General features: G+C 59.1%; 45 protein-coding genes, 3 pseudogenes and 2 CRISPR repeat arrays. Of the genes and pseudogenes, 21 read left to right on the top strand and 27 right to left on the bottom strand.

The genetic code is table 11. The features are described from left to right. Positions 1-146 precede the first annotated feature (146 nt). Positions 147-650, top strand: a complete 504-nt coding sequence (locus tag R4P64_RS32105) for a hypothetical protein (protein ID WP_317824238.1) — start codon at positions 147-149, stop codon at positions 648-650. A 447-nt stretch (positions 651-1,097) separates the two neighbouring features. Here the strand turns inward: R4P64_RS32105 and R4P64_RS32100 are convergent, their stop codons facing one another. Continuing rightward, positions 1,098-1,340 (bottom strand): hypothetical protein, encoded by a 243-nt coding sequence (locus R4P64_RS32100; RefSeq protein WP_317824237.1) that lies wholly within the window; start codon positions 1,338-1,340, stop codon positions 1,098-1,100. Positions 1,341-2,375: 1,035 nt separating this feature from the next. On the opposite strand from R4P64_RS32100, the gene R4P64_RS32095 reads away from it, so the two are divergent. The 13 genes and pseudogenes from R4P64_RS32095 to R4P64_RS32035 all read left to right on the top strand — a co-directional run bounded on the left by R4P64_RS32095 (position 2,376) and on the right by R4P64_RS32035 (position 17,127). Further along, positions 2,376-4,367 carry a hypothetical protein gene (locus R4P64_RS32095; protein ID WP_317824236.1) on the top strand — a complete coding sequence of 664 codons (1,992 nt, stop codon included), beginning with the start codon at positions 2,376-2,378 and terminating at the stop codon, positions 4,365-4,367. 426 nt (positions 4,368-4,793) lie between these two features. Then, the gene (locus R4P64_RS32090; protein ID WP_317824235.1) at positions 4,794-6,254 is read left to right on the top strand and encodes a protein kinase domain-containing protein; all 1,461 of its coding nucleotides are present in this window, start codon (positions 4,794-4,796) and stop codon (positions 6,252-6,254) included. A 431-nt stretch (positions 6,255-6,685) separates the two neighbouring features. After that, a pseudogene (locus R4P64_RS32085) lies at positions 6,686-7,390 on the top strand (IS6 family transposase). A gap of 408 nt (positions 7,391-7,798) precedes the next feature. Further along, positions 7,799-8,617: an ABC transporter ATP-binding protein gene (locus R4P64_RS32080; RefSeq protein WP_317824234.1), complete on the top strand. Its 819-nt coding sequence runs from the start codon at positions 7,799-7,801 to the stop codon at positions 8,615-8,617. After that, on the top strand, positions 8,614-9,372 hold the full coding sequence (locus tag R4P64_RS32075; protein ID WP_317824233.1) for an ABC transporter permease: 759 nt from the start codon (positions 8,614-8,616) through the stop codon (positions 9,370-9,372). Before R4P64_RS32080 ends, R4P64_RS32075 begins: the two co-directional genes overlap by 4 nt. Further along, positions 9,369-10,220, top strand: coding sequence for an ABC transporter permease (locus R4P64_RS32070; RefSeq protein ID WP_317824232.1), 852 nt, complete (start codon positions 9,369-9,371; stop codon positions 10,218-10,220). Before R4P64_RS32075 ends, R4P64_RS32070 begins: the two co-directional genes overlap by 4 nt. 51 nt (positions 10,221-10,271) lie before the next feature. Beyond that, positions 10,272-11,327: an ABC transporter substrate-binding protein gene (locus R4P64_RS32065; protein ID WP_317824231.1), complete on the top strand. Its 1,056-nt coding sequence runs from the start codon at positions 10,272-10,274 to the stop codon at positions 11,325-11,327. 48 nt (positions 11,328-11,375) lie between these two features. Then, positions 11,376-12,749, top strand: coding sequence for an allantoinase AllB (gene allB, locus R4P64_RS32060; RefSeq protein ID WP_317824230.1), 1,374 nt, complete (start codon positions 11,376-11,378; stop codon positions 12,747-12,749). A gap of 51 nt (positions 12,750-12,800) precedes the next feature. Beyond that, entirely contained in the window at positions 12,801-13,682 is an 882-nt protein-coding gene (locus R4P64_RS32055) for a hypothetical protein (RefSeq protein WP_317824229.1), read from the top strand. Beyond that, positions 13,679-14,341, top strand: a complete 663-nt coding sequence (locus R4P64_RS32050) for a GntR family transcriptional regulator (RefSeq protein WP_317824227.1) — start codon at positions 13,679-13,681, stop codon at positions 14,339-14,341. The genes R4P64_RS32055 and R4P64_RS32050 overlap by 4 nt, the downstream gene beginning before the upstream one ends. 41 nt (positions 14,342-14,382) lie before the next feature. Then, positions 14,383-14,781, top strand: a complete 399-nt coding sequence (locus R4P64_RS32045; protein ID WP_317824226.1) for a gamma-glutamylcyclotransferase — start codon at positions 14,383-14,385, stop codon at positions 14,779-14,781. Next, positions 14,781-15,857: an acetamidase/formamidase family protein gene (locus R4P64_RS32040; protein WP_317824225.1), complete on the top strand. Its 1,077-nt coding sequence runs from the start codon at positions 14,781-14,783 to the stop codon at positions 15,855-15,857. The genes R4P64_RS32045 and R4P64_RS32040 overlap by 1 nt, the downstream gene beginning before the upstream one ends. A gap of 7 nt (positions 15,858-15,864) precedes the next feature. Beyond that, entirely contained in the window at positions 15,865-17,127 is a 1,263-nt protein-coding gene (locus R4P64_RS32035) for an amidohydrolase family protein (protein ID WP_317824224.1), read from the top strand. 401 nt (positions 17,128-17,528) lie between these two features. Here R4P64_RS32035 and R4P64_RS32030 read toward each other — a convergent pair whose 3' ends face one another. The 3 genes and pseudogenes from R4P64_RS32030 to R4P64_RS32020 all read right to left on the bottom strand — a co-directional run bounded on the left by R4P64_RS32030 (position 17,529) and on the right by R4P64_RS32020 (position 19,219). Then, the gene (locus R4P64_RS32030; protein ID WP_317824223.1) at positions 17,529-17,750 is read right to left on the bottom strand and encodes a hypothetical protein; all 222 of its coding nucleotides are present in this window, start codon (positions 17,748-17,750) and stop codon (positions 17,529-17,531) included. Continuing rightward, positions 17,743-18,931: pseudogene (locus R4P64_RS32025) on the bottom strand (IS30 family transposase). Before R4P64_RS32025 ends, R4P64_RS32030 begins: the two are co-directional and overlap by 8 nt. 126 nt (positions 18,932-19,057) lie before the next feature. Continuing rightward, positions 19,058-19,219 carry a hypothetical protein gene (locus tag R4P64_RS32020; protein ID WP_317824222.1) on the bottom strand — a complete coding sequence of 54 codons (162 nt, stop codon included), beginning with the start codon at positions 19,217-19,219 and terminating at the stop codon, positions 19,058-19,060. A 209-nt stretch (positions 19,220-19,428) separates the two neighbouring features. Here R4P64_RS32020 and R4P64_RS32015 point away from each other — a divergent pair, with 209 nt between their 5' ends. After that, complete coding sequence (locus R4P64_RS32015) at positions 19,429-19,914, top strand: Mu transposase domain-containing protein (protein ID WP_317824220.1); 486 nt, start codon at positions 19,429-19,431, stop codon at positions 19,912-19,914. Between the two features lie 42 nt (positions 19,915-19,956). Beyond that, positions 19,957-20,742: an IS21-like element helper ATPase IstB gene (gene istB / locus R4P64_RS32010; protein WP_317824219.1), complete on the top strand. Its 786-nt coding sequence runs from the start codon at positions 19,957-19,959 to the stop codon at positions 20,740-20,742. A gap of 325 nt (positions 20,743-21,067) precedes the next feature. Here istB and R4P64_RS32005 read toward each other — a convergent pair whose 3' ends face one another. From R4P64_RS32005 to R4P64_RS31985, 5 genes and pseudogenes are all read right to left on the bottom strand, one after another. Then, complete coding sequence (locus tag R4P64_RS32005; RefSeq protein ID WP_317824218.1) at positions 21,068-24,064, bottom strand: NACHT domain-containing protein; 2,997 nt, start codon at positions 24,062-24,064, stop codon at positions 21,068-21,070. 452 nt (positions 24,065-24,516) lie between these two features. Further along, on the bottom strand, positions 24,517-25,659 hold the full coding sequence (locus R4P64_RS32000) for a hypothetical protein (RefSeq protein ID WP_317824217.1): 1,143 nt from the start codon (positions 25,657-25,659) through the stop codon (positions 24,517-24,519). After that, entirely contained in the window at positions 25,652-26,563 is a 912-nt protein-coding gene (locus tag R4P64_RS31995) for an N-formylglutamate amidohydrolase (RefSeq protein WP_317824216.1), read from the bottom strand. The genes R4P64_RS32000 and R4P64_RS31995 overlap by 8 nt, the downstream gene beginning before the upstream one ends. Positions 26,564-26,934: 371 nt before the next feature. Then, positions 26,935-27,779: pseudogene (locus R4P64_RS31990) on the bottom strand (cutinase); the annotation flags it as partial. 17 nt (positions 27,780-27,796) lie between these two features. Continuing rightward, complete coding sequence (locus R4P64_RS31985) at positions 27,797-29,605, bottom strand: hypothetical protein (RefSeq protein WP_317824215.1); 1,809 nt, start codon at positions 29,603-29,605, stop codon at positions 27,797-27,799. 445 nt (positions 29,606-30,050) lie between these two features. Between R4P64_RS31985 and R4P64_RS31980 the strand changes: the two genes are divergently transcribed. From R4P64_RS31980 to R4P64_RS31970, 3 genes are all read left to right on the top strand, one after another. Continuing rightward, entirely contained in the window at positions 30,051-30,980 is a 930-nt protein-coding gene (locus R4P64_RS31980; protein ID WP_317824213.1) for a DUF1707 domain-containing protein, read from the top strand. A 333-nt stretch (positions 30,981-31,313) separates the two neighbouring features. Next, positions 31,314-31,787, top strand: a complete 474-nt coding sequence (locus R4P64_RS31975) for a hypothetical protein (protein WP_317824212.1) — start codon at positions 31,314-31,316, stop codon at positions 31,785-31,787. A 1,035-nt stretch (positions 31,788-32,822) separates the two neighbouring features. Further along, entirely contained in the window at positions 32,823-33,857 is a 1,035-nt protein-coding gene (locus R4P64_RS31970; RefSeq protein WP_317824211.1) for a hypothetical protein, read from the top strand. 652 nt (positions 33,858-34,509) lie between these two features. Here the strand turns inward: R4P64_RS31970 and R4P64_RS31965 are convergent. The 8 genes from R4P64_RS31965 to R4P64_RS31935 form a co-directional block, all read right to left on the bottom strand. Beyond that, the gene (locus tag R4P64_RS31965) at positions 34,510-34,791 is read right to left on the bottom strand and encodes a hypothetical protein (protein WP_317824210.1); all 282 of its coding nucleotides are present in this window, start codon (positions 34,789-34,791) and stop codon (positions 34,510-34,512) included. A gap of 547 nt (positions 34,792-35,338) precedes the next feature. Beyond that, entirely contained in the window at positions 35,339-35,611 is a 273-nt protein-coding gene (locus R4P64_RS34180; protein ID WP_411742752.1) for an HNH endonuclease signature motif containing protein, read from the bottom strand. A gap of 417 nt (positions 35,612-36,028) precedes the next feature. Then, a complete protein-coding gene (locus R4P64_RS31960; RefSeq protein ID WP_317824209.1) occupies positions 36,029-36,196 on the bottom strand; it encodes a hypothetical protein in 168 nt (55 codons plus the stop codon). Positions 36,197-36,919: 723 nt separating this feature from the next. After that, a complete protein-coding gene (locus R4P64_RS31955; RefSeq protein ID WP_317824208.1) occupies positions 36,920-37,141 on the bottom strand; it encodes a DUF4177 domain-containing protein in 222 nt (73 codons plus the stop codon). A 400-nt stretch (positions 37,142-37,541) separates the two neighbouring features. Next, positions 37,542-38,285 carry a hypothetical protein gene (locus R4P64_RS31950; protein WP_317824206.1) on the bottom strand — a complete coding sequence of 248 codons (744 nt, stop codon included), beginning with the start codon at positions 38,283-38,285 and terminating at the stop codon, positions 37,542-37,544. Positions 38,286-38,933: 648 nt separating this feature from the next. Further along, positions 38,934-39,926, bottom strand: a complete 993-nt coding sequence (locus tag R4P64_RS31945; RefSeq protein ID WP_317824205.1) for a hypothetical protein — start codon at positions 39,924-39,926, stop codon at positions 38,934-38,936. Between the two features lie 3 nt (positions 39,927-39,929). Further along, positions 39,930-40,289 (bottom strand): nucleotide pyrophosphohydrolase, encoded by a 360-nt coding sequence (locus R4P64_RS31940; protein WP_317824204.1) that lies wholly within the window; start codon positions 40,287-40,289, stop codon positions 39,930-39,932. Positions 40,290-40,390: 101 nt separating this feature from the next. Next, a complete protein-coding gene (locus R4P64_RS31935) occupies positions 40,391-40,822 on the bottom strand; it encodes a hypothetical protein (protein ID WP_317824203.1) in 432 nt (143 codons plus the stop codon). A gap of 663 nt (positions 40,823-41,485) precedes the next feature. Here R4P64_RS31935 and R4P64_RS31930 point away from each other — a divergent pair. Both R4P64_RS31930 and R4P64_RS31925 read left to right on the top strand, forming a co-directional pair. Continuing rightward, complete coding sequence (locus R4P64_RS31930; protein WP_317824202.1) at positions 41,486-42,136, top strand: DUF3761 domain-containing protein; 651 nt, start codon at positions 41,486-41,488, stop codon at positions 42,134-42,136. Between the two features lie 136 nt (positions 42,137-42,272). Continuing rightward, positions 42,273-42,617, top strand: a complete 345-nt coding sequence (locus R4P64_RS31925) for a TerD family protein (RefSeq protein WP_317824201.1) — start codon at positions 42,273-42,275, stop codon at positions 42,615-42,617. Between the two features lie 35 nt (positions 42,618-42,652). On the opposite strand, the gene R4P64_RS31920 is transcribed toward R4P64_RS31925, so the two are convergent. From R4P64_RS31920 to R4P64_RS31875, 10 genes are all read right to left on the bottom strand, one after another. After that, the gene (locus R4P64_RS31920) at positions 42,653-42,817 is read right to left on the bottom strand and encodes a hypothetical protein (RefSeq protein WP_317824200.1); all 165 of its coding nucleotides are present in this window, start codon (positions 42,815-42,817) and stop codon (positions 42,653-42,655) included. 361 nt (positions 42,818-43,178) lie between these two features. Next, positions 43,179-44,736: a CRISPR direct-repeat array (repeat unit 29 nt; unit sequence GGGCTCATCCCCGCATACGCGGGGAGCAC). Positions 44,737-44,823: 87 nt separating this feature from the next. Further along, the gene (gene cas2e, locus R4P64_RS31915; protein WP_317824198.1) at positions 44,824-45,189 is read right to left on the bottom strand and encodes a type I-E CRISPR-associated endoribonuclease Cas2e; all 366 of its coding nucleotides are present in this window, start codon (positions 45,187-45,189) and stop codon (positions 44,824-44,826) included. Beyond that, positions 45,183-46,136, bottom strand: coding sequence for a type I-E CRISPR-associated endonuclease Cas1e (cas1e, locus tag R4P64_RS31910; protein ID WP_317824197.1), 954 nt, complete (start codon positions 46,134-46,136; stop codon positions 45,183-45,185). The genes cas2e and cas1e overlap by 7 nt, the downstream gene beginning before the upstream one ends. 10 nt (positions 46,137-46,146) lie before the next feature. After that, entirely contained in the window at positions 46,147-46,803 is a 657-nt protein-coding gene (gene cas6e / locus R4P64_RS31905; protein WP_317824196.1) for a type I-E CRISPR-associated protein Cas6/Cse3/CasE, read from the bottom strand. After that, entirely contained in the window at positions 46,804-47,496 is a 693-nt protein-coding gene (gene cas5e, locus R4P64_RS31900; RefSeq protein ID WP_317824195.1) for a type I-E CRISPR-associated protein Cas5/CasD, read from the bottom strand. Further along, positions 47,493-48,635 (bottom strand): type I-E CRISPR-associated protein Cas7/Cse4/CasC, encoded by a 1,143-nt coding sequence (gene cas7e / locus R4P64_RS31895; protein ID WP_317824194.1) that lies wholly within the window; start codon positions 48,633-48,635, stop codon positions 47,493-47,495. The genes cas5e and cas7e overlap by 4 nt, the downstream gene beginning before the upstream one ends. A gap of 21 nt (positions 48,636-48,656) precedes the next feature. Continuing rightward, positions 48,657-49,304, bottom strand: a complete 648-nt coding sequence (gene casB, locus R4P64_RS31890) for a type I-E CRISPR-associated protein Cse2/CasB (protein ID WP_317824193.1) — start codon at positions 49,302-49,304, stop codon at positions 48,657-48,659. Further along, complete coding sequence (gene casA, locus R4P64_RS31885; RefSeq protein ID WP_317824192.1) at positions 49,301-50,938, bottom strand: type I-E CRISPR-associated protein Cse1/CasA; 1,638 nt, start codon at positions 50,936-50,938, stop codon at positions 49,301-49,303. The genes casB and casA overlap by 4 nt, the downstream gene beginning before the upstream one ends. Continuing rightward, positions 50,935-53,646: a CRISPR-associated helicase Cas3' gene (gene cas3, locus R4P64_RS31880; RefSeq protein WP_317824190.1), complete on the bottom strand. Its 2,712-nt coding sequence runs from the start codon at positions 53,644-53,646 to the stop codon at positions 50,935-50,937. The genes casA and cas3 overlap by 4 nt, the downstream gene beginning before the upstream one ends. Before the next feature lie 501 nt (positions 53,647-54,147). Continuing rightward, positions 54,148-55,945: direct repeats of the CRISPR family, unit length 29 nt; unit sequence GGGCTCATCCCCGCATTCGCGGGGAACAC. 934 nt (positions 55,946-56,879) lie between these two features. After that, complete coding sequence (locus R4P64_RS31875; RefSeq protein WP_317824189.1) at positions 56,880-57,260, bottom strand: hypothetical protein; 381 nt, start codon at positions 57,258-57,260, stop codon at positions 56,880-56,882. Positions 57,261-57,671 lie beyond the last annotated feature (411 nt).

The following is a 57,671-nucleotide window of genomic DNA, read 5'->3' as shown; positions in this document are numbered from 1 at the left end:
CGTGGCGGTGCAAGTGCCTTACCTGCGAGTCGCTTGTCAGCCCTAACCTCAACACCGTCCGATCGGCCGGCAGCGGATGCCGAGTATGTGCAGCTCGTCGTGCCGGATTCTCACACCGCCGCGATGCCGACGAGTGTGCTGAACTGATGCGTGCAGTCGGGCTGGAGCCACTCGAACCCTATCCCGGCAGTAATGCCAAGTGGATGGCTCGCCACACGGTATGTCAGGAAGTCGTAAACCCGACGTTTCACAGCGTGATGACTGCCGGGGCGATCTGTCCTCACTGCGCGGTAAGCGGCTTCAAACCTGCTCTGCCGGCAGAGGTCTACCTCATCACAGACCCTGCACGAGATGTCCACAAAGTCGGAATCGGGGGACTCCAATCCAATCGCCTGCAGATCTGGCATAAGAAGGGGTGGAGCCTGTATCGAACGCGAAGGTTTGAAGTGGGCGCGGATGCTTACCTGGTCGAACAGCGGACACTTCAATGGCTTCGCAAGGACAAGGGCCTGCCGCCGTATCTCGCCTTCGAGGACGGATGGACCGAGACCGTGGATGGGGATGCAATTGACCTACCTTCCCTGTGGGCGCAGATTGAGGAGATTTCACGAGATATCGTTGCACAACACGGATTTCGCTTGTCTGAATGAATCAGTTCGAGAAGACAGCGGTAACTCTCATCGCCCCGTCCAGCACCCAACAAACCCGATGCTCGCCGGAACCCGAGCATCCAATCTCCGTCACCCCGGTCCAGGGAACGTTCAGTAGCTTCTTCCTCTCGGGGCGACACAACTGCACAATGCGCGAGTTCGCCGGCCAATCTTCCCGAATAGGTCGGTGACGAATGTGTGCTGCTGCTGTTCGTCAGCAGCCATCACTGCATTATCGGCTGCGTCAATGACAATCGTGAGAAGCGCCGTCGGGTTGCGCTGTGCAAGCTGCTCGGCGACGGCCTGAATACGGCGCATGAACACCTGCATGTAAAGAGAGTCGGTTGCGACCGTCGGAATGAGCGGGGTGCACAACCCTTTTGCTGCAGGCTCGTTGGCGATCTGGGTTAGCCCGATCCGATGTTCGTGACGTTGAGAAGACACCTTTCAGTAATCGCCACCAGCGAAGCAGTCATAGACGATGGTCACAGAGCCCACCGGGAGCGCTTCGTTCAAGACTGAGGTCAAGGTGGATTTACCCACTCCACCCACTGCAGTGACCAGGATCTTGCTCTCGGCGCCGTCCCTGAGCTCGGAAACGACGTTGTCGACAATTCCGGGTACACCATCGTCAACATCGAAGCGCCCACAGAATTCGGCTTCATGCTCGGCGTCGTCACCAAACCCCATGTAGCCACGCAGTAGCAGCCGACTGCGATCGTTGAACGGCGGCGCACGGCCGCCTTGGTTTAGGTGAACACTCCAGGGCCGGCGGCGATTTCAGCGAATGAGAGTTGCGCCTGGTCGTTCAGTGTGCGTTTGCGACGAAGACGAATTGAAGCTTGTCTTCCTGCCCCTCTTCAGTTGCTCACGATAAATCGTGGCGAATTTCTCAAGTGTGTACTTGAGTTCCGAGAGCATAATCTGTTTCTCGGTCCGCATCGTCGAATGCTTGAGTTGCACGTATCGAAATCTTGTACAGGATTCGGTGTCGCGACCCCCGTAATACTCGGCGACGTCGACGACCTCTTCACCCTCGACTTCTTCACCCGCAGGTAAACCCTCGACACCAACGATTTCAAGGTCATCGGGGAAGTCCAGCAAACGCAGTGCTCGGCGGGCCGCCAAGAGTAATGGAACCTGTCCCAGTCCCTGCTAGCGGACCGTCTCGGCGTTTCCCATAGCGAGAGCCTAGGGGGTAGCGAAGAACGAACGCGTTGGCGCACCGACATGCTCTACCGGCGTGAGAAGTCTCCCGTCCGGACTGCACTCCGCCGCCCGCCGCGATGTCATATTGTGGGCGGCGTGTCCAGCAGCAATAGAGGTCGGAAGCGTGAAAAGAAGCGCAAGAATCGGCAGCGCTCCCGCAATGGGGATACGCATGCTCAGCTCGAACGAGCCGAATTCGGCGACCTGTTCGGCAGCGAATCGGATGCGGAGTCACGACTCGAGGAGATCGCCGATCGAATCGCCACATTCGCGGCGCCGCATAACACATTCGACCTCTTGGCACTGCTGCGGCTGCGCTTCGAAACCGCTCTCGCCGCCGATCCCATTGCCGTCGGTCACGAAAGTGCAGCCGCGCTCGAATTAGGTGCCCTCGTGCTCACTGCACGAGGAATTCAGACCGGACTTGAGCCGGCCGAAGAACCCGAATCGACTGGCCTGGGCGATGTCCTCGACAACATCAACGCGGCCATTGGCGAGGCAATGTCGGCCGGAGCAATGCTGGCCCTGGCAGCAACGCAACAAGACTCTTCTCCTGCAAGGGAATTAGGCTTCGGGTCAATCATGCGTGAGATATTCGTTCGCAACCCCTCCTATCCGCACATGGTCGAAGAGACACTCGCCGACCTGTTCGACGACCCTGCCGTCGAAGAGCTCTGCCGATCGGTCATCGGATGCACAGTGCAGCAGATTAGTCAGGTGTTTGCAGCCATACGTGAGCTGTACCGCGAAGTCTGGGAATCCTGCGCCACCGCATGGGCAGATATCGCCAGCACTGGAGTTTCCAATACCGCTACCCCAAGCGACGTCCCGCAGCATACCCTCGACCATCTGAGACGGTTGGCCGACGATAGATCTGTCTATCCGCGCATGACGACTGCAGATATTGCTTCACGCAGTGCGCTGTCCATCGAGACTGCGCAGACGGTGCTCGACCTGTTCACCGCCCCCCTGACCGACCGTGCGCCCGGCGAAGTTGCAGTCGATTTCTTCCGAGGAAAATCACCCCTGCGAACGCAGCCGATCCTCCGCGCGCCCGACGGAACCTATGCGGTTCCTCATGACGCACTTTTCGTGCATTCCATACGCGAACGCGTCGAAACCGCCCTGAAACAGGGCAGTACGCCGTGGGCCGCGTACCAAAAGCATCGCGGAGACTACCTGGAGCGAACCAGCATTGTGCTTCTCACGCCCCACCTCCCGGGTCATACACTCCATGCCGCCTTCGACTACCTCGTGCCTGACAACGAGGACCAAGACAAGTTGACGCCCGAGAAGTACACCAAGAAAGTCGAAGGCGACGGCCTGATCGTCGTCGACGACATAGCAATCATCATCGAAGCTAAGGCCGTAGCTCTTCGGCAGCACTCCCGAACTGGACGTTCCGGTCCCCTCTGGCAGGATCTGCGCCGCATGGTGACGATCGCTGCCGAACAGGGCGACCGCCTGCGGGAACGCATCCTCCAGGACGGCGGACTGCGCCTTATCGACGACAGCTGGCTCGACCTCAGCGGCATACGTGAGGTTCACACTGTGGCGGCAACTCTCGACGACTTGTCCGGGATCGCTACCACCACACACCAGCTGGTGAATGCAGGCCTGTTGACCGAAGCAAACATCCCGTGGGTCGTTTCACTCCATGACCTCCGTGTGATCAGCGAACTCATCGATCGCCCCGCGGAACTTATCCTCTATCTGCGACGTCGCACCGACCCCGAACTGACTAAACGAATACAGAGCGCAGATGAGCTCGACTATTTCATGTACTTCCTTGAGGGACGGTTATATGCCGAGCCCGATCCCGACGTACTGCAGCGTGAGATACCAGCCCTTAGCACTCCGTCCGCCGAACAGCGGCGGCGCTATCGCGAGCAGCGCCGGACAGTCGAGTACTTTGAACCTCTCACTGAAGAAATAGATGTTTGGTATCAGGGCAAATTGAGCGGGCTACCCGACGCCGCCAACAAACCTCAGATGCAGTCCGACCCGCGGCTTCTCGCACTCGTCGACGACATCACTGCCCGTCACGAAGAAGGTTGGCTCGCACTAGCGACTACACTGCTCAGCGGAGATCGAGAGACGCAGATCAAATTCGGCATCATGTCTGATGCACTTACGGAAAAGACTCGCGAAGATGGACTGTCTCACCGGATAGTGTGCCCTGGCGGGTCCCGACGTGAAGACAGCTTCGTCCTGGTCTGGATGAATGTCGTTCCTGGGACAGGATCGGACACCGCTCACGGCGATCTCAAGAATTTTGTCACGGCGAAGAAACACCAACTGCAAGTTAGCCGAGGATTCGGCATGCTCTTCGAAGCGAGCACAGGGACGTTAAGCGCGACGGTCTTCGACAACAGACTACCGGGGGCCGATGCCGAACTCGACGCCCTTGTAACCGATCTCAACCTGATGGACGTGTTGAGCATGCAGCGACACCAACGTACCGGACGGCCCACCAAGCCCACACTGAGGAAGAAAAAACGGCGGTAGTGGTCACCCCCAACCCTGGATGGAATCACCCGGAAAAGGCACGGTCGACCGGCATGCTGTCACTGCACCACAGTGGGCCCGAGTGGCAGAATCGGCCGGCGACCGCCATAAAGATGCCTGATCTATATCTTCGCTCCAGAGAATTTCTTATCTAGTGCCAGAGCATTGCCGCCGTCGGAGAGAGCACCCAGGGCAGCCGCTGCCTTCTCAAGCGCCTCTTGTCGCGCTTCCGGTGACAGCTGGGACAGCAATCGATATTCACTTTGAAGTAGTTCCTTCGGTCGTGCCACTCCTGAGTACAGCAACTAGCCACATATCCTGCAGGGCCGCTTCTCCACCTCGTGTGAGGTGAGTCGACTAGCTTGAAAGGTACTGAAATTGGGTGCTCCGGCTGGAGTAGCCGCTTCATGTCGATAGGGTTCGCGTGTGGTGAGCGAAGACGGCGATGACAAGAGCAGCGATGTGCTGCCGAAATGGGTAAAGAATGATCGGCTCGGTGACGACTGGGTTCTCGTGAGGAGGATTCACAAATCGTATGTATGGCAAGTACGAAGCGTAGTCGTCCTTCCAAGGCAACCGCCCCAGTACGCCGTCGCCAAACGCATGAAGAACAACGACGCGTCGGGTGGTTCGCGGAAGCGCTTTCACGGAGAGGTCAAGGGATTGGAAGCGCTCGGGAAGATCCGAGGCGTGGTACCTCTTATCGACCGGGAACCAGGAGATGAGCCTCGTTGGTTCATCATGGAGAAGGCGCTACCCCTGGCGGAGTGTGTGAAAGGCCAGAGCTTCCGCTCCTTGGTGAAAGTCTTCGCAGACCTCGCAGACACTCTCCATCAACTACGTTTCACGGACCAACAGGTCTCTCATCGCGACATCAAACCTGACAATTTGTTCTGGCTGAACCAAACTCCGGCATTCGGCGATTTCGGAATTGCGGGGTGGACTGACCGGGCCGAGATAACGCAAGAGATCAACAAACTCGGGCCGTATACCTATATTGCCCCCGAGGCGCTCCGCCCGCACCACAACGCCAACTGGTACGCCGCGGACGTGTATTCCTTGATGAAGACAATGTGGGCTTTGGCTGAGTATCAGTATGAACACCTCCTGGCCCTGGAGACGGGAGCACCGCCTCCCTCACAGATATTCCCTCCCCCTCAGGGCGAAATCAACGCAACGAATGAGTGGGCCTACTCTTTTCGGCGGTTCTTCGGGCCGGAAGGGAAGTACCTCGATACTCTTTTGCAGGATGCGACGTCGAATGATCCCGCAAGAAGGCCTACCGCTGGGGACATTCGAAATGAGTTCAGGGCGTGGCTTCGTCTCACTAAAGGCGTGGAGGCTAAGCCGTCCCCTCGCAGTAATTACGGAACGTTGGTGAACCGAGTTGAGCGATTCGAGAAGGCGAGGGAACAGTTCCTTGAGACCCTCAAGCGCGAAATCGCCACCGAGTTCCCCCAGGTTACCTTCGACTCCAGCGTGAGCACGGAATGGCGTCTCGATCCAGAATTGCAGTACGACGATCCGGTGATACTGGCAGATCACGGCCGAGATGTAATCGTTGATTCAGACTACGAGGGGCAACCTCCCGACGACCCTTGGGAGGGGGCACTCCTTCTCCAACTGTTGTCGCCGTCGGGCGGTCCTCGAGTAATCATCGGTGGTGTTCTGGAGGGCACCGCCGATCGTCCGGTGATTGATCTGCTTGCGGAGGTGCATCGACCCCAGTCCGTTGGCGGTTGGAAGTTGGTCAAGCCATGGGACAGGGGTGACATCAATGCAGGGGGAGCAGTGGTTGTTGAAACGCTCGGGAAGATTCTTCGAGAGGTAGTCGCTGCGCTTCGACGCGATACAAGCACCGAGTGGACGTGTAGCAGAGTCTTTTAAGCTCCCAGGCCTGGGAGACCTACCGCTAGAGATGAAGAAACGTCGCTTCTACCGGAAAGTGCTGTCCATCAAAGGAAGTTGGTGGAAGAAGTACGCGCGCGCATCAAGATCGGAACAGCTACCGCGTGACCTCCATGTAATTCCAGCAGCCCGTGGATGACACAACGATTCCGCCACGACGATCTCGTGCTGATGTGGGATGACGTCACAGAATGGGGACGATTTTATCCAGATCCCCGGCCCACTGATCGCACCCATGCGAGAAGTGACGGCCCCATTCCGGGTCGACTGCCCCCAGGCTGACAAGCACCCCCAATCGATAATTTGCACCCACGATGCACGCAGAGCATAAATTTCGTTCAATTTGCACGAAATTGATCTTTTGAAGGGTGCTGTCAAGTTGTTGAGATCGCCCAACCGGAGATGATGTGGTGGTGTCGTCGACGTACAAGGGATACCGGTTCCCGCGTGAGATCATCTCCCACCGCGTGTGGCTGTATTACCGGTTCACCCTCTCGTTCCGAGACATCGAATTGCTCATGGCCGCCCGTGGAATAGAGGTAACCCATGAGACGATCCGCGCCTGGTGCACCCGGTTCGGGCCCGAGTACGCCCGCAGACTGCGGCCGAAGGCACCCCGGCTTGGCGACAAGTGACATCTCGACGAAGTCTTCGTCAAGATCCGCGGGGTGCGGAAGTACTTGTGGCGGGCGGTGGACCAACACGGGAATGTCCTCGACATTCTGATCCAAGGTAAGCGGGATGGTAGGGCTGCGACCAGATTCTTCCGGACACTGTTGAAGAAACAAGGCCACTCGCCGCGGGTGTTGATCACCGACAAGCTCCCCAGTTACCAGGTTGCGCACCGGAAGATGATGTCGACAACTGAGCGCCGGCAAAACAAATATTTGAACAATCGGTGCGAGAATTCCCATCAGCCGACCCGGCAACGCGAACGGGCGATGAAAGGCTTCCGTTCCGTCGGCGCAGCGCAACGATTCCTCGCCGCTTTCAGTCGTATCTCCCCGCACTTCCGCCCGCCCCGCCACCGTATGAACGCCACCGACCGCCGCACCGAAATCCGCGCTCGATTCCAGGTATGGAATCAGGTCACTGAACTACGCATCACTGCCTGACCGACTGCTCTGTGGAATGGCCTGCTGCGCCCGAAAACTGCTGTATCCCAGACAACTTGACAACATCGATCACTCTGCCTCATCTCTCATATAGATGGTTCACTTTGAGGGGCACGGATCAGCCAGTCCAACTTCCGAGTACCAGTTCATACAAAGGTGTTCCAAGATTCTAGGAACCCGCGCGGTTCCGATTGCTGAGCGCGTAAAAGCGGCACGACGAGTTGACGAAGATCTTGCATATCGTTTTGCGGGCTTCGCCTTGGACCGTGAGGAAGAGCCGTGAGCGCAATGTAATCCACATGTTTCCGTCGTTCATGCAATCGAAACACAGCGTCCCTAAAGTTCGATCTACGCACTTGGATCCAAGCTTGTATGCAAGCGGGGTCGCATCCGATCAAGGGAGAACGAATGATCTCGCCTACCGCGCCGGGGATCCACATCGGCGGTCTCACAAAACAATTCAAGGTTGGACGCTCGACTGTCACCGCACTGGACGGCGTCGACATTGCGTCCGAGCAAGGCGAATTCGTCACGCTCCTCGGACCGTCCGGATGCGGCAAGAGCACCGTATTGCGGATCCTCGCCGGCCTCGAATCACAGAGCGCAGGCACCGCGCTGGTCCATGGCGAAACTCCGCAGGACATGCGCCGACACCGCCACCTCGGAATCGCATTCCAAGACTCTGCACTACTGCCCTGGCGGTCGGTCCGCTCCAACATTCGTCTCCCCCTCGAGGTGTCGAAGCAGACGGGTTCGGACGAGTTCGTTCAGGAACTCATCGACCTGGTCGGCCTCACCGGCTTCGAGAATGCACGACCAGCACAGCTTTCCGGAGGTATGCGCCAGCGCGTGGCAATCGCGCGGGCACTCGTGGTCAAGCCCCGCGTTCTGCTCCTCGACGAACCGTTCGGCGCCCTCGACGACATGACCCGGCAGAAGCTCAATATCGAGCTTCTCCGGATTTGGACCGAGCGACCTGCCACCACCCTCATGGTCACGCACGGTATCGCTGAGGCCGTGTTTCTCTCGGACACCGTGGTGGTTATGAGCGCCCGGCCCGGGCGCGTCGAGAAGGTGGTCAAGATCGATCTGCCGCGGCCCCGGACACCGGAGATGATGCGCACCCGCGAATTCCACGAATACGTCGATCTCCTGTCCTCCATTCTCTTCAGCGCTCGCACCCGCGACGAGGACGCACTGGCCACCGTGGGTGGTGACCGCCGATGAAGAACAGTCGATTCCTCGGAGTGCTCGGCACCGGGGTCGTGCTCATCGTGTGGCAGATCGTCGGTATGACAGGCATTCTCGGCCCGGGCATAGCGCCACCCACCGCCATTTTCGGCGGCGTGATGCACGACGGTCTCGCCTTCTACGGAGTCCACATTCCCGTCACGTTGGCATCGGCTTCGGTGGGCTACCTGTGGGGAAATCTTGCCGCGATCGCGTGCGCAGCGCTGGTGACGACGGTTCCGGCCCTCGAGAAGTTGGTGTTGCAGGTGGGTATCGCGTCGGCGTGCATCCCGTTGATCGCAATCGCACCCATCCTCGCGGCGTGCTTCGACGGTGTTGTCACGTCCGCGATCATGGCCGCAGTCTCGGTCTTCTTCACCACCCTCGTCGGCACCATCAACGGGCTCTCACATGCTGATTCGTCGAGCGAAGATCTGGTCCGTGCGTACGGCGGCGGTGAGTACCTCGTTCTGCGTAAGGTGCAGCTCATGTCGGCGTTGCCGAGTATTTTGACTGCACTGAAAGTCGCTGTGCCCGCGGCAATTCTGGGAACGATCATCGGTGAGTTCATGGGGCAGGAGCGAGGTTTGGGGGCTGCGCTCGTTGTCGCTCAGTCCTCGAGTGACGTGGTGCGCACCTGGGGAATCACGCTGGTATCGAGCCTTATCGCCGGTCTTGCATTCCTGCTGGTCAACACTGTCGAGAAGATAGCCACCCCCTGGGCTGCGAGTACGTCGGGAGTCAACGCATGACAATCACACAGGACTCGCCCTCGGAGGTCGCCGGCCCGCGCGCCGCACAGCGAAACCAGGCCCTCACGATTGTGCACAGCCTGGCGCGTACTCTCGCGACGCTCGTCGGGGCACTGATCGCCATCCTTACCGCCTGGACCCTCTTCATTCGACTGGTCGATGTGAGCCCGTTCGTCGCCAAGTCGCCGACGGATGTCTGGAATTACTTGATCACCGACACCGATGCTGCGGAGCACCGCGCAGTGATCACCTCCAATCTGGCCCGCACGCTCACCGATGCGTCGTATGGATTTGTCCTCGGGCTGTTTCTTGCGGCCGGTGTTTCACTGCTCTTCTACTTTTCGGCCACAGCCGAGGCCATGTTCATTCCGTCTGTCACGGCGTTGCATGCGATCCCGATGGTCACTATCGCGCCGATTCTCGTGTTGATCTTCGGACGCGGACTGGTCGGCACTGCCGTCATCGGTGCTGCGATCGTCGTTGTGCCCGCGTTGCTCACCATGCTGCAGGGGATCCGCAGTACTCCGCGGACCGATGTCGATATGGTGGTCGCGTATGGCGGATCCACTCTGTCCGCATTCTGGAAAGTTGCTCTGCCCCATGCCATTCCCACCTGGTTCGCCGCAGCGCGTGTAGCCGTCACCACCTCGGTCGTCGGCGCATTACTGGCCGAATGGCTAGCCACCGGGCAGGGACTGGGAGGCCAGATGCTCAGGGATGCCAACGAATTCGAATTCGCACGATTGTGGTCTTCGGTCGTCGTACTCACCGTCACCTGCATTGTCATCTACCAGATCGTCAGCGTCATCGAAGCCGCTGTCACATCACGCATGAGCGCTCCCCGCTGAGAGCGGCGCCAGCCGAACCCCACCTTTCCTCGTTACCGAAACGGATACCCGATGACCACACAGTTTGATCGCAGGAAATTTCTCACCCGCGGACTCACCTTGGGCGGCCTCGCTCTGGCCGGGCCCGCCGTTCTGTCGGCCTGCATGTCCGGCGACTCGGGCAGCGCCTCCGCAGACGGTTTCGGAGTTGCATCCCAGCGTCTGTCCTGGATCAAGAACACCCAGTTCGCCGGCAGCTTCGTCGCCGACAAGAACGGCTACTACACCGACGCAGGATTCAGTGGCTCCGATCTGGTCTCCGGTGGACCCACCGCTCCACCGATCGAATCCGATGTACTTTCCCGCACCTTCGCCGGAGTCTCGCAGGTCCCCATCGCCGGATCTGCCGTTGCAAAGGGCGCGCCTCTGAAGATCGTCGGCGCCGTCTACAGTCGCTACGCCGGGTGCGTCATGACTATGGGAAACAATCCCGTCAATACACCGGAAGAGTTGTACGGCAAAACCATTGGATGCGCCTCGTCCAGTGAACCGGTCTGGCGCAACTTCATCGCGGCACTCGGTCTCGACGAGTCCCGCATCAACACGGTGCCGGTACAGGGCGACCCGATCGGCATGACTGTCGGTGAGATCGACGGCTACGTCGGTTTCATCAACAGTCAGGTGGTCGACCTGCGCAATAAGGGGTTCGACATCAACACGATGCTCCTTGCCGATGTCGGATTTCCTCTCGTCGGGCAGACGTACATCACCACCCAGGAGAACATCGACAACAACCGCGAGAAGCTCAAGGCATTCCTACACGCCGAGATCCGGGGGTGGAAGGACGTTCTCGCGGACCCACAGAGGGCAGCGGACCTCACCGTCAACGAATACGGCAAGGATCTCAACCTGAACCCTCAGTCCACCTACGACTGCTGCATCGCGGGCAACGAACTCATCCGCAACGGCTCTGCCGGACAGCAAATTCTGTCGATCTCCGACGCTACTGCCGCAGCGAACATCGAAGCCATCGCAGCCGGCGGCCTGAACCTCTCTGTTGACGACCTGTTCGACCTCGGGCCCATTCGCGAAGTCCACGAAGAAAATCCAGACCTGGCGCTGGCATAGAGCACTCCCTTGTCCAACACACTGTTTTCGCAACCGAAAGGCCCTGAAATGTCCTCTCCCACAACCCCGGACCTCGTCGTCACCGGCGGAACCGTTATCTCCCACGACGGTCGCCGCCGCCAGGACATCGCGGTCGCCGATGGGCGCATCCTCGCAGTCGGCGACAATCTCCTCGCCCCGGGAGTGCCGACCATCGACGCGACGGGGTTGCTCGTTCTCCCAGGATTGGTGGACATGCACGTCCATCTGCGCGAGCCCGGAATGACCGAAAAGGAAGACTTCGCGAGCGGCACGTCGGCTGCAGCTGCGGGCGGCGTCACGACCGTCGTCGACATGCCCAACACCAAACCCCCCGTCGCGACGGCCGAGCGATACCGGCAGAAGCTGGACCTGGTGAAGAACAAGGCGTACGTGGACTTCGGGCTCTACGGGATGCTTGATCACGACAACTCCGACGAGATCGCGGACATGGCGGAGCTGGGCGCCATGGGATTCAAACTGTTCATGGGTCAGACGACGGGTGACAACCGCTGCCCCAACGACGCCGCGATCTTCCGTGGACTCGAAGCTGCCGCTGCCGCCGATCTTGTCGTGGGCGTGCACGCGGAGAACGATCACCTGCTGCGCATGTTCGGTGACCGCCTCCAAGCGTCCGGTCGTAAGGATCCGCGCGCACACCTCGAAGGCCGGCCCGCCTTCGTCGAGGTCGAGGCCATTACTCGCATCATCACGATGGCAACCGAAGCGAAGACCAAACTGCACATCCATCACCTATCGACGGCCGCCGGGCTCCAGCGGGTGATGGATCTGCGTGCGCAGGGGCATCGGGTCAGTGTCGAAGCGCTTGTCTCGCACTTGTTCCTCGACGAGGACGCGTACGACACCTACGGGAACTTGATCAAGCTCAACCCGCCGATTCGCCCGGCCTCCGACGTGGCCGCATTGTGGGACGGGATCGACCGCGGGGACGTCGACATCATTGCCACCGATCATGCCCCGCACACCGCGCACGAGCAGACGGAGACAGATGTGTGGAAGGCGTATGGCGGATTCATCGGCGTGGAAACGATGCTTCCGTTGATGCTCACCGCCGCTGCGCAGGGAAAGCTGACCGTCGAAGACATCGTCCGCCTGTGTTCGTACACCCCGGCACAGCGCTGGTCGATGGCGAACAAGGGACAGATCGCGCCCGGCTTCGATGCCGATTTCGTCCTCGTCGACCCCGGAGCCGAGGTTGTTCTCGACCAGAACTCGCTCCACTCCAAGCACAACGTCACTCCGTACGACGGTTGGGCGCTCACCGGCAGTGTTGTCGCGACGTACCTGCGCGGCGGCCTTGTCTATGAGAAGGGCGAAGTGGTCGGCGCACCCCGCGGCCGTCAGGTCCAGCCGGCGCGAACGCCTGCCGATTCCGTGCGCTGACTTGCCGATCCGCGAACAATGACAATCCAGCACAACAGACGAGGAGAGCGCGTGAGCGACATACAGGCAACACTGCTCGGAGATACCGGTTCCGCCACTATCCGAGCCGCGGTTGAGCGTTGCGTCGACGAAGTACATGGTGGGTCCACCGGTTCACCGTCTACCGACCCCGCTGTGATCGCCGGGATAGGCACCACAGCGGCGCATGCGTTGAAAGGTCGACTGCTCCTCGATGCGCTGGCGGACTACGGCGTCGAACTGGATCGGACACTGCCATTCGACAATCCCGAGGCGCTACTGGCGAATCCTGCGTGGACACTCGCGCTCGTTCTCAGTCCGTGGAAGCAGTCGGTCGCAACGTATTTGGCGATGTCAACTCCGTCCGCCGTGCGAACCGGTGTCGTCGACACGATAGTTCGTGAGTCGAGGGGCGAGGTTGGAGTCAACACCAACAGTTGGGCATCTCAGGCGGCGATGGAAACGCTGATGGGTGGCCGGACACCGTCGTCGATTCTGATTCTCGGGTCCGGCGGTTCGTCGAACTCGGTAGCGTTGGCGTGCCGCCGGGCGTGGCCGGGTGTGCGACTGATCGGCAGTGCCCGCAATCTCGACGCTGCAGCGGTGTGGGCGCAGCGATTCGACGCCGAGTTCGCAGCACCTGCTGACGTCTTCGCGCTGCTCGGCCCGGGCACGCCGTCGTTGCTGGTCAATACGACCACGTGGGGTGAGACGGACGCCTCCGAGGAGTCGCCGTTCGTGTTCGACTTCTCGGCTCTCGTATCTCCGGGCAACCAGTTCTTCGATCTGAACAATCGGGTGAGCGCCTTGCAGAGCACTGCGCTGTCGGCAGGTATGAACGTGATGTCCGGAACATTCATGCAGCGCGCCACCAACGCTTGCCGGGCAGCACTGTCGAAAGCGAGAACACAATGAACCCGTTGGACAGCATGATCGTGAGCCGTAGCGGCGATCCTGTCAGTGCACGCGAACGTGTATATCTGTATCTCCGGCAACAGATCACCACCGGTGAATTCAGTGGCGGAACCCGCTTGACCGAGGAGCAGATCGCCGACGAGCTCGGTGTGAGCCGGACTCCCATCCGAGAAGCATTGCAGCGATTGACAAGTGAAGGTCTTGTCGAACGCGTTCGGCGTGGTCAGCTCATCGTCGTGGACGTCGATGCGCAGGCACGTGCCGAGCTTCACGAACTCCGGGTCGCATTCGACCAAGTGGCTGCCAGACTCATCACCGCGAAAACCTCGAGCGTGGACTGGGATTCGCTGTACGCGATGCTGACACCGCTCGATAGTGCACTGAGTGAATTCGGGGTAGGTAGCCCTCAATACGCCATGACTCATCTCGAATTCCACATGGCCATCAATCGAGCCGCGTTCTGCCCCGTCACCTCGTCGTTCTTGGAGAGGCAGGCGTTCTTGTATCCCACCGACGACTACGTCCAGCAATCGGGACACGAACCGATTTCCCAACATCGCGCACTGCTCGACGACCTCGCGAGCGGCGACCTCGACCGTGCCACCACAGCCGTGCGTATCCACGCACTACGCGGGCACGGCAACACCACACTGCGCTGATCCACTCGCAACTGACCCCGCCGCAACAAGGAGTTCCTACGATGTCCCCCAACACTGTCCTCATGTTCGTCAACGGCCAAGCAATGAGCGGAGGTTCACTCAACGACGCCCTGTCCTCGGCGCGTTTTGTCGGTGCGGTGCGCACCGCACCGGCCTATCGGTTCTTCTCGTTCGACGACGAGTTTCCCGGACTCGCTCCCGTCGATGTCGGCGGTTGGTCCGTACCCGGCGAGATATACGAGGTGTCGTACGCCGAGCTGCGCGAGAAATTACTGCCGCGAGAGCCGGACGAACTCGAACTGTCAGTGATCGAACTCGAGGACGGCCGCGGCTCGCTGAGCATGGTGTGCCGATCACTGCCCCTCGTCACAGACTCAGCCCGCGAAATCACCACCCCAGGTGGCTGGCGTGAGTACCTTGCCGCGGCCGCGACGGCGTAATGGAGATACTCCAGGCCGGGATCGATCCAGGTTCCGCTGACCACTACCTCTGGTGCACACCGGACACAGTCAGCTGGGGCACTCTCCCCACCGCGGCGACCGAACCTGTGCTCACCCTCGACAGCGGCCGGACAGTCACTTTCGACACGGTCTCGCAAGAAGGTCTGATGGAAGACCAAGGCCGCGACCCCGTGGCCTACTTCCGGCAATACGGAGTCCACCGCTCGAAAGTACTGGCCGACGCCATCGAATTGGCTGCATCGGACCTCCGCAAACCTACAGCGCCTAAAGCTCCACATGTGGTGCTCGGACCCGTTCACGTGCGCGGGGCCCAGCCCGGCGACTGGTTACGCGTCGACTTCCTCGAGATGACACCGCGAGTTCCCTACGGAGTGATCTCGAGCAGGCATCAGCGAGGTGCGTTGCCGGAAATCCTTCCGCGCGATGTCGACGGCAGCATTCCCGCAGTATTCAGCAAGTTCTGCCCACTCGACGACACCGCAGATCGTGCACGATTCGAATTCAGCGGTGGCGCAGCGACAATCGACATGCGGCCCTTCATGGGACTGTGCGGCGTGACACCTGCCGGTAACGAGCCTTTGAGCACCATTCCGCCAGGTCCGTTCGGCGGCAACATGGACGTGCGCGAGATGGTGGTCGGAACCTCGCTGTACCTGCCTATCCAGGTGGACGGAGCGGGTTTCTACCTGGGCGACCCGCACTTCGCGCAGGGCAACGGCGAGATCGCGCTCACTGCACTCGAAGGGTCGCTGCGGGTCACCGCCCGACTGACCGTCGTGAAGACTCTGTCTCAGCCCCGTGCCGCGATGCCCTTCGTCGACACCGACGATCACTGGATCATCCTCGGGATGAACGAGAGTCTGGACGAGGCGATGCGTCAATGCGCGGAACTCTCGGTCGATTTCCTCGCCTCGTACACCGGTATGACACCCAGTGAGGCCTACCTGTATCTCAGTGCAGCGGGCGACTTTTCGGTGACGCAGGTAGTAGACCTGGTCCAAGGTGTCCACTGCTCGATACGCAAGAAAGACTTTCGTTCACTCGATCGACCCTAGGAGTACCGTGACCCGGAATTCATCGCTGCCCCTCGCCGCTCCGCTGCCCCTCGTCCCGGGCGGACACGCAGTGCCCACGTTGCACAATGCGACCCTCGTCGACGGACGGATCGTCGATGTTCATATCGTGGGCGGGCGAGTGTATGACGTCGTACCCGCGCAAGGGCGAGTGCCAAGCGAGGACGACCTCGACCTCACCGGATTTCTCCTGCTCACGGCGCCGGCAGAGCCGCACGCGCATCTGGACAAAGCACTATCGTTCGACGAGATCCGGCCACCTGCTGGTGATCTCGGTTCCGCAATCGAAGCCTGGGAAAACCACACACCGTCCCTGACCGTCGAGAGTATTGCCGAGCGCGCCCGACGCGCGGCATTGTTGCTGCTGGGCAACGGAACGACCGCGGTGCGATCACACGTCAATCTCCTACGAGGCGACCAGCCGTTACGTGGAATTCAGGCACTGGTGAAAGTCCGTGAGGAACTCTCGAGCGTCATGGATATTCAGCTCGTGGCGATGACGCCGTACGTCGTGGGCGACGAGGCAGTACATGCAGCCCTCGACCTCGGCGTCGATTTCGTGGGTGGGCATCCGCACCAAACACCCGACCCCAGCGGAAATCTGCAGCGACTGTTGGCAATAGCACGTGATCGCCGCGTCGGCGTCGACATGCACACCGACGAGCAAACCAACCCGACGATGCTCACGCTCGAGGAGCTTGCTCATTCCGTCCGGGACTGGCCGAGTTCGATGCCGGTGACCGCCGGACACTGCGTCAGTCTGGGAATGGTCACGCCGGAAGTGCTGGCCCGCGTGATCGAAGCGGTCAAAGAGAGCAACGTCGGGATCGTCAGCCTGCCGATCACCAATCTGTACCTACAGGGCTGGGACACCCCTGTGGCAATGCCGCGTGGTCTCACCGCCGCGCGGGCATTGATCGATGCCGGTGTACGGTTCGGCGCCGGCGCCGACAACGTCCGTGACCCGTACAACCCGCTCGGACGCAGCGATGCTCTCGAGACAGCGATGTTGCTGGTCACTGCCGGGCATCTGTCTGTCGAGGAGGCCTATCGGGCCGTCAGCGACGGCGCCCGTGACGTCATGTCACTTCCGAAGTCGGGAATCGAGAAAGATGCACAGGCCGAATTGTTAGCTATCCGGGCGGGAAACCTCGAAGAAGCCGTTGCGGCGGCGCCGCAAGACCGGATCGTGCTGCATCAAGGAAGACTCGTGTCGATGAGCAGGACCCAACGAGGGTTCTGCGAGTTCTGAGTTCACACGGCACCGGTTGGCGTAGCGAACGCACCGACCTGAAAAACTCTCTTTTCACAGCGTAAGTGCACCTTTCGTTGTTCAACACTTCTGCAGTACAAGGCCCCGCGAAAGATGTGGGCTGACAACCGGATTGCATACATCCCTAGCCGAGCAATTCGGAACTCATCCCACATCGGAGCACCGCAACTGAATGGGTTGCGCCGCAGCAGCGCTACGCATCGATTAACGCTTTCTGCACGTGATGCAAATATTATTGATAAATCTGAAGCCCTCTTTTCGTGGTCAAGGCATGACTCGCATCGCGGGTTCGCCTGCGGTGCGGCGCCCGGTAGATGTTGTCAAGTTGTCTGGGATACAGCAGTTTTCGGGCGCAGCAGGCCATTCCACAGAGCAGTCGGTCAGGCAGTGATGCGTAGTTCAGTGACCTGATTCCAAACCTGGAATCGAGCGCGGATTTCGGTGCGGCGGTCGGTGGCGTTCATACGGTGGCGGGGCGGGCGGAAGTGCGGGGAGATACGACTGAAAGCGGCGAGGAATCGTTGCGCTGCACCGACGGAACGGAAGCCTTTCATCGCCCGCTCGCGTTGCCGGGTGTTGACGACGGGGCGGGTTCTAGTCATCGTTGCAACAGGTGACGTGGCTTGAGGTTAGCAGTGACTCGAATAGTTCTGTGGGAGTGCAGTCTTGAATTACTTGACGGGGTCGGCGATTGAGTTCGTTCTCGACCGCCAGGAGATGCTGCGGCGAATGCACGCTCAGGTTAGTGCCCTTGGGGAAGTAGTCCCGCAGCAGACCATTGGAGTTCTCGTTCGACCCGCGTTGCCACGGTGATCGCGAATCGCAGAAGTACACCGGCACGCCCAGTGCGGCGGTGATCGCTCGGTGCTGAGCCATCTCGGTGCCCTGGTCCCAGGTGATCGATCGCAGCAGATCCGGTGGAAGATCGCCCATTCGCTCGATCAGTGCCTGCCGAAGGGTCTGGCCATCACGACGGGTCAAGTGGAGTAATCGAATCATGCGGGTTTTTCGTTCGACGAGGGTGCCGATCGCTGAGCCAGCATCTTTACCGACGATGAGATCACCTTCCCAATGGCCGGCTTCACTCCGATCAGCGACGCTCTCGGGGCGCTGATGGATAGTGAGCATGGGCTGTTCAAATCGGGGACTACGGCGGTCGCCGGCAACGTGAGCACGACGATTCCGGCGGCCGGTGCGCAACGGTGATCGCCGCTGCGGTGCCAGTGGTGAGGGTCGCATCAGCAAGGATCCCGGCTGGTAAAGGGCCTGGTAGATGCTCTCGTGGCACAGTCGCATTGCTGGTTCGGCGGGAAATCGAGTCGTCAGATGGCGGCTGATCTGCTGCGGACTCCACCGTTGGCCCAGCAACTGTGACACGGCGTCGAACAATTCGGCAGAAGATTCGATTCGCCGCTGACGATGGCGTGCTCGCCGAGCAACGGCCCGTCGATGGGAATCGCGGGGGACGATACGTCCCGGAGGTAGAGGCGTTGCGTCGAAGTTCGCGCGAGATCGTCGACGGCGATCGGTTCAACTGTGCAGCGATCTGCCGGATACTCAGCCGTTCACGTCGTAGATCGGCTACCTGAATACGTTCGTCTTCCGATAGGAACCGCGGACTGATGGCGCGGACTGCGAGTCGGTCCAACGGCGCGACGGTCCGCACCAGTTGTCCGGCGCGATAGACGGAATAGCCGCGGGCCCAGTTGGTTCCGGACGCGCGGGATACTCCAACTTCGCGGGCGGCTGCGCGGATGCTCCATCCACGGCCTCGCAATTCCATGAAGCGGCGACGCTTGGCGGAGAGTGGGCGCCGGCCCGGCCCCTTCTTGACACGACGAGACGATGACAACATAACCCCCAGAATCTCAGGCCTGTTGCAACGATCGATTGAGACCACCGATCCGGGTCAGGTCGTGCAGTGCGATCTTTGGTTTCCGCCGGCATCGATTCCGCTCGGCGGAGACCAGACCGGTGCCCCGCCGGTGCTCGTCATGGTTGCCGCGTTCTCCCGGTTCATCACCGCGATGATGCTGCCCAGTCGGGTCACCACGGACCTGGTCGCGGGCATGTGGCAGCTGCTCTCGCAGGATCTCGGCGCGATCCCACACCGTCTCTGGTGGGACAACGAGTCAGGTATCGGCCGCCGCGGCAGGCTGACGGATACGGTGACCGCATTCGTCGGAACGGTTGCCACGACACTGATCCAGCTCAAACCGTACGACCGAAGAATCCAAAGGAATCGTCGAGCGCGCCAACCAGTTTCTGGAAACCTCGTTCATGCCGGGTCGAACATTTCGTTCACCCGACGACTTCAACACGCAACTGGCCGACTGGCTCCCGATCGCGAATTCTCGGGTTGTCCGCCGGATCGGCGGTCGCCCAATAGATTTGGTGTCCGTCGGCACCGCGGCGATGTTGTCACTGCCGCCGGTTCCACCGCTCACCGCCGCATACTCGCAAATCCGTCTGCCTCGCGACTACTACGTTCGGGTCCACGGAAACGACTACTCGGTAGACCCCTGGGCGATCGGACACCTGGTCGAGGTCGCTGCGGATCTGCGCCAGGTAGCGGTCACCCGTGAAGGACGAGTACTGGCCGAGCACGAACGGCGATGGTCACGGGGCCTGACCGTCACCGATCCACTACACGTGAAATCAGCCGCCAGGCTGCGAGAACAATTCCAACACCCCGATGCCGGCTGCCGCCGGCGAGGACCGGTTGATGCGGGACCTGGGCGACTACGACCGAGCATTCGGAGTTGAATTCCCTTGTACTGCATCATGTAATGATGATTGGGTGCAGTGATGGGCGCTGTGGATCCACTCAAGGACATCGAACACTACGCCCAGGTAATGAAAGCGCCGCGCATACGGGAATCGGCAGCACGGCTAGCCGAGCAGGCCCGCAGCGACGGATGGAGCCACGAGGACTACCTTGCCGCCGTGCTGTCGCGAGAAGTCACGGCGAGGGAATCGTCCGGCACTCAGAACCGGATCCGATTGGCCGGATTTCCGACACCAAAATCGTTGGAGGAGTTCAACTTCGACTATCAACCGTCACTCAGTCGAGAAATGGTGGCATATCTGGGAACTGGAGTCTTCTTGACGCAGGCACGCAATGTGGTGCTTCTGGGGCCGCCGGGCACCGGCAAAACGCATCTGGCGATCGGGTTGGGAATCAAAGCGGCTCAGTCCGGACATCGGGTTGCATTTGCGACGGCGGTTGATTGGGTGGCCAGACTCAAAGCCGCGCACACCGGAGGAAAGCTACCAGCAGAGTTGGCACGACTACGGCAAATAGGGTTGATTCTCGTCGACGAAGTCGGCTACATCCCGTTCGAACAGGATGCCGCGAACCTGTTTTTCCAGTTGGTGTCGAGTCGCTACGAGCGTGCCTCACTGATTCTGACATCGAATCTGCCGTTCGGCCGATGGGGTGACGTGTTCGGCGATCAGGCGGTCGCCGCCGCGATGATCGACCGAATCGTCCATCACGCAGAGGTTTTGACATTGAAAGGGGCGAGTTACCGACTCAGAAACACCGGAATCGATACGTTGCCGTCCGTGAGAGCGGACAGCGCGGCACAATGAATACATCGGCGTGGTCTGGTTTCCGTCCGTCGGGAATGGACTAGGTTTCGACCGTCGTTCACAATCGGAGCGGGTACCGTGGTCCGGCCTTGTCGCGGCGGCGCTGGCCAGGCTCGATGCGTTACCCGCACCCACCTGAGTCATGGCGAATCCTGTTAGTACGAGCGGAAAAGAGCATGACTCCGGAAAAGTGGAACCCGGCAGCATCCCGACTGCACGCGGGTCGACTTGTCACATCCGGATACTGATTCGGGCCTTGAAGACCTGATCGGCGAACCGATCAGGCCGGCAGCGGTCCCCCGTGCAAGATCCAGGCTAACTTCTATCAATCAACAATTGTGAGGAAACTCAAGGTACCGTCCATCCACTTCCAAATCAGCGCATCGTCAATATCTGGAGACTGATCACTAATTTCTCCAGCGCGCCGCTTAACCATTAAACTCCAGGAAATTAATGTCGATTGACCTTCGATGGCGAGAAGCTCCGCCAGAGAGGAACCACTTTCCTCGCTCCTAAGATTTTCAAACTCACTCATTACAGCCACCATCAAAGCTCCATCACAGATTTCTTTGTCAGTCAAAGCTCTTTCATCCTCGGATGTTAACGTCGTTCGAGCGTATCTCCGTAACGACATAGCGAAATCCGAAAAACGATGGAGTGCAATATCACTCTTCGAAACTTCCAAAGTACGGCCATTTCTGAAAAATTCAGCACAAACTTCGATTGCCTGACTTGCTTTTCTTCGCGAAAAATCTGAACCCTTACCGATGGCGTACTCAATTAGCTTTGCCAACTCAAACGAACTTGGCCTAATGTAAGTTAAAGAACTCCATGGTACTGGCGCGCCATTAACAAAAGCCAAATCAGGATTCGCATCAATCAAGATATTCATAGGAATATGGCCCGAATAGTACAGTGCAATCGCAGCCCAATCCCACTCTTCGTATTTCACAATCATTTTCGATATCGATAGTTGTCGAATTTCTAGAATCTGATCAGGAGCTCCTTCCAGCTCGCCAGAAATATTTTCCGAAGCATATCCAAAAAATGAGGGGAACTGCCACCCAAATCCAACCGCAGATTCCAAAGTACGTTCGTTTGCAAGATTAATTCTTGCCGAGATCAGGTCGCAGGATTTCGTGATTACCTGATCTCTCGACTCTGTAATGCAGCGCGCAAGATTTTCTACAGAAGCTAGTCTGTCATCTCGATCCGGTGCAAGATTTTCATCCAAGTGAACTTCCGAGCGTTTTGATTTCTCCCTGTCGGTAACCTCTAATTCAAATATACTATTAAGCGCCAATGAAACTATTTTTTCGATAGACAAAGGGAGGAGTACTGAATATGAAAGGGAACGGGTTGCAAATTGAGCAATGATATTCTTACTATTTTGGTCAGCATTGGACTCATGCTCAGACATAAGTTTATCTATTACGTAGTCCGGCGCGCCCTCAGTATCTCGCGTCCGAATCTGAAATGCCAATTCTGCAACTACGTCAAGATCGCCAGACGAGATCCCAGGTATAATCTTGCTACAAAGGTCGTCGAGGGTGACAGCTGTTCTTGCGATGTGAACCGCCGCAAAATACTCCAAAAATGTTCGATGGGAAAATTGAAACAATGCTTCATGATTCGACGACAAACCAACTTCGGTTAGAACCCAGGTTCTTCCTTGGCAATACTGGACTAGTTCCTTTGCCGCTAGTTCCGCGTCTGCTTGATCCGAAAATGCCCGACCCATCAGGTAGGTCGTGGCTATATCGACCAGCTTCCTTTCAGATACCCCTGCCTGAAGGTCTTGATCATCATATATAACGTTCGCTATATATGAAAGAGCGTACTTGACATGTGCCTCAAATCTAAGAGGGCGAAAGAGACCTCTATTCTTGTCCCAAGATTCAAATAGCATTGTAGAGCACTTCTCATAAAGATCAGGGCGACTTCGAGGAATATACGATTCTCGTCTATAGAGAGTACACATTAAGCCTAGCATCAGCGGATTCGATCGAATATCTTCGGCATGGTTAGATTCCAGCATAAACTGCTGAGCAGCAAGTTCTTTCTCACTAAGCGAACCATCGGGGTACAATGTAAACCAGTTCTGGACATAGGTCTCAACTTGCTTTGAATTGAATGCCCCCAGTGTTAACTTTACAAAAACATCGTGGTCCATCGGATTATGTGCATACCCAATTCGGCGAGAAGTTGTCAATACATGAACCATAGGATTCATCCATGAGAATGTATCAATAATTTCCGCTATATCTTTTCTATCTTGAGGCTCGAGCAACTCATCCAATCCATCAAAAATGACAAATATCCTTCCAGTGTCTAACAAGAATTGAACGGTCGAAATTTCGAGATCTACCTGGTAGACAGTTCGAGACTTTTCAACGATATAGTCGACGACCGAACCTTTCTTTTCCCGGTGATGGCTGCCAAATTCTCGAAGGACGATTACAAAAGGGACGAGCTGGTCAGCAAGGCCTTCGATTGATAATTTACCCGAGGCTAGATCGCCAGCAATTTTACTTGTCAGAGTAGTCTTTCCGCCACCAGGATCACCGACAATTACAATACGCTGTAACTCGAGAAGCTGCTTCATGTCGACCGATGACATCTCTCCATCGTCGCTATCAAGGGTCGGAAAGACATAGAGGCCATCCATAGGCACCGGCTCAGCTCCGTCAAAACTTTGCGGTTGGATCCGCGCAAATCGTCGAGCAATCGCTTGACGAAGCAAATCAACCTGCGCGTCAACGACGTCCAAGGAAATTGTTTTATCGTGGACCAGTCTTGATATCTGCTGGTCAATAGAGGATAGATAATTAGTCGCCACGATGGAATTCGCCTGAATCAGAGTCTCGGTAGATATATCACCATCGTCGACCTTCGCCATATCGAAAATCTTCGAACATGCGAAAGTCAAAACTCTATAGAGAGAACCCACGTCATTCGCATTTTCAATTCCATGACGGAGCATGCCTTGTTCGAAGCATCTAATAAGCATGCCGTCAGAATTAATTGTTCTTCCGGTCAGTTGGAATACAAATATTTGCTGAACCATTGCAGTGAAATCTCTCGAACCGAGATACTTTTCGAGATTTTCAAACTCAGATTGATCCAAATTCTCATCCGCATATTTTACGATTTCACGTTCAAACCACTCAGAAATCGGTTGAATGTGTTTTGCGGACGGAATCAAAATTTGATTTCTGTTCTTAATCTTGTTCCAGATTGATTTAGATGCTGTACGTGCGCATGCAATAATCAGAGGAAAGGCGGCCTTTGCGGCCAGCCCAACTGTCGTCGTTTCAATCATGGCCCGGAGTCTAACGTAACTCAGAGTCAACTATCGGATATCGGGGAGACGATTTGTGCATGTTTCTCGTGCGGTGTTCTTGAGCTTTTCGACGGTCGGATTTCGCGATTACCTGCTCGGCGGTTTTCGTCCAGACGAATGGTAGCGGTGGCAGGCACGTTTCTGATGCCGAAACCGTACCGATCATCAGGACACCAGCAGGGAAGTCGCAATCGAATCTTGTTGATGAAGCCGGGACGGTCTCGACGGCCACACAGAACAGGGGACCGACGAGACCGGAAAGATACCGACATCGGCATCAGTGCTTACACTTCTGCCCTACATGTAAAGATTGCGGTGAGGTTGCACGCCGCGCCGTCCACAACTCCCGGGCATCTGATGGAGCACCCCGTGTCGTTGGACTCGACGTACTGCCCAGATTCACTCTGGTACCGCGATGCCGTGGCGGCAGGTCATGTCGACACACCGGGCAGGTACGCCTGGGCGCGGGCGATCCCGACGTCGTAGTCGTCGACGTACTCCCCCGCCCCGGGCGTGTACATGCCACCGACACGGTCGGGGTCATACGCCATGAACACCACATCGGGACGACCACCGTTAAAACGGCCGAACTGGTGGTAGTCCCAGCCGTCGGGTGCATAGTCGTCGTTCCAGGCGAGCCGTGCGACGGGGACGAATCCGGCGTCCGCGTAGAGCTTGGGGAGGACCGTGTCGAAGCAGTCCAGACGATGACCTCCCAGGGCGGTGGCCTGGCGGATCATCGATTGAACCGACCTCGGATGCGCGCAATCCTTGTGCGCGAAGGCCGAGACGATTTCGTCGTCTTTGAGTGCGACGCCGGCTTTTCCGTCGTCGGTGACCAACAGTCGCATCTGCCGGTATTCGGCCTCGTCATAGACGTGGACCGATGCGGCGTGTGGATTCTTGTGGGTGAGCTCGAGCATCTGCTCGCGGTAGACGCCCGCGTCGGCGGGAGCCAGCTCGTAGAGCGTGGGTGCGGACAGTCCGCGCGCGGCGAAGCTTTCGCGTTCGTCAGTAGGGAGGGTGTGGTCGGTGACCGGTTGGATCTGGTGGCCGTCTATCAGAAGCCGAGGGCTTGGGCTTCCTCGATCTCCGGATCCGACCAGTATTTCTCGATCGCCTTGCGCTGGTCCTCCGGGAGTTCCGGGCTCCAGCCGTACTGCCTCCAAAACGTCTCGCGGCGTTCCTGCGTCATCGGTTCGTCCATCGTGTTCCTCTCTCTCGTTTCTCTCATGGTCATTGTCCACGCCACTTCGGGTGCGGCGCAGTGCCTCGGTTTGTTCGGCCCGCAACTGCTGCCCGGCGGCCAGTCGCCGGGTCAGCTCGTCGCGGCGGGCGGAGTCGGGCTCGATGGCAATCGCTGTGCGGAGTTCGTTCTGGCCGCCGGGGGTGGAGTCGTAGAGATCGCGGGTGTCGCTGTAGGCGGCTTCGGAGGCCGCAACGCGTCGTTGCAGCCGCGCGTGGCTAGGGTTTTCCTCGAGCATGGCGCGAGCCGAATCGATTCGGGCGGCTGCGTTGTCGAGGCGCGCGCGGATGTGCGGGGTGCAGCGTGGGCCGGGTTTGGGTTTACACATCGGCGGCTCGGTCGCTGAGTGCGTCAATCAAGGCGGCGAGATTGCGGCCGAGCTGCGCGATGCGTTCGGGGTGCGGTGCGGCTGGATCGCTCAGGTAGGTGTCGCGGCGTAGCTCGATCATCACCGACGAAACCCGATCGTCGATGCCGTAATGCCGCAGTGGCACGTACGTTCCGCTGTAGGGCGTGTTCTCGAAAATCTCGGCGAGGGACGTGAAAGCGCCACGGGCAGCGGCTGTCAGCCACGGCGGGGTGTGCCGGGGGTCGGTGCCGATGCACAACGGTGGCCGCGCCGCGGCAGGGTCCTCGAACGCGGACGGCTTCTCCGGGTACGAATGCAGGTCGATGACGATCGCCCGCCCACAGGAGTTCAGTCGGTTCTCGACCACGTCGGTGACGGCGTCGGCGTAGGGACGAAAAAATGATTCGAGCAGTTCCGCCCGACGTCGATAGGGTTCGGCGCGCAGCGGCGCCCCGGAGCAGGTCCGGGTGTAGACGGCGCCGCGGCCGAACGCCTCCGCCGGGTCGCCGTCGGGGAACCGTTCGGGATCGATCACCAGGCGAGAAAGATGATTGATCACGATCGTGGGCCGCAGCCGGACGTGGGTGAGGGCGGTGAGCGCGATCTCGTCGGTGGCGGTGTCGGTGGCCTCGTCCAACTCGCCGGCGAGGTTCTCGTCCGTGAGCATCAGCTCGGCGCGGATATCGGGCGGGATCAGACGCGAGGAATGCGGAACATGGATGACAACTGGCGACTCCTCGTCGCCTGGCAGCACCGTGATGGCGTGCGGCACTGGCCTCCCGCACGTGTTCTCGGAGCGATCGTCCTGCCTGCGGCCAGTGACACGATCGTCGAGACGCGAATTACGTACGTGGGCATGTTGTTCGGTGTGAGCGGAGTTCATTCCACAGTTTCCTTTCCTGATCGGATGCCGTCGGCGTGCAGAGACACAGCGATGCGGTTTGCATCCGTCCGAGGATGACGCCGACACAGGACATGTCGTGGCAGACGCGACACTGAAATCTACTGTTGCATCGGCGGATCTCAAGGCTTGTATGCGTAGCTGGCTGCGGTTGATCTCCCCGCTGCTCAACGCGTTTGGCCGGTGCCCGAGGTGAAACAAGCCCTCGGTGTGCGGGCAGGCGAACACGGCCATCCCTTTAGCGCCGTGGTGACGTTTGCGAACCACCTTCGCATCACCACGGGTGTGATAACCGCGGTGACCGCACTTCTCACAGGAGGTCCACCGGGCAGCAGGGTTGTGGGCACGGGGGCTCATACGGCACGTCCGATCTGAAGGTTGAGCCAATCCGAGAGCCATGAAATGGCGTTACGTCCGGCGTTGTCCACGACGAGAGCGTTGTAGTTGGTGTGCGCACCGGAGGCGAAAAAGTCTGCAGCGCGCACACCTTCGCCGACCAAGGACATGAGGTCCTCGGCCCCTTGTGACTGCGACAGTGTGACCACCGAGTCCGACAACTGCGGCAAATCCAAATTCGCCGCCTGTGCGGTGATGCTCGTGGAGACCGCGTTCGTCTGCTGACCCAGCAGTGCCGGCGATGTCTTGTGGCCTTACCGGAGAGCATGTTCATCGCCACCGACGCCAGATCCAGGCCCACCGGAACGAGACCCGTCATGGCCGCGGCCGCACCCAGCGGGTCGGGCAACTGCCCGGGCGGCGGTAGAAGCTTTTCCACAGCAGCCCACGCGATCTCCTGGATCTGCCCGACTATGTTCGCCAACTTGATCACGTCGACGTTTGCCAGGATCGACGCGACGAGTGCCGCGATCTGGGTGGCACCGGAAGGATCGGGAATGACCGAAAGCACCTGGGAAACCCATGTCAGATCAACAGCTGCAGCCATCGTGATCAACGGTGATAACTGATTGTTGAGCTGGCCCGCGATGTCGTGAGCACCGCGCGCGTCGAGTGCGGCGACCTTCTGCGGCAACACAGTCAGATTGGTGAGGATGCCGGGTATGTCGAGCGAGGTGACACCTGTGGCGACATTGAGCACCTGGTTGACCACCACCGTCGGTTTGAGTACCGACAGCACGCCGGTGGCCGAGGTGAATACCTCGGAGGGCGTCGACGCGAGTGGAGCGACCTGGACGCCGAGGGAATCACGCCACGCATCTAGATCGCCGACACGACTGCCTCTCGCCAGCAATCAGGATCGAGCCGCCGGAATCCACCCGATGCTTCCTCCCATACCACCGCCACCCCGAACCTCAGCAACAGATCAACAAGATCCACTCGAGGCTCGCCCGGAACAAGCACCGCCTTCGACGTATGGGGGACATACCGGGCGTAGTCGAGGACCTGCCCTAGTGCCGCACGGATCGTCATCCGGCCACTGTCTGCCTTGACCTCGACCAACTCGCCGGTCGTCACGTCGAACACATCGGTATAGAGGGCCGACGACTCCCCCGGCACCACAATCATCTGGCGACATACCGTGTGCCCCTGACCCTTGAGGAACCTCAGATACCGCTCTTGCAACGCCGACTCACGGCGCTCGGCTTGCACCGGACCGAGATGGTCCCGCTCGAATGTTTCGGTGGCACGGATCTCGGGCGCGATGGCGGTCACGCGCGCCACAGACAACCCCGCCGCCAGATCATGCCGTGCCGCCGTGTCGGCTGCGGCAGTCGGCACTACCCGGTCGGCACCGGGACTATTGCCGTGAGAGTGCAGACCCAGGCGGGCCAGTAGGTCGTCAAGGGCCGGGTGCTCGCGTCCGATCGCGGCGATCGCGGCGACGGCCTCTCTGCGGAAGTGCTCATCCCCGGTGAGGAGTGTGTGCGCCTCGGCGCTCAGACCAGCTCGGGGGTCGAAGCGATGGACCACGTCCCTCGGACGCAGGCCCTGACGGAGAGGGTCGTCGGGCAGCTCGATCTGCCACCAGGGTGAATCCGCCAGGGCGATCCACGGCATTGCCGGGTCCGGGACGCGTGCGGCGATCGCGAAGGGGGCCAGCAGCTCTCGCAGCGACTGTCGGGCCACCGAGAACGCGGTGAGACGAGCGCTGTCGGACGGCCTCGATATCGCCCACAGCAACACCACATACTGGTAGAAAGCCGCCCCGCCGTCCTGGCGGTGAACAGTCAGATGGTGAAGGGCGTCAAGCAAGAGAGCCCGCTGGTCGACGCCGGGACCGCGCTCGGAGCCGTCGCGGTCGGACACGTCCGCGCCAGTGCCGTCGACGTTGTCGGCGAGATTCTCCTCCGCTGCGGAGGGGGAAGTGGACGCAAATCCCAAGGCTCTGGCTGACGCGTCTGGGGCGCTTGCAGTCTCCTCTCCGACCCAGTCCCGCCACGCCTTGGGGCACTCGGCGTTTGTGGTGTCGGCTCCGCCCAGGACGCTCGTCAGCCAGCTCCGCGGCACGACTTCCGTATCCAGGACCGTGAACCGTGCGCGGTAGTTCTCGAACTCCTGCCCTGAGACGGTGTGGCGAACCACTGTCAGCACGTCCTCAGCATCCGGCGTCGGTTCGCACGGGACCAGAAGACCGAGAAACCGTACTGCGCGGCCGATTCCGGCTTTCTCGAACAGCAGGAACGGCGGCACCGAAAGTCGGCCCTCGCGGGCGCCGCGAGATGCGTCGAAAGCGTTGCGCAACAGTATGTTTCCGCCGCGCGTGGTCTTGAGCAGGTCTCGGCCCGGCTTGCGGTTGTCACCAAAATACGTGAACACCCCGGTCTCGGGGTCGAGTGCGTCCGGCCATTCCGCCTCCGCACCGCTGGTGTAGAGCACAGACAACCGGACCGTGCCCTTTGTCGGTGACCCGGCATGCCGGAAACCGCCTTGGTTTCCGACCGGGAGCAACTTCGCCAACGGGTCATCGGCGGCGGTGCCCTGACTACCGCCGAGATAGACGGCACCGACGTACAGGTCGGCGTCGGCGAGATCCTCGAACGGGATGGTTCTGTTGTCGGTCGGCACGATCGCAAACCGTACAGCGGGCACCCGACATCGAATCACTCCCAGGCACCCTCGCTCGTGACAAAATTTGATACCACAGCGAGCGGAGGGTCAGGCTACGTCCGCTCCAGGTTCTGGTTGTGACGAGACGGACGGTCCGGTTGAAGCGCCGATATCGTCGAGGACAACTCCCGTTTCCTGGCGGAGCGCACACCACACCGGAGTGCAAACCGCCACGCCCAGTAAAGAACGTCGCACTAGCGGATGCCTTGCACACGCACGGATTCCGGCATCGTGCCTGTTTATCGATCTTGGTCTCAACAGGTCAACGCATCACCGACGACAACACGACTGCTATACGATCCAGGTGACAATATGTCACCTATCCGTGCAGCAGTCCCGCGTGCCGATAGCGCCGGTAGCGCCGGTAGTCGTAACTGACCAAACTTTCTGACGAAGGGCAATTGTGGGAATTGACAAGCGCGCTGGTGCCGAGGACCGCGAGCGTGTATCCGAGCAACTCATACAAGCGATGAGCCACGGATACATCAACCCCTCTGAATACTCTGATCGCGCAGCTGCCGTCGCGAACGCGACACACATGTCCCAACTATCGGCACTGACGGAGGATCTTCCGAACAACTTCAAGAGCAGCGGCAAGCACCACCTACCGGTCAAGCCTTTGCTCGCAGTCGGGGCCGTCGCAGTTATCGGCCTGGTCGCGGCAGGGCTGACACTTGGCGGCACCAACAAACCAGAGCAAACGGGTATCAGCGGCGAAGGATCTGTCGCCGCGGACAAAGCGACCGGTGACAGCTCACCCGCTTCGGACTCGACGGCGACGGTGTTGCAGGCCGGGTTCGGGCAGGTCAAAAAGACCGTGTGGGTGTCTGCGGAAGTCGAAAACCTCACCGGGAGTGACGGAGCGTTCGCTGTAGCGAACTTCAACCTGTTCGACGGTGCAGGGAACCTGGTGAAGACCGCGTCACACACCGAAAGATTCGGGTATGGCGTGTCGCGAATGTTCATCGGAACGATAGTGTCGCTCGACGATGGCATCATTGCCGAAAAGGTCGAGGCAACCGCGAATGCAACAGTTTATTCCACGGGATCGGCACCCGATTTCAATGTGATCTTGAAGATCGGCGAGGTCCAGTTCGCTCAAGCTGACTTCCGGAACGAAGCGAGAGTCCCGATTTCCAACCCGTCGGATCAGGTGATCCCGTCCGCCAGAGTTGCGATCGCATGCTTCAACGTCGCCGGACAGATCATCGGCGGCGGCTCGACGTTCCCGAATTCAATTGCCGCTCAGGGAACAGTGCTGGCCGAGACGCCTGTCTACGTCGCCGGAATTCCCAGCAGGTGTTCCGCGACCGCGGTGCCTAGCAAATACTGAAGCGTCGGTCGCCCGGCCCGGCGTCCACCTACCGCCGACACGAAATGTCGGGGTGGAACAAGACCGCAGCAATACGCGCAACGTGGACGTGTGTACAGCGGCTGCCAGACCGGACCCATGAGGCGGCTCTTCCATGAACATTCCGAACTCGGAAGATCTTCAGCACAATCGATTACGTCGACTGCATCAACGCCACAAGTTACGAAGCCCAGTCAGTTTGCCGTTGATCCGGATGAAGACCTCCTCGAGGTGCCGTGTGTCACCGGGCCGGCTATACAACAATCGAAACAAACGCAACATCAGCGATCTACTGATGGCTGACAATCGCCCGAGATGCGCCAGCACACCAGTTCACCGCGCAGTAGTGCTGTAGAAACCAGACCATCGAACGGAGGCACCGTCGCCGACACCCCGATTGCCATCGAAACCGACAAGAACCTCCTCGTCGTCGCTCTCGCAGATGCGGGCTTCATCATCGATCCGATCAACCCACTCTCCACTCGGCGCGTCGCCGCAGTCACGTCATCGGATAGACGCGTGCGCCATGCGTCGATGGATTGGATCTGTCTGCCCGACAACGGTTTCCGGGTATCAATACCTAACTCGACCGTGCGAACCATAGCAGTCAACGAGTTGACGATGCGGGTGCGTTCACCGGCCCGGTTCGTGATCCACGTGCGGGCCCGATCCAATCCGGCGGCGTTTGTGGGGAAGCTTGCTTGGTTGACGGTTGCGCCGGTTGCGGTGGCCACGACCGACAGCGCGTGGTTGGCTGCGTGCCTGTCGATTCCGACAACGAGTTCGTAGTGATCTGCGACGATGAGCATAACGGCGAAAATCCTCCTGCTGGGCGACGTTGCTGGTCGGCGTCGGCCCGGAGCGAGCGCTTCGAGGCAGGCCTGTAACGGGCCACAACCCCGCAACAACAGGGTTGGGCAGGCTTCTAATCAAGCCACCGAAGCTAGTCAGAGCCAGCGTCGCCGCCGCAATCGATGGACAATTCCCCACAAGTGCACTCTGAGAGGCAAAGCAGTCCCTGAGTCACTTAGGTTGCAGCGACGATACCGATCCTGTCAGCCGTGCCAGGCCAGCCGCAATCAACACTTGCAGGCAGTCCCGTCGCATATAAATAATGATTGAAGGTGAAGCCCTGTGGGTACTGCCATTACGCGTTCCGACGGTGGCGTTCGCAGCCTCCCGAGCATGCACCAGTGATTGGGAAGTCAGTGAACAACTGATCAACCGTTGACGAGGTACTGCTGTCATGGGATATGCCAACAGCAGGAATCGTCTACACCACACTGTGGGGACGATGCGGACCGCGTTCGAGAGTATGGACGCAAACGGGGATCACCCGTCATGTTCATCAGGACGATCGTCAGCGGCATAAGCGGAGCTGACAAACCTGAAAGTACGCGGCAAGCGCCTGTCGCTACCTCATAGTCCTCCGGGGCGGCACTACTGAAGGGCTGTCCGGCACCGACAACCACGGAGCACAGTTAACCTTCACTGGAATGAGCGTAGAGAGCAGTAAGGATCGAAAAACATAGGGCAACAACAAGTCTGGAGAGAGGAGGCTAGGATCACCCCGGGATTACACTGCAATCCCAGTCACACTTCAACATCCGCTTGATCGTCAGCAATTAGCCGTGAATGCGCCTGCGGGGTAGCAGCTACCTTCCAATTCACATGGCATGCAATGAGCGAACTGATCCAGTGCCACACCCTGTGCCAGGGCCATGTCGACTAATGGCGTCCAATGACGACAAACCCGGACGCTCAAATCGGAATTGACAGTCCCACATGGGAAATCGACAATAAAGATGGAACGAGTTGATCAAGATGCCACCACCAGACACCCTATCACCGGCGGCCAAAGCAATGCTCAAGACGGGGATCCAAGGCACGCCCACAGCAGGAGGCCTCACGCAATACATCGAACAGTTAGAGGAACGCCGCCGGTGGCAGAAGAAGGCTGGCGCAAAGGAGCCGGACCAAACCGTTACCGAGTTGATTGCCCTCGCCGAACAACGGCGCGCTGAGAAGCTCATAGCTACGCACTACTACGCAGACGGCGGTCCACTCAACTCTGTTGGGCAGCCGATGGGAAACGGGCTGCAGATCCACGTTACGCGCAACGGTGACGAGTTCGGCGCCGACTTCCGATCCGGTCACATCACCTTTCTAAATGATGGACCTGAAACAGTCAGTCAAACAGTGACCGAGCTGAATGTCGAGTTTGTTGGACTTGAGTGTGTCTCTCGGCAAGAGAAGATGGATGAGGTCTTCGGCGTCGTCAGTGCGGTTGGACCTGCGAATTCGACCCAAACCACTCATGCGTTCCCCGGGAACGACAACAAACTGGATATGGGTCCAGGTCTCCGTATTCGGTCGATGAACCAGAAGCTCTACCAAGGCCCTGTGGAAGACGTGGTGTTAATGTGCTCGCTCATCGAGCACGACGATTTCGCGGATATAGAAGGCACTTCGAAGCAGATCGCCGACAAGATGGTTGAAGTTGGCGGCCAAGTGGTCGGCGGATTGACTGGAGTGCCCGCGGAGTCAGTTACAGATGAAACGTGGTTTCGTGATGGTGCGGCGTTCGTTGTTGGTTTCGTGATGGGAGACGTGTTCGGCGCCGGCGACGACCCTTACGGCGCACAGGCACTGAAAATCCCATGGACATCGGTGCTCCCAGATGGTCCGCCACGCCAGCCCCCACGCACCAGAGCCGATGACGGCGGTCGTATCCCACTCTGGACGCATAGTGTCCTGCTTACCGGAGTAGACGACAACAACGACGTCGGACGCTACAACTTCTACTTCGACTGCCATCTCGAAGAAGTCCACCGGAAGTCGAGCAAGAGCGTCGTTTGAGGTCGGCGAGAAGTTGCAGCACCTCGAGTTGCGTCGGGGACACATTTTGATGCTATTTCTAGCGCGTGGTGCCGTCGGTGTCGAGGGTTGGCACACCTTAATCAGTTTTCACCTGCCGTCGACACCTCGACATCACCGATCACCCCAACATCACCTCGAAAAAACTAAGACGTCGTGATTGACGCTGGCGGCTCTCGACTAGTCCGTCCTGCCTTCGAACGCAGGCAGTTGCGCCGCTCGTTCAACACCGGTCGACGCATCAGACCCCGACCGCGAGCGATCTCGTGGACCGTAGTTCACCCGCGACGAGCCGAACAAGCTGTGCTCTGGGAAGGTCCTCGAATGGAAGACTCCCGCCGAAGTTCTCGACGAACAGCTACGCTCACTCCAACAGTCCGGTGTTGCATCGACCGGTTGAACTCGCCCCTTGAGCATGGAATATGACATGTCCCGGCGGAAACGACAACATCTCGGTCGTGGTGATCGACAGCGCGAACGGACATCAAGGTGCGAACCGGGCGCGCCGATCACTACCGGCAGGTAGCCGGCCGCTACGTCTTCACAAAAACGATCAGCTCCTGCTGCCTAGTCCACCAGCCCAACACCACTTATTTGCACGAGAAATAACCCCATAGCTCAGGATCGGCACGAATTACGTTTGGGCCCTTTCGATGAACTTTTGAGCGTCGACAGAAAGCTTGACCTCGGTATGAAACCCTTGATTTCGAGACTCTCCTCGAGCAGTTTCCAAGACCTTTGCCAAAGCGGATGCGACAGCCTCCTCCGATGAGCCAGGGAAGGCTGCCGAACGCGCCTCGCTGCCGGTGGCGATGATGCCGACGGCGGGCTCAGTCCGGTGCCCGTGGAACACCGCGAAGCTGGTGTAGAACCCGAACCCGAACTTGCTGCCATCAGAGTTGAGTTCGGCGATCACACACCACCACAAGTCGAACTGGCACAACGAATTCAGCAGCAGATCGCCCTCGTTGTCTCGACTTCCACCGGGGCGAGGATGTCCCGCCGCAACGACGGCCTCTCACGGCCGTATGCGCGCGCGACCGCGAGAATATTGCCGCCTGAATCGCACCGGAGTGTCCGGAGACTTCATCCTTTGGGAAAGATGGAGTCATGTCGTCAGCAACGAACAAATGGTACCCGCCCGAACTGCGTGAGCGGGCGGTGCGGATGGTCGAAGAAGTCCAACACGAGTACCCGTCGGAGTGGGCCGCGGTTGGAGACTGGTCCCGACCCATAATCCGGTGACATACGCCCGAACCGAACCGGCGGCGCGGTCGGCAACGTTGGCCCGCCACCGCATTCGCGAGGCCCATGTCGAGTCACGCGAGAATCTTGACAATTACGTTGTTGAGCAATGCATCCGGGGATGACGGCAAGTTCATGGACACCGATGAACCTCTGCACCTCTTGAGCAGATCGGCAACGTTTCGTCCACCAATCATTCGACGCTGGCCGGCAATCGATCACCATGACCGAATCGCAGCGTCGCAATGCTCCCGCAGCGCAACGGGATCAGGCCCGGGAACGACCGGCCTCCCTCGCAATTCTCGATAGTCCGGGTACCGGTCCAGCCCCGGATGCGTCACAAGGACAAGCTTGTCCGGATCAATCGTGACCCGACCTACGTCGAACAACTGGTGGATGTCGGCGCGTAACAAGATGCCGTCCTTCAAGTCGTGAGTCCCATGCTGGGCGAACGGACGAAGTGGGCAGCCTCGAGGATCTCTGCCGGACACGGCCCCGTCACCGCGCACACCAAGCCGTACATCTGCAAAAGTTCTCTGCGAAACTTGTTTGTCCCCTTACGGATCGAACAATTGCCTCGCTATGTCCTCCGGTGATCGAAGAATGAGAACCCGGTTCGGTAAGTACTCTCAGATCAGCGGGCGCCTCGACGGAAATCCGGTCGAGTAGCTTCATTAGTCCATCGATCTCGCATGACCGAATCGCGTTCTGCGCCACTCCACTCAGCAGCGACTCCAGCTCTCCAGTCGTGATCGCGCCGTCCAACGCTTGCCATCTCGACCCATATGCCGCGGTGTACTCGGTCACCGGCTCACTGCGTTTGGTTGGAGTCTCAAACTCGTCTTTGCAGTGCCGAACACGTACACACCTCTTCCCTTGCGGTACTCGACTCCCGTCCGCTCACAACTTCAGCACCGAGAACGCACCTTTGTCGTCGACGTCGTACGAATATCGTCAATTCGCGCGATGCCAAGGACGACGTCCTGATCACGGAAGACCACAAGATCGCCTACCTCTACCTGCCAACCGGTAAGCCACGCCACTGTCGTAGACGTAATGCGACCCGAGGACGTCACTGTAGCCATCGTTGCTTTGCCAACTACGTTCTCCCGACACCGACGAGAAGACCCAGGCCCGCACTGTTGCTCCATCCAAGAAGTCGACAACCTGCTTATGACGCGAGCTCACGTATCCCCAACGACAGCCCGAATACGCACAAATCGACGTCCATCCCGATACTGGTCACCGACACTGTCGAAGAACTCGAAGCCTGGATAGGACTTCGCGACCGGACACTGCATTAAAAACGCGGTCCGCACCCGGAGGACTCACCGCATGGATGGCATCGCCGATCAGTGTGACACGACTCGGTCCCCAGGCAGCCACCGGCTCAACAATAGGGATTCGAACGGGAAGAATCGATTCGGTTTCCCAGAGTGCCAGAAGCTGCTGCACTTCCAAGTGACAGTTGTAATCGATAAGCGTCCGGCAATATTGCGTAAGTCTGGCCGACCCCGCATCGGAATGGGCCCGGCGCTTCTAATGGTGGCCGACCCCGCATCGGAATGGGCCCGGCGCTTCTAATGGTGGTCGACCTAGCGTAGTGCAGCGGCCGTCCAAATCACGTACAACCCGATAACTCTCCGTCCTGGCCATTTCTTGTGTTCGAGGAAGGACTCTTCTAATCTGCGGGTCGCTTGATGTTCAGTCAGAACCTTTCAGCACACCGGCCGCCGTAGGTCGCGGGTGATTTTTCCGTTCACTTGACGCGAGCTGTCGTGAACGAACTTCGCTGGCTCCTAAGTGAGCTGTCGTTTGAATATCGCGAGGTAGAGTTGCCCCTTGACGTTACCGGTGATGTTGCCCATCAGTGGAATATTCTGATAACTAATCAGCTCCCACCCTTGGCTCCCCATGCTGTTGAGGTGGTTGGAAAATGCCTGTAGCGATTCTGCCTGTTTCTTTGCATTCCACCGTTCAGTGATGTTGATCGACTCTGACTTGTATTCCCACGTTGCCATCGGATTCCTCTAATTTGGTCACTTAGCGCGACATTCAACAAGAACGTAGATGCTACTCGACCCCGTGATGAAGGTCAGGGGCTCTTCAACCTTGAGCTGGCAAATCCTGAACAGAGCCAGTAACGGGTAGTCCATCAGCAGGAGGGATCGTCGAGATACGCATCAATCAACGGAACTGAGGTCCACCCCGAAAAGTGGACAACGGTCACGCGGCCGTTCGCTCGAATGATCGCCGACTGCCGTCGCCCGAAAGAGAGGACGACCGGCCGCTGCGCGTGTCGATGCCTCATGCATCTAGTTCTGGGCGGTCGTTTCTAGGCTGGTATTCGCCGCTGACTCTACCGCGGCGATCTCTTCCGATATTTCCAGTCGCGCTCGGGATATGTTTGGGCGCATAACATTAAATGGTCTCATTGGGATTGTCAGGGATCGAGAGACCGATAGTGGTTGCCACATTTCGGATCACCTTGGACTCTCGACTGTTCTGTGTGTGAACGGAGTTCAGCCACCGGGTCAGTTCTGTCTCCGCTAGGTCCAGGATTGTGACGGTGTCGCCATCAGTCTTGATGACGTGCGAGCCGATCTGTCTGATGGCTACACCGAGACGATCTATGGAGCCGGTCAACAGCGGAGGAGTTTCCTCCTGGCCGGCTCCTGCTTGTGACATTCCGATGAACCAGATCTGCCAGGCAATGAACATCGAGGCGTGCCAACCTAATAGCTCTCGATAGTGGCGGTCTCGCCGCTGCCGAAGCGGATGGCGAAGCCACCGCCGCGTTCGATGCGTCAGTTGCCGCTTCTGCCCGGGGCGTTTCTGGCTAGGCCCCCCAGATGGATACTGAACCAGGATGACACGCAGTCTGTCCAGTGCTCCGCCGACGACATAGAAGCTGCTGAATATGTGCTCGTCAATCGCGCCAGTTGATTTGAAGGTGTGGCCGCCGGAAGAGGCTGTAGTCCACCACCGATATTCGTGCTTGCTGAGATTTTGGCGCGCAGTTGCGACGTCACCGGTGGTCAGTGCTTCGTGGAGGGCGATCGCCGCCCGATCTCGCGATGCCCATGACCCCACGAGATAGATCGTCCCCGAGCTCGCAAAGCTCAGGATGACGGCTACTAGCGGCCACCAGAACCACTCAACCATGTATCATCACTCGACCGCACTGCCGCATCGGTTCCTCCTCTTGCTCTTAGATTTTCAATGGGATTTCGGTGAATAATGTAACGATGCGAGCCACGGTAGCGCAGTGAGACTGCGCGTATCGACTGCCGCTGTCATCTGTCAGTATCATCCCTGATTCTTCCTTTTCGAATACGCATGCTGCTTCCTCAACCGAGGCGAGGGCCGCTTCGGTTGAGGAAGGCAATTCGACGGCAGATTTGAATGACCCTCGAAGTGGGAGAGTTCAAGCCATCGCTGCAACCCGTTGTTGACACATTCGCTGGGAGACTCAGAAGCATTCTGGCGAAGGTGGCCGGGCTCCTCCCCGCATCCGCAGGGAACACTCTTCTGGACCTACCGATTTCGCGGGAAAAGCGTGGTTTCGGCATCACTCGGGAAAAGCAGATTTCGCTAATACTGCCCTACCTACGCTGCCAGAGGTAGTCCGGATTCCGGAAAATTGAATCTTCCTGCCGTAAAAACTGCTCACATTTCGCCAACGAGGGTCTCTTCTGCCGTCACTTCTCAGAGTTTTGGTGCGCCGTGTCCTACGCGAAGTAGGAAGGATGAAAGTTGGATGCTGAATACTGGAGGCAATCGCAGGTCTGTCTGTACCCCAGAGCCTTTGCCTCAACCCGTTACCGGGACGAGTCCTTCCAACCTGGCCAATTCGGAACCATTCCACCCACCTCCTTCGTTCCAAACCGAACGAATTCCGTGCATTTCGAGGAACTCGGCATAAGCCTCACCGATCGACTCCGAGAAAACCCCCACCAGCGCCGGCTTCTGATCAATCGGGTACAGGAAGTGTTGATACTGGAACAGCTGGCCGACGACAGCTCTGACTGCGTCAGTCGCGTTTCCCTTGTAGATGACTTTGACCTCGACAAGCCAATCACGATCCTTGCGCATCAACGTGAGATCACGGGGATGGACAGTGGTCGCGGGAACGAAGCCAGACTTCGCCATCGCCGTGCCGTAGGTGTGTACGAGTCGCTCGTGGAGTCGAGTCTTCGTCTGGGTGTGCCCGGTGATCGTTGCGAGATAGTCGGAATCATTTTTGGGCTTGAAGTCTGGAAGTTCGTCGTCGTCGGGATCTGCGGTGACCGTAGGTGCGGAGGCCAAGTCGAAACCGAGGAACTCGATGAGGTTTATGCTCTTGTCCGCGTCGAGAACTGTGAAACCTTGGATGCTGTTATTTGATTTGTATCCGACTGCTGCGTTGATCTCCGGGACAGGGATGTTCAATTCGCGGACGTCGTCGATCGCGAACATCAACTCCCAGGTTTGACCGTCGTCGTCGCGAGTCCACAGTTTCTCTGCAATCTCCTCACTCCGAAACGTGTGACGCACAGTGCCAGCCGAGAAAATTGTGTTCTTTTTCGCGAACAACACGAAATCGCCGGCTTGAAGCTTGGCATGTTTTTTCACATTGCTGCCGTTCGCTGCAGGAGTTGCTCCCCAGACCTGCAACTTGCCCGCAGGAAACGCGGCCCGAAGCACCTCGAAATCCGATGACTGCAATCCCGTGAAGTCTTCGAGCGCAACGAAGTTGGCGACTGTGTCCTCGTAGTGCTTTTGAGATTCCTTGCTGCCCGCGGGTTGCAGTACGACCAATGCCATCGATCAATTACCTTCCAGGTCAGAATATTTCGTAGCGTGACCCTTGGATTTTTCGACGGGGTACTTTTGCCCGTTCAACTCAACTTTGCGGACTGCCGCGTCGATTAGGTCGATCTGCAGCACGTCTGCCAACCGGGCGAGGTAGAGCAAAACATCGGCCATCTCCTCTTCCACTCGGCGTCGCTGCTCCGGTCGCTCGGTTACGGCAGCACTCTCATCGGCGGTCAGCCATTGGAAGATTTCGGTGAGTTCCCCGACTTCCCCGCTCAATGCCATTACCAGGTTTTTTGGGTTGTGGAACTGTCCCCAGTCCCGGTCTTCGGCGAATGCAGCCATGAGCTTCTGGATCTCGACAATGTCCATGTGGAATGTTTATCACGATGTTCAGACAACACGGGCTTGCCTTTTCTGAACATCGCACGCACACGACAGGGCCCCATAGTGGATCCCCGATTTCAGAGAATCTAAGGTGTGTGAGCGCAGACGGTCGCGTACTCATACCGGATGTAAATCGCCAACGTTGAACGCTGTTCCAGGTGTTTAAGTCCTGCTTTCCAGCCCTCGAAGAGCACACAGCGCTCTACAAAGCAGAATTCTTCCACTCCTGTGTTCATCTCGGCCACAGTTGACGATTCCGTAGAAGCAGATGTCGCAGATTCGATGCCCGTTCCTCCACGACCGACCGGGTGGAACGTTGCCATCCCGACCTGATCCGCGTCCCAGCGACGAACGCTCCAGGAGAGAACATGACCGATCAGATGCTGACGCGATGTGACCCGATCATGGCAGCGGTGCGTGACGAGTTCGGTACCGGTGACCTCTTTCAGTGCACCTTCGAAGGGGAGTTCGCCGTGCAGGACGCGGTCGCTGGTGCTGCTAGTCGCTGCATCCGACACCTCCGATTCCTTGAGGCAATTTTCGCCCGTAAATCAATGCTAGCGCACGGGGAGTCACCGGCCGCCGATCAAATTCCCCGCAGCTCATCCCACCCCGCGTACGTCAAACTTTTCCGATCCCAACACACCGATCGTCGACGCTGTGAGCAACACGGCTGCCGCGGCGTTGGCCGATCACACTTTGACCGCCACACGGCTGTAGCCCCTTCTCCTGTGACGGAATATCGAGGCCGTGAACATGCACGACGACAACCTCCGTGTGGCAGTTGGAACTCAGACTCAATGCCCTCGAAGGCACAAACCTCGGGACTGCCGACATGATGGGACAACCGCGCCCTCACCAGCCACTGAACAAATAACTCAGAAGCGGCTGTCGCGCAATATATTTGGAGGCAAACTGGTGTGATCGTTGACCACCATTGTGACATGTTGACGACGTTACCGAGTTCGTTCATGTCGTCCCCAGTTCGGGTTCCGACCGCGGGGTGATCAACCAGAGCTTTCGTGCCCGAACCCTCGACGTGCACAACGTCGCCTTGCCTCGCCGCGATGCTCAAGGACCCAGCAGTGTCCAGAAAAGGGACGTCTGTCACATTCCACCCAAAGCGCCATGGTTGAATCTTCAAAAATATTGCTTTGGAATTGCTGACTTTAGGAGAAAACGTGGCCACGTTATTAGTGTTTGTGGGTTTGATCGCGCTTGTCGTCGGCGTGATCGCGCTTCTACGCGGTCACATCGGTTGGGCTCGAATCCCGAACCGGCGAACTGCTGTCATTGTCAGTGTTATTGCGTTCGGTGTGATGCTGACCGGCGGCGCGCTTGCACCCGCCTCACCAGCCCCGACTTCCGACCGGATTCTCACCACGTCGACGCCCGCTCCCACACCGACCAGCTCATCGACGACGACCGCCCGAAAAACGACAACCACCACGTCGGCGCCACCAGCCACTCTGACAACGACAACGCCTCCCCCACCGCCGATTACGACGACACTCGAGCCGACCCGAACTCTCGCCCCGATGACACCAACCGAGGTTGCGATTGCTCCCTTCGTGCCGCACGCCGCAACACCGGAGTACCCGCCGCCCCAGCCGCCGTCGAAAGGCACGACCGGTGGCGGAAACTCCGGAGGCGGTAGGGGTGATTGTGTTGGCGGATACATCAATACCGCGGGCAACTGCATTCCCTCCCCACGGCAGGCACCCTCAGCGCCCTCAGGTGCCACCGCGAAATGTAGTGACGGCACCTACAGCTTCAGCCAAAGCCGCCGAGGCACCTGCTCGGGTCACGGGGGCGTTGCCAGCTGGCTCTAACCAGCATGTAGACCGGCAGTCTGCACATCGCCCTGACGGAACACCCCGCAAACCATCGAACTCCACCCGCGGATACGCGGGAGACCAACCCACCACCACCCGAAAGGTAAACGCCGAAACCGATTCGGCCACCACCATGATGACGACACTCGCACGCGGAGAAAACACGACACTCTCCCACCAGAGGATCATCGTCACCGCATCAGGGGTCGACGCTTGCACAGTAGACCTGTTGGGGTTTCAGCTCGGAATGAACGAGAAGGTGCGCTCCGACGAGGACCTGATCTTCATCAACTCCCCCATATCCCTTGAGCGCGCAGTTGCGCTCAGCGGTGACCGAGTCGACATCAACCTCCATCAGGTGCCTGCCGTGGTGCAGTTTCTCCCTGTTGCGGTCTCGCTAGATGATTCTGTGACGGGGAGCCTCGCCACGATCACTGCGCTCGGTGTCACCCTCTGCAACGAATTGGAAGCCGGTTAACCAGTTCGTCTCTCCGGCGGAATATTTGGCGCCGATCACAGGATGTCTCGCTCGGTCTCGAGCTTGGTTTTCTCCGCGCGTAGGTGTGTGACCTCGGCCCGGAGCCGGGCGGTTTCCAGCTCGGTGTCTCGCCGGAGTCGAGCCGCGGCGCACTGCTGGTGCCGTGTCTGCGGATCGGAATACCCGCATTCTTCAGCCACGCGGTCAGCGAACCATGCGCGATACCCAGATCGACGGCGATCCCGACCACTGTCGCGCCGTCGGTATCGCGGTACAGCTCGACCGCGTCGCGGCGGAACTCTGCGGTGTAATTTTTCTTGGCCATCCGGTTAGATCTTCTCGCTTTCCCCAGCCTGGGACCAGGATCAAGCGTGTCCATCACACATGGTCAAGGCCCGATTGGGCCTTGACCGACGAGTCGTACACCGATTGGCAACGGTGCACCACGTGCGACCCACCTCATGCAACCCACAACAAATCGGAGAAAGAGGACATCGCCGCCGGTCAGACCCCCGGAAAACAAGACCTGCAACCATGCACGTATAACCACACGCCTGTCGCGGGCTCATCCCCGCGTACGCGGGGAGCACTTGTACGTCGTCCACGGTTGCCAGTTGGTGCCGGGCTCATCCCCGCATACGCGGGGAGCACGACGTACATCGGGTCAGTCCAGCCGGTGATGCGGGCTCATCCCCGCATATGCGGGGAGCACCGCCGACGTTGTGGTCGTCGTGGTGGTTGTCGTTGGGCTCATCCCCGCATACGCGGGGAGCACCCGACCACCTTGCCCACCGTGCGCGTGCGCGTGGGCTCATCCCCGCATACGCGGGGAGCACTTCCGATCGAAGTGGGACATGCTGTCGATGCAGGGCTCATCCCCGCATACGCGGGGAGCACCTCGGATTCACGGGCTACTACCCCGCGCGAGAGGGCTCATCCCCGCATACGCGGGGAGCACCTGATGGACGTCTACGGCAAAGCAACCCTGCTGGGCTCATCCCCGCATACGCGGGGAGCACAACCGCCCTGGACGGCCGATAGACGGAGGATCGGGCTCATCCCCGCATACGCGGGGAGCACTTGCCCGGTACAGCCGACGGATGCTGAAAAGTGGGCTCATCCCCGCATACGCGGGGAGCACCTGGACAACTTCGGCGTCCACATTTACGAACTGGGCTCATCCCCGCATACGCGGGGAGCACCAACCTTGGCCTGGTTGTATCGACCCTGCGCAGGGCTCATCCCCGCATACGCGGGGAGCACGCGGCGCCGTTGGTGCGGACAACCTTCAGCCCGGGCTCATCCCCACATACGCGGGGAGCACGTCGCGGCAGTGAGGTTCGTGTTGAACACGATGGGCTCATCCCCGCATACGCGGGGAGCACTTCGTTGCCGCACTGGGCGGAATGAGTGGCACGGCTCATCCCCGCATACGCGGGGAGCACGTCATGCTCAGCATCTGACCGAGCTGCGTTGTGGGCTCATCCCCGCATACGCGGGGAGCACGCAGTCCTTCCAGGGCGGCACGATCGCACGACGGGCTCATCCCCGCATACGCGGGGAGCACGGGCATGGCTGTGCTCGGGTTGTTGGTCATCAGGGCTCATCCCCGCATACGCGGGGAGCACGGGCATGGCTGTGCTCGGGTTGTTGGTCATCAGGGCTCATCTCCCCGCATACGCGGGGAGCACGTCGAATGCGGATGACTTGAACCCGCCGAACAGGGCTCATCCCCGCATACGCGGGGAGCACATGAAAAGCGCAGATGGTCATCAGTCGATTCAGGGCTCATCCCCGCATACGCGGGGAGCACTTCCCAGCTCACGAAGTCGCCGGCGACCACCTGGGCTCATCCCCGCATCCGCGGGGAGCACCTCGACGAGAAGCGGTTCGATCTCGACACACAGGGCTCATCCCCGCATACGCGGGGAGCACGTCCGTCATTTTCGCGTCATTCGTTTGGTGCAGGGCTCATCCCCGCATACGCGGGGAGCACTTCCCAGCTCACGCGTTCGCCGGCTCCCGCCTGGGCTCATCCCCGCATACGCGGGGAGCACCGGATGGCTTCCGGCCGGCGAGTTTCGATGGAAGGGCTCATCCCCGCATACGCGGGGAGCACACTTCTTCACCTGGTACTTTTCTGGAAAGGGGAAGGTTTCAGCATCACTTAGAGACGTAGGATCCAAATAATAGGCCCCGATCTCTGCTACTCCTCCGCTCGTCGGGATCGAGCCTTACGATAGCGACTTGCCTTGCTCCAGCCCGCACGCGGCTTGGATGCTGACTCCAATGCTTCACCAGTGTGCGGCCGTCGAATGAGTTTCACACCGTCGATGTCAATAGTCTCCCAGTCGTGTCGATGAACAAGAAACTCGAGTCGCTGCTCATTGCGGGCGGTGAACACCATGATCGCTCGCCCGTTATTGCAGAGTTCGATCACACGATCCCAGAGCAATTCGCGGACCCGCCTGTTCAAGACACCAACAAAAACACCGGGACTCACCTCCAACAGCCAGCGTGTGAGGTGCCCACGCAAACCTGATGGGCACGCAGTGACAATGAGGACTACCACGGAACCTCGTCGTATGATGTTCCACTCGCCACAGCCGGGCCCTGGTCGTCCCACATTTGAACGACGTCCGCTTCCCAGCCTTCGCCTTCGTCTGAGCTGTCGGGTAACAGCAACTGCTGGATGTCCTGAACGCAACGACTTAACAGTTTTCCGTTGTACACAGCATCGCGGACTGCTCGACGGGTCACGCCCATGACATCGAAGCCTTCACCTTCAGCCTCTGCCTGAACTGCGATGTCAAATGCAATCGGAATTGCGATCTCAGCTTTGTAGAGGTCGGCGATGTCGTAGACGAACGACCGATCATGCCCGGTGTGGACGAAGCCGAGGCCGGGGGAGCATCCCAGTGCCACGATCACCGCGTGGGTTATTCCGCATATGCATGTTGTGGCCGCTGACAGTGCCTGGTTAACCGCATCAGATGCCCCAAAGTCTTCGACGTTGTAATCTCGCCGGTTCCATTCGACGCCAGTGCGTTTGGCATGTTCGCGATATGAATTTCGTACACGTGCACCTTCGCGGCCACGCAGTTGTTGCATGTTGAGCGATCCAATTTCTTCACCGGGAAATCTCATCGCATACATTTGGCGAGCGACGGCCAAGCGAGATGCCCTGGCCGACACTGCCATTGCTTGTGCGTCGAGTAATCTGCTTGTCCTACCCAGCGGTCTTCCGTGTGCGTAGTACCGCACCCCACGTTCGCCGACCCATACAGTGGACGATCCGCTTTCCGCCATTAAGACCATGGCTTGATGAGTAACCCGTGTTCCTGGACCCAGTAATAGTGCGCCGATTGTGGCAGTGGGTATGTGAACTACTCCGCGTTCATCGGTTGCGGTGATGGCGTTGCCGTCACGATGTACCGTGCAACGTTCAAGATAAATGAACGACAATCTGTCGGTGGCTCGAACCAGTTCACTAGGTTTCGCGGGGCGCGGTCCGGTCATCGCGTCACAATCATCCGGCCGGCGCGATGGTCAGGAGCCCGCAGCCATAGGCCTTGGCTCGGCCAACTCCGACGACGAGTGTGGACACGAATACCTTCGGATCTACCACGTCGAGAACACCGTCGAATGTCGCGGTGGAAATCGTAACCCGATGGCCGCTCTTGTTGAAGACCAAACTGTTTCGACTCGTGACAGCGAATGCTGCTTCGGTCTCCGGTCCGTCGGGTACTGAAAAGCCGAGTCGTTCTGCACGATCGAGGAGCCATTGTTCCTGCTGCTTGACTGTCACATGTCCGACGGGTTTGGTGTCCGACCATCCTTCCTTGCGAATGTTGTGGACGGGGTTGGCGGTTAGCCGAAAACTCCAGCGCTGGCCTGCCGTGATTCGTTCGAGTAGTGGTGTGTAGCTCCGTGTCTGCCACATCTGGCCGGTCTGCCAACCCGCTTGTTCGACAAGATGGGTGAGATCGGGTTCTCGCGGGCTGACGATCAACAGACTCACGTCATGCTTTTCCGTCTGATCGACTCGCCAGAGTGCCCGGCCTTCCTTGTCGGAGGTGTCCGGCGGAAATCCGGCGAGTACGGCGGCGTGCATGGATTGCGGTGATGCGAGAAGCTTCCGCGCGCCACGCCGTGCCGGGTTCAGTGGCATCTTGGTCAAGAACATTTATGCTCCCCCTAGTGCGGCCATGACGTCGTGCGTATTTGCGCGACCTTTTGGGTTTTCGATATTCACGCCATGTTCGATGACGTTGCGCCAGCCGTATTCTCGCAACGTCGGATCGAAGCTGATCGGTATGTCCCGAACCAGTTCGCCGATTTCGCCGTCCACGGCGTCGATCGCGATGCGTAGGTGCACGGATTTTCCTTGTCGTGTGCGGTACCAGTTCGCTGCTTCCCACGGTGCTGATTCAAGTGCTGTCATCAGCGGCGTCTCGGAAACGTTCAGCCGCAAGGGGCCACTAGGTGGGCATGATCGACGTCCCAAATAGAGTGGAAATGTCGGGTTTCGTAGAGCTTCAGCCAACGCTCCCACCAGATTTGAGTCACCTTCCACACCAGCGACAAACACTGCATCGCCGAGATAGTAGCGATACGACAACGGCATCGTGCGCTTGTCGTCCAAGCTTTTCGCGGTTTGAAAGTCGCGGATCAACTGTCCTGGTTGGTCAACGCGTACACCGAATTTCAATGCCGCGAGATCCTCGAGCGGATCGGTTCTCCGACGTCCCTGTGCTGCTGCCAATAGGCCGACGACTCCACTCTTCGTCGGCTCCTGTCGGGTGTTGCGTTGACTGAATCGACTCGCCGCGCCCCATGCTTGCATGGGGCCAGACAATTTCAGCAAGAGCGTCGTCACGACAACCGCTCCGCCACCAACGCACCTACCTGTGAGATAAGGTCCTCGATCGACACCTGCTCACCGAGTCCCGCCAACGGCTTCGCCGCAGCTCCGAGAGCAACTACCAACGTGTGCCCTGATCCGGTGCCGTAGGCACGAGCCACATCTTCATGCCGAATGGCAAAGGCAGAAGCCGCATTTGCCATCACACCGGCTGTGTCATCTCGGGTGATTGCGTCTTCGAATGCACCCGCCAAATTGATGGGTTGGTCGTCTCGAATTGTGACCACGATTGCGTCGGGCAACGTTCGGTTGGCAAAAGTGTTTTGTTTGCCTGTCGGCATGGAGCGCGTGAACGAGTCCACAAAAGCCTCCACCGCGCGGGCAGTCGCGGCGTCATCGCCCAGGTTTTTGCGGAGACCGCCGACATTGACTGTGGCGTAACGATAGAGGGTGGACGAGTTAAATTCCACGGTACCGATCATGCCTGCACCGGTTTCGGAATCGCGCTCCTGCAAATCGTCGACGGCTGTGAAATAGTCGAACTCGTTGGCGACCGAATGCACACTGATTGCATGGGCAACTTGTGCAGCTGCGTCGACGTTCAGTTCCGCATCGTCAGCGACCATGCGGCCGAACAGTGCGACGTCAAAGCTGTTGTCCTGGTTGACTGCAGCCTTAGCGTCCTTCACAACGATCTTGACCCCCGACTGATCAGAGGCTATCGCAAGTTCTGCTAGTTTTCGGATCTGTCCGGCACTGAGAAAGATAAGGTAGCCCGACTGATCAGCCGGAGCCTGAGTACCCTTCGGCGCGTCCTTCGGCAACTTCGGTGTGGTTAGTTTGATCCCGGCGGCTTTCAGAACGTCCGCAGCGAGACGCTGCGTGTCATCGACACGATCCTGATAGGTCTCGTCGATATGTCGAATCTCGTCCGCTACCAACTCGACGACCCGCTTGGTGCGGTAACCGATATCCGACTTGTCCAAGGTCTCATTAAATCTCTTGCGAGTGGCACGCTTCCAAGCCTGGCTTGACACTCGGGCCCGACGAACGCCGCCGAACACGGCAGTCTTGGGACTGCCGGTGTCGTCACGGTTGATGTTGCTCGGAGGAACCGATTGGAGAATATGGATGTCGATGAAGGTGTTACTCATGATGGATATGTGGTCCTTCTGCTAAGAGTTCTCGGATTCCGCAGCATCAACCGATGCGGCGTTTGATTCTTGATGGCTTGTTCTGTAATAGTCACGGCCCCAGGCCAACCGAACGCTGTCGGCAGCCGAGGGCGTCTGAAGCCGGCGCAAATCGACGGCCAATCGCCCGTAGTCGAGTGGCACCCCAGCGGACCTGAATTGAGTAATCAGCCCACGCAGGTGATGCAACAATTCCTCACGCGAGTCCGATGTCGCAAGAGTCATGAAGCGTTTGCGAACGGCCTCCTCATTGGCGGTGTGGCGGCCCAACTGGTGCGCTGCCCGACCAAGGGAAACTCCCCTCTTGTGCATCCCTGCAGACGCAGCCTGCTGATGCAAGGCAAACAGGGTTATCGCACTGTGCGCTGCATACTCGTACTGCGACGGTGTGTCATCACGGTTGAGTAACTCCGGTTCGATACTTCCGATCGTGTCTTGCCAGACGGCCGGGACGCTCCCCGGTTCCGATGTGATTGCGCGTCTCAATCGAGCTAATCGTGCCGTGACATCGAATTCGCGACGATCCGACAAATAGCCCGTCTGAAGTCGCCCCACAACAGTGGATACCGACTCCCTCAGCTTGTCATCGGCTGATCGGGGCTTTTCGTCGAGCTTCTCTGATGTGGTCATACGGATGCACCTTCCTTGCTGGCATCTGGTTTCGGCATTGCAGGAAATGCGTGCACGAGCTCTTTGCGGAGCGCTTGCCGGAACCAGACCGCTGCCTGTGACGAATCGACATGGCGCTCACGCACAGAGCGCCCGACAAACGCCGGGGCACCGGCTGATTCGATGAGAGCCCGACTCATCGGTTCGACCGTGGATTTGACTGTCCGATGCCATTCTCGGAGGTAGTCCTCGAGATCGGTGTCATCAGTGAGTTGGGCGAGCCATCGTCGAAACGGTGCATCGAGGGCAAAAAATGCCTCCGCCCGGGCGACAGATCGTGGTCCGTCCGATTCTCCGCCGGATGCGGCTGCGAGATTGCCGGCCAGATTGGCGAGTGCGGCTATCGCACCATCCGCCGCGCCCACGGCCATAGTTGCGTAACTTCGTGTCTCGCTGTGTCGGCCGAGGAGCGCAAGATGAATCTGGAGGACATCATCAATGCTCTCACCCACAATTGACGACTGATTGATGTAGGCCAAGCCCAGCGCATGAGGACGCACCGTCAGCTTCTTGTCCAGATACCCACCGTCCACCAACCTATCGAGCCAATGGGCCACGCCCGGGGCCAACGACTTCATCCGTCCGTCGACCTTGGGATCGGAAACGTCACTCAGGAGCGCAGTGACGCCGCGCCACAATGCCCGTTCCGACTTATGCTCCTGCGGCAGGTAACGAACATCGCCGAATTTCTTGGACTGAGGTTCGCTAAAACGCCACGGTGTCAGGAACTCCATGTCGAACCGGTTGTGGGTACTTGCTGCGTCACCGTTCATGATCAGCACGCCGCGCACGGACTTTCCGTCGTGATCGAGCCGCAAACGACGACTCTGCCAGGTTAGTAAATCTGTGGGGCCCAGCGGTGTTGGGTCCTCACGCGCCCCGGCACCCGCGTGATCTCGCTCCCACACCGGTGCATCCGCTAACGGAGGCAGATCACCTGCGCGATTGCGTAGGACCGTGTTGAGTAACAATGTCTGAAACAGGTTAGTGCCTTCGAAGAGCACTCCGCCCAATTGCCCCGACCACGCAACTCCGATCGGGTAGCCCTTTCCATTCTTCACCCGCCGATCTCGCGGGTCGCCGGACTTGATGCCCGAAGGATCGAAAGCCTGGCAGTGCACGATCCACCGCGCTGCCTCTGCGTAGGAAATCGACGCCAATGACGGGCCGGCTCTGGTGGTGAAGTATTTTTCGTTCGACGGGACGTCGGCGATTATACGTTCGAGAGAAGTGAACTCCCCTTTCGCCGTTGCCAGATCGGCAACTTGGAAGAACGGTTCCACCGTATCTAGCAGGTCGAATCGATGCGCGAAATGTCGCGTGTAGCTTTCGATCTCACCAATCGGAAACTGCCCGCCTTTCCATATCTGTGCCCACCGCTTCTCGGGTTTGTCACCCCAGTCGATTGCCCGATGCACGATCGCCAGCAGGATCCGTTGAAGGGCGAAGGCCTGGGTGGGGATGTCCCCACCGACACCTCTGATCGTCGATGCCTGATCGAATATCTCGGCAATGGATACCAATCCTTGATCACCGTTAGTGCGATGCACTGGAATCCACGCCTCGGACAACAAATTGAATTCTGTGACCGTCATAGTTCTTCTTTCGTCACGATTAGCCCTTCGATGGAGTGATACCGAATGTCGAAACCAGCAAGATGTGCGCAACCCTCTGCATCGAGTTCGAGGACGAGTTCTCCTGCAAGCCATTTCGAGTCCTGCCAGCCGGAGTAACATCGCTGCTCCAACTCGTCCAGTGTTTGATCAATCCGCCATGAGCCGGTCAGCTGCATCGGCAATCGCACCGTGGCGGTCAAGGCCTGCCTCGACAACGCGCCGCTGGGTGCGAAGTCCGTATCGATCACCGCGCCACCGCACTGCTCCGGAAGGTGAACGTTCTCACCGATCCGTTGGGTGACAATAACTTCGATACCTTCGTCCGTGTCACGGACCTTCGCTTGCCCTCGCGGACCGTCGGCTTCACCGACATTTTCTGCCAACCAGTCGACCAAGGTTTCCTCGGCGTATGGCTCTGGGAGGAGAAACGAGGACGCTTCCAGGCGCGTTCTATTCTTCTCCACAACATCTCGCGCAGTTGCGTCGCGATAGTCCGCGGCCCACGTCTGCGGGATCGGTACATTCTCGCCGTACGCCAACTGTACGAGTTCAGCAATATCTCGTGGCAATTCGACGGATCCGACGCACCAGCGCTCACGCAACACCGCCAACGTGCGCACCAAGAGAACATCGGAATATATCCTGCTTGACGCCGTGATCGGCACCGGAAGATCCGACGCCCAATCCACTACCCCGGTGACGAAGAACCGGGGATCTCGTACCCGCTCCGGGCGAACCGTCGAGCTGTGCCGGTGCAACCGTCCCATTCGCTGAAAGAGAAGATCAATGGGGGCCAGATCGCTGATCATCACATCGAAGTCGATATCGAGAGACTGCTCGATCACCTGCGTGCCCACCACAATCCGCCGCGCCGGACGCTGACCGTTCGGGCCCAGCTGCTTGACCAGCCCTGCCTCCAGATCACTGCGATGCTGCGCAAGGAAACGCGAATGAATCAACGTCACGTCACCGGGAAATTGCTCCGCCAATACTCTCGCAGTTTCCTGCGCACGCCTCACCGTATTTCTAACAATGCCAGCGCAACCACCGTCAGCAAGTAGATCCGTCAGCAGCTCGACGAGTGAGTCCAACTCGTCATCGAGCTGCACAACCCCGACTGTCTTCGGGGCAGAAGTGTCGTCAACACTGATCGCCTCAACACCGGATGCCTGGCACACGGTAATCACGGGGTAGCCAATGTCCCCTACTAGATGTTCGTGCGCATCCTTACCTGATTGGTAGGCCTGAACCAACGCAACACGCTGCTCGGACGGTAGCGTCGCCGACAGGAGAATTACCGGAACCCCATATGCCCCAAGCCACTCCAACGACCGCTTCAGGTATTCACGCATGTACGTGTCCGCGGCATGAACCTCATCGACGATGATGACCTTGTTGGTAAACGCCAAGTGCCGCAGCACCACGTGCTTCGCTTTGAGCGCCGCGAACAGCAACTGATCAACGGTTCCGACGACAAACTCCGCGAGCAGTCCCCTCTTACGCCCGGACATCCATGAATGCGCAATAACTGTCGCCCCGTGATCACACACGTCGTCACCGACCACACCCAAAGCCGATTCTGATTGCAGTTCACGGTAGCTCGGATTGAGTGACGCCTTACTGTGCGCGAGAACAGCACTCGCAGCAGCTAATCCGTCCTGCGCCTCGATCCACCCAAGAACACGCTCAAACATCGCATTAGACGTCGCCATCGTCGGCAAAGCAAAGAAAACCCCACCCTGACCGAACTTCTGCGCCAGCACCTCCGCAGCAGCCAACGCTGCTTCCGTCTTTCCAGTGCCCATGGCGGCCTCGACAATGAGCATTCCCGGCTCCGCCATCCCCCGTGCAGCATCGACCGCCGCAACCTGCATCGAGCGCGGCTCCACATCGTCCGGCAAACGAAAGCGGGCCTTCAACAGCGCCGCAAGATCCCCCGGCGGATGCGCTTCCCACGGCGGCAAGAACGCCAGCCGCTCCCACATCTGCTCCGCAGTGCGGACAGAATCTCGATTCTCTCCCAGCGGAAAGAACTCATCATTGCTGGCGATCCAGTCGGACATGATCACGAACCCCGTCCACAACGCCTGTTCCTGAACACTCAGCGCACGCGCCGACCACGCACCGAAATAGGCTCTAGCGTCTGTGAGCTCCGTGATGTAGTCGAGCAACTCATTCCTGCAAACCTCCCAGGCAGTGTCGCCAAAGTGCGCACGCTTCGGATCTTCCAACAATTGACGACGAACCGGAGGTGTTCCATGATGCCCACCAGCAATAACCGCAAACGATCTTGCCTCCGAAGGATCCCAGCCCTGCACCACCAGGTACTCGGCAATAGCAATGTGACTGACAAGTGAATGAGGCGTCATACTGCGATTCGCGATAACCGGCTTGATCTCCAAACCGGCCGCACGCATCGGCGCAGCGAGATCTTCCACCTGCATCGCAAACGCTGGACTCAACTTGCCCGTATCATGTGTGCCGGCCAACCAAGATCCAAGTGTCCGCGCCTCATCGAAGGTCCGCCCCTTCGCCAGAATCTTTTTCGTCGACAGCGGCAACCACCGATCCCACAACAGGCCTGCCACCGCAGCCGCATCCGCACTATGCCGCTGAAGGGAGAGCCAATCGCCCGAGTCGCGCGAATATTTCGCCCACGCGGACCGCGTTGCCGAACTGAGTGTCATCGTTACCTACTTGACTGTGAATCCTTGGCCGAGCGCCGCGGGTCAAAAGAAACCTACTCGTTGGCTCAGACAATTGAGATCTTAAAACCGCAATACCGTTGCATTTCAGTCGCAGAAGCACGAAGAACCAATTCGCTGCCTCTAACGCGATACCGTATTCATCGCGGTCAGTGAGAATACGAAACCCTCGCGAAGGCGCATTTCCGCCTTCGGTGAGATACCACGTCGAAAAATCGCACAGAACTTGCAATACCTAGATCAGCCCCGTGTCAACGGGAACATTACTGAAGGCATCTGACATGAGATCAGCGTCGTACGTCGACAAACCACTTCCACGCCGCGGTTTTCGGCCCCCAGTATCCAGATTCTTGTTTACAACCAAGACAGTCTGGCCCCTTAGGGACACGAGTCTGAATCGCAACGCGGACCGAGCTGCGCATCCTGTTCTCCCTGCACTCGCGGAGAGCACAGATCGTGATCGACACGGTGCGCACCTCCTCTGGGATCATCCCCGCATTCGCAGGGAGCACGTTCCGTTGTAGCCGTGGAACTCCTGCGTGATGGGCTCATCCCCGCATTCGCGGGGAACACGGAGACAGCAGCCTCTTCGACATCCGGTCCTGGGGCTCATCCCCGCATTCGCGGGGAACACGTGGCAGCCCTGTTCGGAGCGGGAACTCACTGGGGCTCATCCCCGCATTCGCGGGGAACACGTCGGGGCGATGGTGTTCGTTGCGGGTGTCGTGGGCTCATCCCCGCATTCGCGGGGAACACGCCCAACCGGTCCGACGGGCGCGGATTCGACTGGGCTCATCCCCGCACTCGCGGGGAACACGACGGAACCATCGACGACGCCGGACAGTGGGTGGGCTCATCCCCGCATTCGCGGGGAACACTGGTCGCTCTGGGCTCGCACCCTATTCCCCCAGGGCTCATCCCCGCATTCGCAGGGAACACCATCCGTTGATGATCTCCTCTAGTTCTTCGAGGGGCTCATCCCCGCATTCGCGGGGAACACGCGTTGTCGATGTGCATCTCGTCGCCCTTGACGGGCTCATCCCCGCATTCGCGGGGAACACCAAGGTGGTGAAGACGTGGGCACTGTTGTGCGGGGCTCATCCCCGCATTCGCGGGGAACACGCTTTCTTCCGCAACTGGCCTGGCTCAGTGGAGGGCTCATCCCCGCATTCGCGGGGAACACCGCGAAGCGATCCTCGAGGCGTCCGCAACCCTGGGCTCATCCCCGCATTCGCGGGGAACACACGTCGGTGAGTGCGCCGCCCGTCCCGGCCGTGGGCTCATCCCCGCATTCGCGGGGAACACTCGAAACGGGAGAAACTCGCGTCACCCGAACCGGGCTCATCCCCGCATTCGCGGGGAACACTCCATGCCTCGCGAATACCGTTGTTGTAGACGGGGCTCATCCCCGCATTCGTGGGGAACACCCTTGCCCGTCGAGCCTTCCGAACAGTCCCGCGGGCTCATCCCCGCATTCGCGGGGAACACTCCTCGAGTGCCTGGAACCGAGAACCGCGGTAGGGCTCATCCCCGCATTCGCGGGGAACACTTCAGATCCCTCTCGATGTCATCAGTGGTCTTGGGCTCATCCCCGCATTCGCGGGGAACACCAGATCAAGATGCTGTTCAACAGCATCCCATCGGGCTCATCCCCGCATTCGCGGGGAACACTTCGACACCGGTGGCGTGTGGGAGCCGGGCACGGGCTCATCCCCGCATTCGCGGGGAACACCGCAGGCGTGGGCGATGACGGGTTTCCTGCTCGGGCTCATCCCCGCATTCGCGGGGAACACGATGAGGATCGCCGTGTCGGGTTTGTCGGGGAGGGCTCATCCCCGCATTCGCGGGGAACACACTGCGAGACGGCAGACGCGTCCGGGAACTTGGGGCTCATCCCCGCATTCGCGGGGAACACTTGCTGTGTAGCTGAGGACGGTGCATCGTGGCGGGCTCATCCCCGCATTCGCGGGGAACACTGCTCGGTCGAGGATTTCGATGGCGACGATCAGGGCTCATCCCCGCATTCGCGGGGAACACGCCGATACCGCTATCACACAATCGTTGTCACCGGGCTCATCCCCGCATTCGCGGGGAACACTTGGGTTCACTCACGACGATGTTCTTGAGGATGGGCTCATCCCCGCATTCGCGGGGAACACACCAAGCGGATTTCCGATATCACCCTGCAGAAGGGCTCATCCCCGCATTCGCGGGGAACACCTCGCTGCTTTGGTGGCGCTCAGGACGTTCAAGGGCTCATCCCCGTATTCGCGGGGAACACACTTTTGACCTGCCGATTTCCCGAGAAAAGCATGGTTTCGGCATCACTCGGGAAAAGGACATTTCGCTAATAATGCCTTATTGCAGCTGCCAGAAGGTGCACGGATGCCATACATTTGAATCTTCCTTCCGCGCAGCGTCATCAGCTTGGACCAATGTCGATCGCTACCTAATCAGCGAGCCAGGCGTGTGCAATCAACGACATCACTGGCAACTGCCCCCGGTAGTTGTCGGCGATGGAAGTCAGAGTAAACCTTGAGTCGGAGGTTTCACCTGCCGACAGCAAAGCGCAACAAAGCCGCCAGTGCTGTAAGGGTGCGTTTCATGCTAGGGCCGGCCTAGCACATTCTTGGAACCACGTTCGCTTTTCTGCCCCAGGCTGCTCCATGAAGTAGCTGTTCGGTACCAGTGGGATCAGCATCGGCTCGACCCGCCCGGGTATGGCGATACGCATCCAGCGAGATCGGTACCCCGCCCATCGCCAGCGCGGCACGCTCGGATTCGCTTCGCTGAGCGTCCTGAAACGTCTCTTTAGCCGGGCTAACGTCCAACCCGCTTTGTTCGAGCGCATCCATCGGAAGAATGTCGCATGCGGAAAAATTGGGATCGGACGAAGCATCCGCAGTTAACGAGGTCGACGCTGCGTCCTCTGCGTCGCCACACGACGCGATCGCTGCCGAAACGAGCAGCAGAGACGCGACAGCGGTGAGCGTGCGAGGGCTCGGCGTAGATGGCCAACCACGGCTCACATTGATGGCAGTCAGTGTCTCACGACATATCAACGGCCAACTCCGAGTCATCTACAACCCACGTACCGTCGCTCGCCTCGCCGCTAGTACAGCTTTCCCAAGTCGTTATTTCCTCAGCATGCTACTGATTTCGTATATCGCTGCCCTCGGAATTGGCGAGGTACCCCATGGGCAAGTACGTTTCGCTCATTCCGCCGGCCCCAGCTTCACGCCGTTGTTCTTGATTCCACGCACACTGCCATCATTGGGAATAGTGACGTAATCCCCGCCCTCCGACGCATAGCTCGTGGTCTCGCTGATCGTGTCCTCGCAGAAGGGATCTCGGCACAACGTGTACCAGCGCAGACTGACCACGGGGTCGCTGTTGGCTGTCACACGATACCGCCCCGGCTGCACCTGTTCGGGAATCTTCCATGACCCACTCGATGAATAGGGGTCGATCGGCAACTCGACACTTGTACTGGGCGTAAAGGGAGATTCAAGCGCCGGCGCTTCGTTCCCTCCACACGCGCCGAGGCCCAGCACCGCGGCGGCAAGGCCCGCCAAAACCGCTCTGTGGTTTGTCACAGTCTGCATCCGAAGTCACAGCCTTAGTCGTCGCCATCCCCCGCGTACTCTTTGTCGCGTACATGATCTCCGCTGTTACGCGGGTCATGTCGGTTCTTCCGTTCCAGCTACTTGTCTCGCCGTCGCGATCTTGCTGCATCAGGGTCGGGTTTCCGCTGTGAATGTTGATCTTCTGTGCGTTCGATGCATGTCTGCGGAAATGCCCGTGATCGGCGCTCTCCACGTCCTCTGCGCGGCTGACCAGCCATTTCAGATGATCGTGTAACCGAGTTCGTGCGCCGCGGTGTAGATGCGGTCGGCCAACGCCGGATGACTCAACGGCGCCGAGAACTCCGGAAGAGCGGGGAATGCGTCGCCGGCGCGCTCGAACAACGCCATACACACAGTTCCGGCGTACCGGCCCCGATAGAC

The sequence above is a fragment of the Rhodococcus sp. IEGM 1366 genome (genome assembly GCF_033142425.1).
Lineage (GTDB): Bacteria > Actinomycetota > Actinomycetes > Mycobacteriales > Mycobacteriaceae > Rhodococcus_F > Rhodococcus_F globerula.
This window is presented reverse-complemented; position numbering and strand designations above follow the sequence as displayed.

Coding starts and splice junctions, on each gene's coding strand:
- R4P64_RS32105 (WP_317824238.1), top strand. CDS start 147: ATGCGTGCAGTCGGGCTGGAGCCACTCGAACCCTATCCCGGCAGTAAT.
- R4P64_RS32100 (WP_317824237.1), bottom strand. CDS start 1,340: ATGGGGTTTGGTGACGACGCCGAGCATGAAGCCGAATTCTGTGGGCGC.
- R4P64_RS32095 (WP_317824236.1), top strand. CDS start 2,376: ATGCTGGCCCTGGCAGCAACGCAACAAGACTCTTCTCCTGCAAGGGAA.
- R4P64_RS32080 (WP_317824234.1), top strand. CDS start 7,799: ATGATCTCGCCTACCGCGCCGGGGATCCACATCGGCGGTCTCACAAAA.
- R4P64_RS32075 (WP_317824233.1), top strand. CDS start 8,614: ATGAAGAACAGTCGATTCCTCGGAGTGCTCGGCACCGGGGTCGTGCTC.
- R4P64_RS32070 (WP_317824232.1), top strand. CDS start 9,369: ATGACAATCACACAGGACTCGCCCTCGGAGGTCGCCGGCCCGCGCGCC.
- R4P64_RS32065 (WP_317824231.1), top strand. CDS start 10,272: ATGACCACACAGTTTGATCGCAGGAAATTTCTCACCCGCGGACTCACC.
- allB (WP_317824230.1), top strand. CDS start 11,376: ATGTCCTCTCCCACAACCCCGGACCTCGTCGTCACCGGCGGAACCGTT.
- R4P64_RS32050 (WP_317824227.1), top strand. CDS start 13,679: ATGAACCCGTTGGACAGCATGATCGTGAGCCGTAGCGGCGATCCTGTC.
- R4P64_RS32045 (WP_317824226.1), top strand. CDS start 14,383: ATGTCCCCCAACACTGTCCTCATGTTCGTCAACGGCCAAGCAATGAGC.
- R4P64_RS32040 (WP_317824225.1), top strand. CDS start 14,781: ATGGAGATACTCCAGGCCGGGATCGATCCAGGTTCCGCTGACCACTAC.
- R4P64_RS32030 (WP_317824223.1), bottom strand. CDS start 17,750: ATGACTAGAACCCGCCCCGTCGTCAACACCCGGCAACGCGAGCGGGCG.
- R4P64_RS32020 (WP_317824222.1), bottom strand. CDS start 19,219: ATGCCCGCGACCAGGTCCGTGGTGACCCGACTGGGCAGCATCATCGCG.
- R4P64_RS32015 (WP_317824220.1), top strand. CDS start 19,429: ATGCCGGGTCGAACATTTCGTTCACCCGACGACTTCAACACGCAACTG.
- istB (WP_317824219.1), top strand. CDS start 19,957: ATGGGCGCTGTGGATCCACTCAAGGACATCGAACACTACGCCCAGGTA.
- R4P64_RS32005 (WP_317824218.1), bottom strand. CDS start 24,064: ATGATTGAAACGACGACAGTTGGGCTGGCCGCAAAGGCCGCCTTTCCT.
- R4P64_RS32000 (WP_317824217.1), bottom strand. CDS start 25,659: ATGTGTAAACCCAAACCCGGCCCACGCTGCACCCCGCACATCCGCGCG.
- R4P64_RS31995 (WP_317824216.1), bottom strand. CDS start 26,563: ATGAACTCCGCTCACACCGAACAACATGCCCACGTACGTAATTCGCGT.
- R4P64_RS31975 (WP_317824212.1), top strand. CDS start 31,314: ATGCGCCAGCACACCAGTTCACCGCGCAGTAGTGCTGTAGAAACCAGA.
- R4P64_RS31970 (WP_317824211.1), top strand. CDS start 32,823: ATGCCACCACCAGACACCCTATCACCGGCGGCCAAAGCAATGCTCAAG.
- R4P64_RS31955 (WP_317824208.1), bottom strand. CDS start 37,141: ATGGCAACGTGGGAATACAAGTCAGAGTCGATCAACATCACTGAACGG.
- R4P64_RS31950 (WP_317824206.1), bottom strand. CDS start 38,285: ATGGTTGAGTGGTTCTGGTGGCCGCTAGTAGCCGTCATCCTGAGCTTT.
- R4P64_RS31945 (WP_317824205.1), bottom strand. CDS start 39,926: ATGGCATTGGTCGTACTGCAACCCGCGGGCAGCAAGGAATCTCAAAAG.
- R4P64_RS31940 (WP_317824204.1), bottom strand. CDS start 40,289: ATGGACATTGTCGAGATCCAGAAGCTCATGGCTGCATTCGCCGAAGAC.
- R4P64_RS31925 (WP_317824201.1), top strand. CDS start 42,273: ATGATGACGACACTCGCACGCGGAGAAAACACGACACTCTCCCACCAG.
- cas1e (WP_317824197.1), bottom strand. CDS start 46,136: ATGACCGGACCGCGCCCCGCGAAACCTAGTGAACTGGTTCGAGCCACC.
- cas6e (WP_317824196.1), bottom strand. CDS start 46,803: ATGTTCTTGACCAAGATGCCACTGAACCCGGCACGGCGTGGCGCGCGG.
- cas7e (WP_317824194.1), bottom strand. CDS start 48,635: ATGAGTAACACCTTCATCGACATCCATATTCTCCAATCGGTTCCTCCG.
- casB (WP_317824193.1), bottom strand. CDS start 49,304: ATGACCACATCAGAGAAGCTCGACGAAAAGCCCCGATCAGCCGATGAC.
- casA (WP_317824192.1), bottom strand. CDS start 50,938: ATGACGGTCACAGAATTCAATTTGTTGTCCGAGGCGTGGATTCCAGTG.
- cas3 (WP_317824190.1), bottom strand. CDS start 53,646: ATGACACTCAGTTCGGCAACGCGGTCCGCGTGGGCGAAATATTCGCGC.